A 57,671-nucleotide genomic window follows, 5' to 3' on the forward strand; every position below is an offset into this window, starting at 1 on the left:
AAGATAATGGCGGGATTATTACTGAAGCAGATTTAGCAAATTATGAAGCCAAATGGCGGACACCCGTTGTATTTAATTACGACGATTTAAAAATTATTTCTATGTCACCTCCATCTAGTGGAGGGATTTGCTTAGGACAAATCATGAACATGATTGCACCTTACAATTTAAGTGAATTAGGACACAACAGTACCAAAACCATACAAATTATTACTGAAGCAGAACGCCGTGCCTATGCCGATAGAAGTTACTATTTAGGTGATCCAGATTTTGTTGAAATTCCAACCGAAATGTTAATGAGCGACGCCTATCTTAAAGACCGCATGTCTAATGTTTCTCTAGATCAAGCTACATTATCTTCTTCCTTAAAACACGGGAATGTCACTTTAGTTGAAAGTGATGAAACCACCCATTATTCTATAGTCGATCAATTTGGGAATGCCATTGCCGTCACAACCACTTTAAATGGTGCTTATGGTTCTAAATTATATTGTTCAGAATTGGGATTCTTTTTAAATAATGAAATGGACGATTTTAGCAGTAAACCCGGTGAGCCAAATATGTTTGGATTAATTGGTGCTGAAGCCAATAGTATTGCGCCACAAAAACGCATGCTAAGTTCTATGACACCAACTATTGTTGAAAAAGAGGGCGAATTATACATGACCGTTGGAACGCCAGGAGGTTCAACCATAATTACTTGTGTATTGCAAACCATTTTAAATGTATACGATTTTAATATGGGTATGCAAGAAGCCGTTAATGCACCACGCTTTCATCACCAATGGTTACCAGACGAAGTGCTTATGGAACCCAACAAATTTAATCGTGAAACCATTTCAGAATTAGAGTCTAAAGGGTATCATATTAATGAAGAAGATGCACCTATTATTGGTCGTGTAGATGGTATTTTAAAACTAAAAGATGGCACTTTAGAAGCTGGAGCAGATTATCGTGGCGACGATACTGCAATTGGATTTTAAATCTTAATTTTGTAAAACTAAATCACGACTATGTCTGCAAAGAAAATTCTTAAAATATGCGGTGGAATTATTGTATTCCTAACCTTACCTACATTATTATTTTTCGGCTATCTATATTTTAAATACGACGAAGATTTACCTCAAGGCACACCATCAAAAGCGGCAGATGTTGTTGCACAAAACATGTTAGACGCTTTAGACTACGAAGCATATAAAAAAACAAATTATATTGAATGGACATTTAGTAAGCGTCATCATTTTAAATGGAAAAAAAATGAAAATTTTTGTGAAGTCTATTGGAAGAATTTGAGAGTAGATTTACAATTAGATTCTCCAAATTCAAGTGACGTGTTTGTGGATAATGTGCAACTTTCCTCCGAAGAGTCTAAAGAATATATAGACAAAGCGGTAAACTATTTTAATAACGATTCCTTCTGGATTGTAGCCCCTTACAAAGTATTTGATCCTGGAACAACTCGAAGTTTAATTCCGTTAGAGCATAATAGACAAGGCTTATTAATTTCCTACTCGTCTGGCGGAAGCACCCCAGGAGATTCTTACATGTGGCTATTGGATGAAGATTACAAACCTACTGCTTTTAAAATGTGGGTATCTATTTTACCTTTAAACGGCTTAGAAGCATCTTGGAGTGATTGGACCACAACAGAAACAGGTTTAAAACTACCAGAATTTCATAAATTATTGTTTCTAGGTTTAGATATTACAGATATTAAAACAGCCTTTTAGTTTCAAACTCTAAAAACTAAGAATACCACAACACAAACTTTATTTTAAGAATTCTGATTATTAAATTCAGAATTAAAAACCACTTAAATTATCATATTCAATATTTTAACGACATATAATTCTTACAGCTGTTTTTTAAAAACACTTTAGAAATACATATTTTGAAGATATAATTTATTAATTTTGATTAACCAACTAATTGTAACGCATGCATAACCATTTATTAAAAGCTTTAAGTAATTATATTACTCCAGACCTTGTTGCACGAGCTGCAGATACCCTAGACGAATCTGAAACTAGCGTATTCAAAGCCATGTCTGCCGCCATTCCAACGCTTTTAATTGGACTCTTAAATAAAACAAATGATATTCCTGTTATAGAGAAGATTGTCAATCTGGCGAATAATGAGGCTTTAAATACGGATAATATTCTATCAGATTTACCGTCACTGCTTACAGATAAAGGCGATCCAGTAACTTTAAAAAATGGCACAAGTGTACTACAATTGCTGTTTGAGGATAAGCAACCTAAATTATTCGAGACTTTAGAAAAAACGGTGAGTATAAAAAAATCGTCTATTTTTAGACTAATCCTTATGTCAGCTCCTATGGTTTTGGCACACATTAAAGACACTAATTTAAATACCGAGCAACTCATTAAAAGCTTAACCTCTGAAAAAGATGAAATTTTAAAAGCTGCTCCTTTAGGCTTACAAGCTTTACTCGATCAGCAACCCGTAATCCAGCCTGAAGTTAAAACAAGAATTAAAAAAGTAAAACCAAAACACACAGAACGTGTAAAACACAGATGGATTATTCCATTATTAATTTTTGTAGCTGCTATTTTAATGCTTGTAATTATGAGTTAACACAAAGTAGTTACTTCAATACAAATTCTGAATAAACACTTAATAGTAAGATTGTTATTAAAAATTACAACATGTAAATACATCTTAAAACTAAATGAATTTTAAAAATTAATTTTCATTAACTTTCTATACTTTATTCTTGAAAAACGACTTCTTTTTTAACACTTTACTAAGACGTTAGGCGTTTCCTTTTTCATCATAAAATCTGTATCTTTGAAACTTTGCATTTATATGAGCAATTTCGAAGAACATATTGAAGTTAAAGGTGCCAGAGTGCACAATTTAAAGAATATAGACGTCTCTATTCCCAGAGACAAACTCGTAGTAATTACGGGTTTATCTGGTAGTGGAAAATCGTCTTTGGCTTTCGACACCATTTATGCCGAAGGTCAGCGGCGTTATATAGAAACGTTTTCGGCGTATGCACGGCAGTTTTTGGGAGGGTTAGAACGACCAGATGTCGATAAAATTGATGGATTGTCTCCTGTAATTGCCATTGAACAAAAAACGACGAGTAAATCGCCTCGTTCTACAGTAGGTACAATAACAGAGATTTACGATTTTTTACGTTTATTGTATGCCAGAGCAAGTGATGCTTATAGCTACAACTCTGGAGAACAAATGGTAAGCTATAGCGACGAGCAAATTAAAAAATTAATTATTGAAGATTATCAAGGGAAACGCATAAACATTCTTGCGCCCGTGGTACGATCAAGAAAAGGACATTACAGAGAATTATTTGAGCAAATTGCCAAACAAGGTTTTGTAAAAGTGAGAACAGACGGCGAAATTAGAGACCTTGTTAAAGGCATGAAATTAGACCGTTATAAAAATCACGATATTGAAATTGTAATCGACAGGTTAAAAATTGATAATTCTGCCGATAACGATAAACGCCTTTCAGAAACCATAAATACAGCCATGTATCATGGTGATGATGTGTTAATGGTAATAGATCATGACACAAACGAAGCACGTTACTTTAGTCGTTTATTAATGTGTCCGTCTACAGGTATCTCGTACCCAAATCCTGAACCTAATAATTTTTCGTTTAACTCTCCAAAAGGAGCTTGCCCTAAGTGTAATGGTATCGGACAATTATATCAGGTTAATATTTCTAAAATTATTCCGGATCCGAGTTTATCCATAAAAGCAGGAGCTTTAGCACCACACGGACCAGAAAAAAACAGTTGGATTTTTAAACAATTACAATTAATTGCTCAGCATTTTGATTTTAAATTAACAGATCCTTATAAAGATATTCCTGAAGCTGCCAAACACATGATTTTATATGGCGGAAAAGAAAAATTCTCTGTAGAAAGCAAAACGCTTGGTATAACCCGCGATTATAAAATAGATTTTGAAGGAGTTGCCAATTTTATTGAAAGTCAGTTTGAAAATGCACAAACCACTACTTTAAAGCGTTGGGCAAAAGATTACATGGACAAAGTAGAATGCGAAGAATGTGGAGGCTCTAGACTAAGAAAAGAATCTTTATATTTTAAAGTAAACGGTTTAAATATTGCAGAATTAGCGAATAAAGACGTTAGTGATTTATCCGTTTGGTTTAAAGACATCAATACACACTTATCGCATAAACAACTTCAAATTGGTGAAGAAATTATAAAAGAAATCAGTACGCGTTTACAGTTTTTGCTGGATGTTGGTTTAGACTATTTATCTTTAAACAGAAGTTCTAAATCGCTTTCTGGTGGAGAAGCACAGCGAATAAGACTGGCTACACAGATTGGATCGCAATTGGTTGGCGTACTTTATATCCTAGACGAACCTAGTATTGGTTTACACCAACGCGACAACGAAAAATTAATCAATTCTCTAATTTCTCTTCGTGATGTCGGAAATTCTGTTATTGTGGTAGAACACGATAAGGATATGATTGAGCGTGCCGATTACGTAATAGATATCGGGCCAAAAGCAGGACGTTACGGCGGTGAAATTATTAGTGAAGGTACTCCAGAAGAATTATTAAAACAAAACACCTTAACTGCCGAATATTTAAACGGTACAAAAGTTATAGAAATTCCTAAAAAACGCCGCGAAGGGAACGGCCATGTACTAACCTTAAAAGGATGTACAGGAAATAACCTTAAAAATGTAAGCGTATCTTTTCCTCTAGGTAAAATGATTGGTGTAACTGGGGTGTCTGGTAGCGGGAAATCGACTTTAATTAATGAAACCCTCTACCCTATTTTAAATGCCTATTATTTTAATGGTGTTAAGAAACCAATGCCTTATAAAAGCATTAAAGGGTTAGAACATTTAGATAAAGTGATTGATATTAACCAATCGCCTATTGGTCGTACACCAAGAAGTAATCCTGCAACTTACACCGGAGTCTTTAGTGAAATTAGAAGTTTATTTGCTAAAATCCCTGAAGCTATGATTAGAGGTTACAAACCTGGTCGTTTTAGTTTTAACGTAAAAGGCGGACGTTGCGAAACCTGTCAAGGTGGTGGTTTACGTGTTATTGAAATGAACTTTTTACCTGATGTTTATGTAGAATGCGAAACCTGTCAAGGAAAGCGTTTCAACAGAGAAACATTAGAAATTAGATATAAAGGAAAATCGATTAGTGATGTATTAAACATGACCATTGATGAAGCGGTACCATTTTTCGAAAACATTCCTAAAATTCATAAAAAAGTAAAGACCATACAAGATGTAGGTTTAGGCTATATTACACTTGGACAACAAAGTACCACACTTTCTGGAGGAGAAGCTCAACGTATAAAACTAGCCACAGAATTAAGTAAACGTGACACCGGAAACACCTTTTACATTCTAGATGAACCGACAACAGGACTTCATTTTGAAGACATTCGTGTGCTAATGATTGTACTAAACAAATTAGCAGACAAAGGGAATACCGTACTTATTATTGAACACAATTTAGACGTCATTAAAACTGTAGACCATATTATAGATATTGGCTACGAAGGTGGTAAAGGCGGCGGAAAAGTGATTGTAGAAGGTACTCCTGAAGACGTCGCAAAACACAAAAAAAGTTACACAGCAAAATTCCTTAAAAAAGAATTACATTAGCAATAGAAGATAAAATGATTATGACAAAAGAACAACATCCTAAAGGTTGGAATGAAATAAAAACAAACGATTCATGGGCTATTTTTAAAATCATGGGTGAGTTTGTAAATGGTTTTGAAAAAATGAGTACCGTTGGTCCTTGTATCTCTATTTTTGGATCGGCTAGAACAAAACCAGAAGATAAATATTATCAATTAGCAGAACGTGTCGCTCATAAAATTGTAGACGAAGGTTATGGTGTTATTACAGGTGGCGGACCAGGAATTATGGAAGCCGGAAATAAAGGAGCACATTTAGGTGGCGGAACATCTGTAGGATTAAATATTAAATTACCGTTCGAGCAACATGATAATCCGTATATTAATCCAGATAAAAGCTTAGATTTCGACTACTTTTTTGTTCGTAAATTAATGTTTGTTAAATACTCCCAAGGCTTTGTAGTACTTCCAGGAGGATTCGGAACTTTAGATGAATTATTTGAATCTATTACCTTAATTCAAACAGGAAAAATAGAACAGTTTCCAATTATCTTAGTTGGTAAAGACTACTGGAAAGGGTTATTTGAATGGATAAAATCTACCATGTTGGCACAACATAATACCATTAGCGCTAAAGACTTAGACCTAATACATATTGTAGATACTGAAGATGAAGTAGTTGACATTCTAAACGAGTTTTACAACCAATCTAATTTTAGTTTAAATTTTTAACAGTAATAAAAACATTAAATTCCTTTAAAAATATACCTTTCCAATTCTATTATTATGGTAATGCTTTAATACAGGTACAATTAAAGCATTACCATAAAATTTAAAAAAAATTGTTGAATTTTAAATTTTAATAAGTCGCTTGAGTTTACGAAGTATTTGCTTTGCATTATTCTTTCTTACAAACCTAATTGCTATTAGTCAAAACAAAATTGATGTAAAAGCTACTTTTGATGTGCCTTCTAAACAAATTCGTATATCTCAGACTATTCAGTATAAGAATACTACTCAAGATACACTAAACGCCATTTATTTAAACGACTGGGCAAATAGTTACTCTACCAAAACAACACCTTTAGCCAATCGTTTTGCCGATGAATATAAAACCAACTTTCATTTTGCTAAAAGTCAAGATCGTGGATTTACAGCCATAACCAGCATTACCCAAAACAATCTTGAAGTCGATTTTAATCGTCTTAAAAATCAGCCAGATGTTTTAAAAATAAAGCTTTCAGAACCTTTACAAGGTGGTGAAACTTACACCCTAGAATTACATTATGTGGTTCAAATTCCTAACGATAATTTTACCCGTTACGGCTGGACTAACACAAACGATTTCAACTTAAGATATTGGTATATAACGCCTGCGGTTTACAACGGCAAATGGAATTATTACAGCAATAAAGATTTAGACGATTTATTTATTCCTGCAGCAGATTTGCATTTAGATATTGAATTCCCGAGCTATTACACGCTGACTTCAGAATTAAAACGCGAACACACACAAATGCAAGATGGTAATACAGTGGTTACTTTAACAGGTAAAAACAGTGTCGATTCTAAATTATTTTTAAAGAAAACGTCAGATTTTAATACTATTGGTAACGATTCCTTTTCTATAGTGACCAATATTAATGATGAGAATTTAAATGAAATAGACCGCATTATCATCACAGATAAAATCATCACCTTTATTACAGATAATTTTGGATCTTATCCACATGATAAATTATTACTTTCTGAAATAGATTACAAAAAGAATCCGATTTACGGACTCAATCAGCTTCCTAATTTTATACGACCATTTCCTAACCATTTTCAATATGAACTTAAACTGATAAAAACAGCTTTAAATAATTATTTTGAAAACATGCTATTCATTAATCCTAGAGAAGATTACTGGCTTAATGATGGGTTACAGGTCTATTATCTAATGAAATATGTAGATGAATATTATCCAAATATGAAGCTTTTTGGTACGCTTTCAAAGGTTTGGGGAATTCGTTCGTTTCATGCAACTCAACTTCAATTTAATAATCAATATAACTTTTTATACATGCATATGGCACGCTCTAATCTCGACCAGCCATTAACCATGCGTAAAGATTCCTTATTAAAATTCAACTCTAATATTGCAAATAAATATAAAGCTGGTGTGGGTTTAAAATACCTTGAAGACTACTTAAACCACAATGTTATTCAAGAAACCATTAACAGTTATATGTCTTTGTATAAGCTAAAACAAACGTCTCCTAAAGACTTTGAAACGTTGCTACGTTGCAATACTAATAAAGATGTCGATTGGTTTTTTAACGATTATATCGCAACTAGACAAAAGATAGATTATAAAATTAAAGGCTACGAGGTAGTAGGCGATTCGTTAGAAGTTACCATTAAAAACAAACGAAAAAATAGTATGCCCATTTCGCTATTCGGACTTAAAAACGATAGCATTGTTTACAAAACCTGGATAAATAACATTACAGAAACAGAGCATATAACCATTCCTAAAGACAGTATAGATAAGTTGGTTTTAAACTACGATATGGTGGTGCCAGAATTCAACTTAAGAGACGATTGGAAATCGCTTAAAGGATTCTTATTCAATAATAAACCTTTACAATTTCGATTATTTAAAGATATAGAAGATCCTTATTATAGTCAAGTGTTTTTTATGCCCGATTTTACTTATAATTTTTACGATGGTTTTGCTCCTGGATTACGATTATACAATAAAACCATATTATCTAAACCCTTTTTATATAGCTTAAGTCCGCGCTATGCTTTAAAAAGCAAGCAACTAGTTGGTAATGTAAGTTTAAGCTACACCCAACGTCCAGAAGATCAAGATTTATATTATATCAGATATGGTTTTTCTGGAGAGTATTCTAATTACGCACCAGATTTATCTTATACATCGTTTACACCGTATGTACAATTTAGATTTAGAAATCGAGATGATTTTAGGGATAATAAAAACCAATACCTCACTATGAGATACATCAGTATTTCTAGAGAAGACGATCCTTCACAACAATTTACAGATGAAGATCAGCCAGACTATGATGTCTTTAATTTGCGATATGGAAATACCAATCCGAATTTAAAAAATCATGTCACCGGTTTTACAGATTTACAACTGGCTAAAAACTTCGGAAAAATTGCTGTAAATTTTGAATATAGAAAACTCACAGAAAGCAATCGAAATTTTAATTTGCGCTTTTTTGCGGGTACTTTTTTATACAATAACACCTATAAAACATCAGATTATTTTAGTTTTGCTTTAGACCGCCCAACAGATTACTTGTTCGATTACAACTACTTAGGCCGTTCTGAAGAATCTGGACTTCTAAGTCAGGAGTTAATTATTTCTGAAGGAGGTTTTAAGTCTAAATTAGAAACCCCTTTTGGAAACCAATGGATGACAACCTTAAACGGAGGTACAACCATTTGGAAATATTTAGAACTTTATGGTGATGTTGGTTTAGTAAAAAACCGAAATCTCCCTACAGAATTTGTATACGATACCGGATTCCGTTTAAATTTAATTACAGATTATTTCGAACTCTATTTCCCTGTATATTCCAATTTAGGATGGGAAGTTTCTCAGCCCCATTATAGCGAAAAAATTAGGTTTGTTATTACCTTATCTCCAAAAACGCTACTCGGTTTATTTACAAGGCGCTGGTATTAAATTCTCGATTTTAATTAATAATTTATCAATAAAAGATAAATTACTTAACAATTCTTCATAAAAACAAACACAAAGTTTGCTTTTACTACAAATTCCATATCATACTTAAGTCAAGTTAGAATTGTAATAACCATTTAAATTGCATAAATTTGCACTTATTCCAATACTTTCAAAACATGCAAACAGAACCCGAAATAATGACAGGACTTTCTTTTGAAGATTTTAAAGCCGAAGTTTTAAATGATTACAAAATTGCAGTCACCTCTCGTGAGTGCAGTTTACTTGGTAGACGTGAAGTACTAACAGGTAAAGCAAAATTCGGAATTTTTGGTGGCGGAAAAGAAGTCGCACAATTAGCCATGGCCAAAGCGTTTAAAAACGGAGATTTCCGTTCTGGTTATTACCGTGATCAAACGTTTATGATGGCTATAGGAGAATTAACTGTAGAACAATTTTTCTCTGGTTTGTATGCCAACACCAATCTAGAAATAGAACCTATGTCGGCTGGTAGACAAATGGGCGGACACTTTGCCACGCACAGTTTAGATGAAAATGGAAATTGGAAAAATTTAACTGTACAAAAAAATTCAAGTGCAGATATATCACCTACCGCAGGACAAATGCCGCGTCTTTTAGGACTTGCACAAGCTTCTAAAATTTACAGACACGTAAAAGGAATTTACACTAAAAACTTTTCTGATAACGGAAATGAAATTGCCTGGGGAACAATAGGAAATGCAAGTACTAGTGAGGGTTTATTTTTCGAAACCATTAATGCTGCAGGGGTGTTACAAGTCCCTATGGTAATTAGTGTTTGGGATGATGAATACGGTATTTCTGTACATGCAAAACACCAAACTACTAAAGAAAACATCTCTGAAGTTTTAAAAGGATTTCAACGCGATGAAAATTCAAACGGATACGAAATTCTTCGTGTTCAAGGTTGGGATTACCCTGCATTGGTAGAAACCTATCAAAAAGCGAGTAAGATTTCAAGAACAGAACATGTTCCTGTTTTAATTCATGTTAATGAATTAACACAACCTCAGGGTCACTCGACTTCTGGATCTCATGAGCGTTATAAAAGTCCAGAACGTTTAGCTTGGGAAACCGCTAACGATTGTAACTTAAGAATGCGTGAGTGGTTAATTTCTAACAGCTTTGCTTCAGACGAAGAATTAACCGAAATTGAAAAAAGTGCGAAGCGTGAAGTTCGTAAAGGAAAAAAAACATCTTGGGATCTTTTTGTAGGACCAATAAATAAAGATAAAACGGAAATAGTCAACCTATTAAAGCAAGTTGCAACTATTAGTACTAACAAAGTTTTTATCGAGAAAATCGTTAAAGACCTTGAACATATTGAAGAGCCAATTAAACGCGATATTATAGTCGCTGCTCGAAAAACATTACGCTATATTATTGATGATGTGGCTCCTGAAAAGGACAGACTACTATTATGGATAGATAAATATTTTGAAAAAGTTCAGCCACAATACAGCTCTCATCTTTATAGTGAAAGTAATAAATCTGTAAAATATATTGCTGAAGTAAAACCCATTTACACTGAAGATAGCGAGAATGTAGATGGCAGATTAATTATTAGAGATAACTTTGATGCTATTTTTAATAAATATCCTGAAGCTTTAATTTTTGGAGAAGATTCTGGAAATATCGGAGACGTTAATCAAGGTCTGGAAGGCATGCAAGAAAAGTATGGCGAATTACGCGTTGCCGATGTTGGTATTCGTGAAACAACCATTATCGGACAGGGTATTGGAATGGCTATGCGCGGACTTAGACCTATTGCTGAAATTCAGTATTTAGACTACATTATGTATGCCATACAAATTATTAGCGACGATCTTGCAACCTTACAATATAGATCTAAGGGCCGACAAAAAGCACCATTAATTATTCGTACTCGTGGACACCGTTTAGAAGGGATTTGGCACTCCGGATCTCAAATGGGCGGAATTATTCATTTGGTTCGTGGTATTCATGTTTTAGTTCCTAGAAACATGACTAAAGCTGCTGGTTTTTATAACACCTTATTAGAATCTGACGAGCCTGCATTAGTTGTAGAGTGTTTAAATGGTTACCGCTTAAAAGAAAAAAGACCTTCTAATTTTGGATTATTTAAAACACCAATTGGAATTACAGAAACCATTCGCGAAGGAGAAGATATTACCTTAGTATCTTATGGATCTACTTTAAGAATTGTAGAACAAGCCGCTAGAGAATTAATGGAAGTTGGAATTCAAGCAGAAGTTATAGATATACAATCGCTTTTACCTTTTGATGTGAATCATGATATTGTTAAAAGTGTAGCTAAAACCAATCGTTTATTAGTTATAGATGAAGATGTCCCTGGAGGAGCTTCTGCCTATATTTTAAATGAAATTTTAAATACTCAAAACGGATATCAACATCTAGATAGCAGACCAAGAACATTAACAGCTAAACCACACCGTCCGGCGTATGGAACAGATGGTGACTATTTTTCTAAACCATCTTTAGAAGATATTTTTGAAACTGTTTATCAGATTATGCACGAAGCTAATCCTAGTCAATACCATAAATTAAGATAGGTTTAACTCCTTTATTATGACCATAAAATTATTGGCCATTGGTAAAACAGATAATAAGCTCTTACAGGGCTTAATAGACGATTACCAAAAACGTCTCGGATTCTATATAAAATTTGAATTTGAAATTATTCCTGATTTAAAAAAGGTTAAGAACTTAAGTGAAGATCAGCAAAAGCAAAAAGAAGGCGAGCTTATTCTTAGTAAATTAAATCCCACAGATGTACTTATTCTGCTAGATGAAAATGGAAAACAAATGGATTCTGTAGGGTTTTCAAACTATCTGCAAAAACATATGAATTCGGGTATCAAACAATTGGTATTTGTAATTGGCGGACCTTACGGGTTCTCTCAAGATGTATATGCAAAAGCTCAAGGAAAAATATCGTTATCTAAAATGACGTTTTCACACCAAATGATACGTTTATTCGTTATAGAGCAGTTATATAGAGGCTTTACCATTCTTAGAAACGAACCTTACCACCATCGTTAAATCACTCATCTCTCTTTAACGATAATGATACGTTTTCTTTCCTGAACCGAGCTTGTAACCAATTGCGAGTTTGGCTTTAGTTAGATTGAAGCGGTAATTATTATCGAAATCTAAATCTGTAGAATACACGCCACCACCATAAATTAAACTGATGTAATAGCGCTGAACATTATATCCTACAGCAAAGGTGTAATCTAGCTTTAATAATACAGGATTAGACGGTTTATAATCGCCATATTCTAACATAACATGTTTATACATTAAACCAATACCTGGCATAATATTACAAGATGCTGTAAAATCTCCAGGCAATCTAAACACAGACATTAATCCGCCTAAAACACCTATTGCAGAACTATTATAGCGCTTAACATGGGCTTGTTCATTAAAGTAATCTTCAGAAATATCAGACAACACGTTCCCTCTTCCACTAAAATAATCGTAAAATCCAAAGGCTCCAAAACCGCCTGTTATATATACTGGTCGATCTAATTTATCTATGCCTGCCTTTAACATAGAATACGAAAATTCAATATCCGGAATGGTCCGTAAATAATTAAAGCCTACAGTTACAGACCTTATATCGTCTCTAAATACAAAAGGTTCATCAAAATTATTTTTCACATTAAAACCTCTATACGTCTGCACATAAAAATTCACATAGTTCTTTTTCCCAATTATAGACGTCCCTTGCATATCAAAACGGTGGGTAATATCGTCTGTATTTGTTTTTACATTAAACGCTATATCTATTAATAGTTTACTACTTGCAACACCAAACCCAATCCCAAATTTATTATTAGGGATAAAACGAGCTCTAAAATCAGTCTCATTTCTAATACTAAATTGTTTGTATTTATAATTTGTAAATAGTCGGAAGGAATAATTATTTATATCGTGATCTATAAATAATTTATCTGCCAGCTGGATAATTTTTAAAGAATCAAGATCTTTTAAAAGCTGAGCGTGTATTGAAGAAGCGCTTAACAGCAATACTAGTAAAAAGGCAATTTTTTTAATCATGTATAATCATCTACCAAACTTACAAATCCTGTTAAACGATTTTGGTAAGGGGTTAAAAATACATTAATTCTTGCGACAAACCATTTCAAGTGAACAATAATATGTTTTAAGAAATCATGTTAATGCATAAAAAAACGGATGATGAAATTTAAATTCATCATCCGCAAATATATAGATTATGAGTTTGCGTAAGTATGCTTACGTTTTTTTAATTGCGTTTCTAAATCGTTTATAGTGTTTCTAACAGCGAGTTCGTAAGTGCGTTCTTTAGAAGATGCAAAAATTCTTGGTCCAGGTGCACTCAATTCAATTTTACAAATTTTACCATCTTCTTTTTCGTTTTGAATGGTCTCAAAGATAACTTCTGCAGAGATAATCCAATCGTATTTTAAAGCTAGTTTATTTAGTTTCGCAGTTACATGTTCATTCATTGCCTCGCTAGTAGACATGTGGATGTATTGAATGTTAATTGTCATAGATTAGTGTTTTAAAGTTCTACATAAATTTAAAGAAAAACGGCGTCTTTTCATATGCTTTTGCTCATAAAATATTGTGAAATAATCAAAATTAAAAGCCAACAAAAAGAATACAGTAATCTATCATCCTAAAAACTAAAATATTAATCAGTTAGTTAAAAACAATCAAAAAAAATTAAATGTATATAGCAAATTATAAAATAAGATCTACTTCAATTTAAAACCTTATTTTAGCCATTATAAAAAAGAAATAATTACAGTATGAAACTTGTATTTGCTACCAATAATCAGAATAAAATTAAGGAAGTTCAATCGTTAATACCAAGTCATATTACGCTATTAAGTTTAGCCGATATTAAATGCTTTGAAGACATTCCTGAAACCCAACCAACTATAGAAGGTAATGCGATACAGAAAGCAGAATATGTAAAAAAGAACTACGGATATGATTGTTTTGCAGATGATACTGGTTTAGAAGTAAATGCTTTAAATGGTGCGCCTGGTGTCTATTCTGCACGATTTGCTGGCCCACAACGCGATGCTAAAGATAATATGAAAAAACTGTTGGACGATTTAGGATCAAATACTAATAGAACAGCTCAATTCAAAACAGTTATTGCTTTATCACTTCATGCTAATATGGAAACATTTACTGGCATTTGTAAAGGTAATATAACAAAGACACAGCATGGAACAGACGGATTCGGATACGATCCAATTTTTAGACCACAAGGTGGCACGCAAACTTTTGCAGAAATGCCATTAAGGGAAAAAAACACAATCGGACATCGCGGAAAAGCGGTTTCATTATTAGTAAAATATTTAAACACCTTACAGTAATAAATTAATCTACTGATTCACAATAAAATAAAGCAAATTAGGTATTACCAAATAAAACACTACCTTTGCAGCTTGAAATTCCTCAGAGAGAGGATGTGTTACTTGGAAGTTTAAGGTTAAGTATGTCGATTCCCTTCTTATGTAACACTTACATATTTTAATCGAATACTTATTACAAGAATGAACACATTCAAAGATTTAGGTCTTAATGATGACCTTTTGCGCGCTATTACAGACATGGGTTTTGAAACCCCAAGTGAAGTCCAAGACAAAGCCATCCCATTATTATTAGAAAGTGAAATAGATTTAGTTGCATTAGCACAAACAGGAACAGGTAAAACTGCTGCGTTTGGTTTCCCAATGCTTCAAAAAATTGATATCGATAGTAGAACAACTCAAGGGTTAATCTTATCTCCTACTCGTGAGCTTTGTTTACAAATTACTAACGAACTTAAAGCTTACGGTAAATACTGTAAAGGTTTAAATGTTGTTGCTATTTACGGTGGATCTAGTATCCAAGACCAAGCAAGAGACGTAAAACGTGGTGCTCAAATTATTGTTGCAACTCCAGGACGTATGAAAGATATGATTAGCCGTAACATGGTTGATATTTCTAAGATTACTTATAGTGTACTTGATGAAGCAGATGAAATGCTTAACATGGGTTTCAAAGAAGATATTACAGACATTTTATCGCACACTCCTACAGATAAAAACACTTGGTTATTTTCTGCAACTATGCCAAAAGAAGTTGCAACTATAGCTAAAAAATTCATGCATAATCCTACAGAGATTACCGTAGGAAATAAAAACGAAGGTAGTACTCAAGTGTCTCACGAATATTATTTAGTGAACGCTAGAGACCGTTACCAAGCTTTAAAACGTTTAGCAGATGCTAACCCAGATATTTTTTCTGTTATTTTCTGTAGAACTAAACGTGATACTCAAAAAGTAGCCGAACAACTTATAGAAGATGGTTATAACGCTGGAGCACTTCATGGTGATTTAAGTCAAAACCAACGTGATTTAGTTATGAAATCGTTTAGAAATCAACAAATCCAAATGTTAGTAGCTACAGATGTTGCTGCACGTGGAATTGATGTAGACGATATTACTCACGTAATCAATTACCAATTACCTGACGAAATAGAAACGTATAACCACCGTAGTGGTCGTACTGGACGTGCTGGTAAAACAGGAATCTCTATGGTAATTGTTTCTAAAAGTGAAGTTAGAAAAATTAAAAGTATAGAGCGCATCATTAAAAAAGACTTCATCAAAAAAGAGATCCCTAACGGAATCGAAATTTGTGAAGTACAATTAATGTCGTTAGCCAATAAAATACACAATACAGAAATCAATCCAGAAATTGATAAGTATTTAGATAGTATAAACACTTTATTTGAAGATACTACGAAAGACGAATTGATTCAGAAATTTTTCTCTGTAGAATTCACACGTTTCTTTAATTACTACCAAAAATCTAAAGATTTAAACGTAGCTGAAGGAAATTCAAGAGAAAGAGAAGGTAGAGAACACGTTAGCAATAGCGATGCAGCACGTTTCTTTATAAACGTAGGTAGTCGTGATGGTTTTGACTGGATGAAATTAAAAGATTTCTTAAAAGAAGTTTTAGAATTAGGTCGTGACGATGTATTTAAAGTAGATGTTAAAGAAAGTTTCTCATTCTTTAATACTGAAAAAGAACTTAAAGATAAAGTCTTAGCATTCTTTACAGATTATAAACACGATGGTCGTTTTGTTAATGTTGAAGAAACAGAAAACAAAGGAGGCGGCGGTGGTCGCGGCGGAAACAGAAGTCGTGGCGGCGGCGGCGGTCGTAGAGACAGAAAAGAATCTGGAGGATTTAGAGGAGATAGACGTTCAAAATCTGGAGGAGATAGAAAAAGAAATTCAGATTCAGACTCTAAACCTAGACGTTTTAGTTCGGAAAAGAAAGGTGGTTCAGATCAAGGCTCATCATCATCATCTAGACCAAGACGTTCTAGACGTTAGTAATCTGTTAATATTTAGACAAAATACTTTGTACTTTTTCCTAAATATTAATTAGTTTGCTACTTTTATGCCTAACAAAATTATAATGAAATATATATTTATACTATTCTTCCTTTTATTTACATCAACAACTGTTTTTTCACAAGACGGTAATACAAATGTAATTGGAGTAATTATTAACGGTTCTAATGACGAACCTCTAGAAGGTGTAAATATTGTAAACATTAATCAAGTTAAAGGTAGTACTACAAATACGAAAGGTGAATTTAATATCTCTGCGAAAGTAAATGATACGCTTCACCTCTCCTATTTAGGTTTTAAATCTATTAAGGTAAAAGTGACAAACGACTGGATAAAATTCGGAAGTTCTACCATTGCTTTAACAGAGTTAGCCCTAGCTTTAGAAGAAGTTGTAGTAAACCAATTTAGACTAACAGGATATTTGGAAGTAGATATTAAACAAGTTCCTATTAATAATAACTATCAATACAGTATTTCGGGATTACAAAACGGATATGAAGCTGGTAGAAGCGGTACAAGTGTGAACAAAATTTTAAGTTCCATTTTTAACCCCGCAGATTTCTTATATAACATCTTTGGAAAAAAGCCTCAGGAAATGAAAAAACTGAAGCAAATGAAACAGGATGATGAAATAAGGAATTTATTAGCCTCGCGCTTTGATCGCGAAATGCTCACGGTATTATTACAAGTAGACCGCGTAGATTTGGACGAAATTGTAAGACAATGCAATTACTCTAAAGACTTTATAAACACTGCTAACGATCTTCAAATTCTTGACGCTATTAGCGGCTGTTATGAAGAATATAAGGTGTTAAGCCGGGGCAGGAAAAAAATATAAAAATCACTTAAAAAACTGTCTTCCTAAAGGCAGTTTTTTTTTGCTTTATACCTAAGATAATTCCAGACTAAACTTTTTAATAAAATATAAGATTCACAATATTTTTAATATTTATAAATACATTCGTCAATTTGCTTCTAAATAAGTTAAGATAATTTTATTATTTGCAATATATCTATAAATTTTATATTTTGCATTACCGATTCATATAACGATTCATGATAAACATAACACGAATATTCGACTTTCCGTATTATCAGTTAGAAAAGTATAACTTAAACAAATCTCTAACTACCAAATACGGTGATACTTGGGTGTCTATATCTACACAGAGCTATGTAGACCAAGCTAATGCTATAAGTCGTAGTTTACTCCGCTTAGGCGTAAAACCAAACGATAAGATTGCTGTAATTTCTACAACAAATAGAACAGAATGGAATGTTATAGATATTGGCGTGCTACAAATTGGCGCACAAAACGTACCTATTTATCCCACAATTTCTGAAACTGATTATGAATACATTTTAAATCATTCTGAAGCCACCTATTGTTTTGTTTCAGATATAGAGGTTTTAGAAAAACTGAACAAGATAAAAGACAACACTCTTTTAAAAGGGGTTTATACTTTTGATGAGATTGATAACGAAAGTAACTGGAAATCGCTGTTAACTTTAGGTGAAGATCCATCCAACCAGTCGGAAGTTCAAGCATTAATGGATAGCGTGAAACCAGACGATTTAGCTACATTAATATATACGTCTGGAACCACAGGTACCCCAAAAGGCGTAATGTTGTCTCATAACAATATAGTATCTGATGTATTAAGTAGTGAAAAACGTGTGCCTTTTGATCATGGTAAATCTAGAGCATTAAGTTTCTTACCTATTTGTCACGTTTTTGAACGCATGTTACTCTATCTATATCAATATTGTGGTGTAGAAATATATTTTGCCGAGTCTATTGACAAAATGAGCGATAATTTAAAAGAAATACATCCGCACGTAATGTCGGCAGTACCTCGTTTATACGAAAAAGTATACGATAAGATTGTAGCTAAAGGAGGCGAATTAACGGGTATAAAAAAAGCACTGTTCTTTTGGGCTATAGATTTAGGTCTAAGATACGAACCATACGGAAAAAACGGATGGTGGTATGAAAAACAACTTGGTCTAGCTAGAAAGTTAATTTTTAGTAAATGGAAAGAAGCCTTAGGCGGAAATATAAAAATTATGGTTTCTGGAAGTGCAGCATTACAACCCCGTTTAACAAGAACATTTGCTGCAGCGGGCATTCCTATTATGGAAGGCTATGGTTTAACAGAAACTTCTCCTGTAATTTCTGTAAACGATCAAAGAAATTATGGTTTTAGAATAGGAACCGTAGGTAAACTTATAGATCATGTTGAAGTAAAAATAGCAGAAGACGGCGAAATTCTTGTTAAAGGACCAAACGTCATGCTAGGTTATTATAAAGATCCAGAAAAAACTGCAGACGTTATGACTGGCGACTATTTCCATACAGGAGATATAGGCGAAATTTCTGATGATGGCTTTTTAAAAATCACAGACCGTAAGAAAGAAATGTTCAAAACTAGTGGTGGAAAATATGTTGCACCTGCTGTAATTGAAAATCAATTGAAGCAATCGCGTTTTATTGAACAGGTTATGGTTATTGGTGAAGGTCAAAAAATGCCTGCCGCTTTAATTCAGCCAAATTTCGACTTTATTAAAGAATGGGCTAAACGTCATGACATAGATTCTAGCAACATTTCTATACTTTGTAAAGATGAACGTTTACTAGATCGTATTCAAAAAGAAATTGATTATAGTAATCAAAATTTCGGAAAATGGGAACAAATCAAAGCTTTTAAAGTCACGCCAGAAGTCTGGTCTATCGAAAAAGGACACCTTACTCCTACTTTGAAGTTAAAGCGAAAAAACATAAAGGAAATCTACAATTCCTTAATAAATTCAATATATAACTTGTAAATTATCAAACTCCTTAACTTTTTAAGGAGTTTTTTTTATCCCTATTTTAGTTAAATTTTTGCCATTTGCTATGCATGCATAATATTATTTATTATATTTGGTTAAGAAAAAAATAAGATGAAAGATAAAACCATCGACTATGTTTTGCGACACACTTGGTTAGCGGTTACAAAAATGTACAACGAACAAGGTACAAAATTTGATAGCACAATGGCCATTGGGTTTGCCTTACTTAGTATCGATCCTGAAAAAGGAACACCATCAACTTCACTGGGTCCCAAAATGGGTATGGAAGCCACAAGTTTATCAAGAATCATAAAAAACATGGAGAACCAAGGTCTAATTGAACGGAAACCAAATCCTGAAGATGGCCGAGGTGTTTTAATTTACTTAACCGAATTTGGCAAAGAAAAAAGAGGCTATTCCAGAGACCGTGTATTAATTTTTAATGAAGCTGTAAGAAATAATATTTCAGCAGAAAAAATTGAACATTTTTACGAGGTTGCAGAAGTGATAAACGATTTAATTTCGAATAAAAAGATATATAATAACGAAAGCATTTTAAAATAAAATGAGTACACGTAGAATAAAAAAAGTAGCCGTTATAGGTTCTGGTATTATGGGTAGTGGTATTGCATGTCATTTTGCCAATATTGGCGTCGATGTATTATTACTAGACATTGTACCACGAGAACTTAATGCTACAGAACAAGCTAAAGGACTTACTTTAAAAGACAAAGTCGTTAGAAACAGAATGGTTAACGATGCCTTAACCGCGGCATTAAAATCGAAGCCCTCACCTATTTATCATCAAAAATTTGCCAGTCGCATTACAACTGGTAATTTAGAAGATGATATTGCTAAAGTTAAAGATGTAGATTGGATTATAGAAGTTGTTGTAGAACGTTTAGACATTAAGCAACAAGTCTTCGAAAACCTTGAAAAACATAGAACTCCGGGTACTTTAATTACATCAAATACGTCTGGAATTCCAATTCAATTTATGAGTAAAGGACGTTCTGAAGATTTTCAGAAACATTTCTGTGGTACTCACTTTTTTAATCCTGCACGTTACTTAAAACTGTTCGAAATCATTCCTGGACCAAAAACGAGTCCTGAGGTCTTAGACTTTTTAAATGGTTATGGCGAGCAATTTTTAGGAAAAACATCTGTAGTCGCTAAAGACACACCTGCTTTTATTGGGAATCGTGTTGGAATCTTCAGTATCATGAGTTTATTTCATACCGTAAAAGATATGGATTTAACGATTGAAGAAGTCGATAAATTAACAGGGCCTGTAATCGGTAGACCTAAATCGGCGACTTTCCGTACGGTAGATGTTGTAGGTTTAGATACCTTAGTACATGTCGCGAATGGACTGTACGAAAATGTTAAGACCGACGAGCGCCTTGATTTATTTAAGCTACCAGATTTTATCACAACCATGATGGAAAACAAATGGTTAGGTAGTAAAACCAAACAAGGATTCTATAAATTAGAACGTCATAAAGATGGGACTAAAGATATTTTATCATTAGACTTAGATACTTTAGAATATCGTCCAAACAAAAAAGCAAAATTTACAACTTTAGAACTTACGAAATCGATTGATAAGGTCGTAGATCGTTTTAAAGTCTTAGTTTCTGGAAAAGATAAAGCAGGAGAATTTTACCGTAAAAACTTTGCGGCACTTTTTGCATATGTGTCTAACCGTATTCCAGAAATTACTACAGAATTATATAAAATAGACGATGCCATGAAAGCTGGATTTGGATGGCAACATGGCCCGTTTCAAATTTGGGATGCTATTGGCGTTGAAAAAGGAATAGAACTGATGAAAGCTGAAGGTTTAGAGCCAGCTGCTTGGGTTAACGAGATGTTAGATTCAGGTGTATCTTCATTCTATGCGGTAAAAAATGGAGCGTCTTATTTTTACGATATTCCATCTAAAGCACAAGAAAAAGTACCAGGCCAAGATGCCTTTATTATTCTAGATAATATCAGAAAATCCAACGAAGTCTTTAAAAATTCTGGTGTAGTCGTTGAAGATATAGGAGATGGTATTTTAAATGTTGAATTCCAATCTAAAATGAACACGATTGGAGGCGATGTATTAGCAGGCCTTAATAAAGCTATAGATTTAGCCGAAAAAGATTTTCAAGGTTTAGTGGTAGGAAATCAAGGAGCAAATTTCTCTGTAGGAGCTAATATTGGAATGATTTTTATGATGGCTGCTGAACAAGAATACGACGAATTAAACATGGCTATTAAGTATTTTCAAGACACTGTCATGCGCATGAGATATTCTTCTATTCCAACAGTGTCCGCACCACATGGAATGACCTTTGGTGGAGGTTGCGAATTATCACTACATGCAGATAAAGTTGTTGCTGCTGCAGAAACCTATATGGGACTTGTAGAATTTGGCGTAGGTGTTATCCCTGGTGGTGGTGGTTCTAAAGAACTTACACTAAGAGCACAAGACACCTTTAAAAAAGGTGATGTAGAACTAAATACTTTACAAGACTATTTTCTAACTATAGGTATGGCTAAAGTGTCAACTTCTGCATACGAAGCTTTCGATTTAGGCTTACTACAACACGGAAAAGATATAGTAGTGGTTAACAAAGACAGACAAATCGCAACCGCAAAAGCACACGCTAAATTAATGGCTGAAGCAGGCTATACGCAACCTATAAAACGCACAGATATTAAAGTTCTTGGAAAACAAGCTTTAGGTATGTTTTTAGTCGGTACGGATTCAATGGAAGCGAGTCATTATATAAGTGCTCACGATCAGAAAATAGCGAATAAATTAGCATATGTAATGGCTGGAGGAGATTTATCTGAACCCACCTTAGTGAACGAACAATACTTACTAGATCTAGAACGCGAAGCCTTTTTAAGTTTATGTACAGAACGTAAAACCTTAGAGCGTATTCAACATATGTTAAAAACAGGGAAACCACTTAGAAACTAGAACCAAGAACCAGGATAATTAGATTCAAGATAAGGTGTCTTGATTCTAGCCTCTTGATTATATAATTCTTAAAGAAATAAAATGAAACAAGCATATATCGTAAAAGCATATAGAACCGCAGTAGGAAAAGCTCCTAAAGGCGTGTTCAGATTTAAAAGAACAGATGAACTGGCTGCCGAAACCATCAAATATATGATGAAGGAATTGCCTGAATTAGACCCAAAACGTATAGACGACGTTATTGTTGGTAATGCAATGCCTGAAGGCTCGCAAGGCCTTAATATGGCGCGTTTAATCTCTCTTATGGGATTAGACATTGTAGACGTTCCTGGGGTTACCGTAAATCGTTTTTGTTCCTCTGGAATTGAAACCATTGGTATGGCAACTGCTAAAATTCAATCAGGAATGGCCGACTGTATCATTGCAGGTGGTGCAGAAAGTATGAGTGCCGTACCCATGACAGGCTTTAAACCAGAATTGAATTACGACATCGTAAAAGCAGGTCATGAAGATTATTATTGGGGCATGGGAAATACAGCTGAAGCTGTTGCCAATCAATTTAAAGTCTCTCGTGAAGATCAAGATGAATTTGCCTTCAATTCGCATATGAAAGCCTTAAGAGCACAAGCTGAAAACCGCTTTCAAGATCAGATTGTTCCCATAAATGTCGATGAAACTTATATTGATGCTAATGGTAAAAAAGCGACTAAAACATATACGGTTACTAAAGATGAAGGCCCTAGAGCAGGAACAAGTATAGAAGCTTTATCTAAATTAAGAGCTGTATTTGCTGCTGGCGGAAGTGTAACTGCAGGAAATTCATCTCAAACTAGTGATGGTGCCGCATTTGTAATGGTTATGAGTGAAGATATGGTTAAAGAATTAGGACTAAAACCTATTGCTCGACTTGTTAATTATGCTGCTGCAGGTGTAGAACCTCGTATTATGGGAATCGGTCCTGTAAAAGCCATCCCAAAAGCCTTAAAACAGGCCGGATTAAAACAAAGTGATTTAGAGCTTATTGAATTAAATGAAGCCTTTGCATCCCAATCTTTAGCCGTAATACGCGAGTTAGATTTAAACTCAGATATTATTAACGTTAACGGTGGAGCAATTGCCTTAGGACACCCACTAGGTTGTACAGGAGCGAAACTGTCTGTACAACTGTTTGATGAAATGCGTAAACGTGAGATGACAGGTAAGTATGGCGCCGTAACTATGTGTGTGGGAACAGGACAAGGTGCTTGTGGTATTTTCGAATTTCTTAACTAGGGATTATAGAACAAGATTAGCTCAACATCAAAAAAATAAAACAAAAACTAAAAACGATTTCAAGTTTTAAAATCAAGATTATTATGACACGTCTTGATTCCCGAATCTGGAATCTATAAAATCAAACTACTAAAACATGGAAACTACACAAAAAGAAATAATTAGAGGAGGTCAATTTCTTATTAAAGAAACGGCCTGCGAAGACATATTTACTCCAGAAGATTTTTCTGAAGAACAGATTATGATGAAAGAGGCCGTTATTGAATTTAACGATCGAGAAATTATTCCTCATAAAGCTAAATTCGAAGCTAAAGATTATGCGCTTACAGAAACTGTAATGCGTAAAGCTGCTGAGCTTGGGTTTTTAGGTGTAGCTGTTCCTGAAGCTTATGGCGGACTTGGAATGGGGTTTGTTTCAACCATGTTAACTTGTGATTATATTTCTAGCGGAACCGGCTCTTTTAGTACTGCTTTTGGTGCGCATACAGGAATTGGAACGATGCCTATTACATTATATGGTACAGAAGAACAAAAGCAAAAATATGTCCCTAAATTAGCTACAGGAGAATGGTTTGGTGCTTATGCATTAACCGAGCCTGGAGCAGGTAGCGATGCCAATTCTGGTAAAACGATAGCCACACTCTCAGAAGATGGAACATCTTATAAAATCAACGGACAAAAAATGTGGATTTCCAATGCTGGTTTTTGTAGTGTCATGATTGTTTTTGCTCGTATTGAAGATGATAAGAATATTACGGGATTTATTGTTGAATATGATAAAGACAGTCCAAATGGGATTACACTTGGAGAAGAAGAACACAAATTAGGTATTCGTGCCTCTTCTACTCGTCAAGTCTTTTTTAACGATACTGTAGTTCCTGCAGAAAATATGTTAGCAGGTCGTGGTGAAGGGTTTAAAATTGCCATGAATGCTTTAAATATTGGTCGTATTAAACTTGCTGCGGCCTGTCTGGATTCACAACGCCGTATTACTACAACCGCAGTTCAATATGCTAACGAACGTAAACAATTTAAAACGCCTATTGCAGATTTTGGTGCAATAAAAGTGAAGTTGGCAGAAATGGCGACTAACTCATACGTTGGTGAATCTGCTTCATATAGAGCAGCAAAAAATATTGAAGATCGAATTGCTATGCGTCAAGCTGCTGGCAACACACACCAAGAAGCAGAGTTAAAAGGTGTTGAAGAATATGCTATAGAATGTTCTATTTTAAAAGTTGCAGTATCTGAAGACGTACAACATTGTGCAGATGAAGGAATTCAGATTTTTGGAGGTATGGGATTCTCTGAAGACACCCCTATGGAAGCTGCTTGGAGAGATGCGCGTATTGCAAGAATATACGAAGGTACAAACGAAATTAACCGTATGCTTTGTGTTGGGATGCTAGTTAAAAAAGCCATGAAAGGTCATGTTGATTTATTAGGTCCTGCCATGAAGGTTCAAGAAGATTTAATGGGTATTCCTTCTTTTGAAACGCCTGATTTCTCTGAATTATTTTCAGAAGAAAAATCGATGATAGCTAAACTTAAAAAAGTATTCCTAATGGTGGCTGGTGCTGCGGTTCAAAAATTTGGCCCAGAATTAGAAAGTCACCAACAGTTACTTATGGCAGCTTCAGATATTTTAATTGAAATTTATATGGCAGAATCGGCTATTTTAAGAACCGAAAAGAACGCTAAACGATTTGGCGAAGACGCTCAAAAAGTTCAAATTTCTATGTCTAAATTGTATTTATATCAAGCTGTAGATATTGTTGAAAAGAAAGGTAAAGAAAGTATTATTTCTTTTGCTGAAGGCGACGAACAACGCATGATGCTTATGGGACTTAAACGTTTTACAAAATACGTAAACTACCCAGATATTGTAGATTTAAGAAATGAAATCGCAGAAAAAGTAAAATCAGAAAACAAATATTGTTTCTAACATATTGTGTGACTAATTCTAATTTTTAAAACAAAAGGCCAATTCGAAATATCGAATTGGCCTTAGTCTTTAATAATATATTATGTGAATTTAATATTACAACTTGTCACTTTCGTCTACATTATCTCTCATACATTCCATCACTTTTTCTTCGTCTGTAACTGTAGATAAATTAATGGCTGTTTCAATTAATGCTAAATGAGAATACGCTTGAGGGAAATTACCTAGTAACCTTTTGGTTTCAAAATCTATATCTTCACTAAATAATCCTAAATGATTGCTATACGATAATAATTGATCAAATAATGCTTTTGCTTTTTGCTCCTCTCCTATTTTGTATAAACTGTTTATAAACCAGAATGTACAAATGGTAAATGATGAAGAAGGTAAACCAAAATCATCTTTATTTTTATAGCGATACAACAATCCATCGTTACTTAAGTCGCGTTCAATACCTTTTACTGTATTTACATATTTTGGGTCTTTTGCATCAATAAAACCATAAGGTTCCATTAATAATACAGAAGCATCTAAATCGTCTGAACCATAAGATTGTGTAAAGGCTTGAACTTTTTCGTTCCAAGCATTAGTCATTATATCGGCTTTAATCTCTTCTTCTAAAGGTTTCCATTTTTTCAATTTGGCTGTTTTCCCTAAGATTTCGGCAACTTTTATAGCCTTATCTATAGCGACCCAACACAACACTTTAGAGAATGTAAAATGGCGTTCTTCTGTTCTAAACTCCCAAATTCCTTTATCGGCTTCTTTCCAGTGTTTATTCACCACCCAAACAATACCTTTAGTAATAGTCCAGATTTCTTCTCCATTTTCAATATCTGTACTAAAACTCACTAATTGCTGATGGATTACATCCATTAAAATTCCGTAAATATCGTTTTGGCGTTGCTCGTAAGCTGCATTTCCTACACGAACCGGACTCGAATCTTTATAACCACTTAAATGGTCTAACGTTTCTTCAGTTAATTTTTTCTCTTTATTAATACCGTACATAATCTGAAGCTTTTCATCTTTATCTGGTATTAAATCAACAATAAACTTCAAATAACGTTTTGCTATATTTTTATGTCCTAAATGAGACACTACTTTAATTACCATAGACGCATCTCGAATCCAACAAAAACGGTAATCCCAATTACGTACTTCTCCAATAGTTTCTGGTAATGATGTCGTTGCAGCAGCCAAAACAGCTCCAGTTTTATCGTAGGTTAACAGTTTTAATGTAATGGCACTTCTAGAAATTTCGTCATTATAACGCTCGTAAGAAGGTGTTTTATCCATCCAATTTAACCAATACACTTTAGTACGTTCAAACTCTACATAAGCTTTATGTACATCGGGTTTAAAAATTTTCTCGTTATATCCTATTAGAAAATAGGCATCTGTTGCAAGTTCTATTTCTGTGCCCTTTACAACGGCCTCTTTATCTAAATCTGTATACAGAAATAAGGTGTCAAATTTTTCTTTATCTGTTAAACTCACTATAAAATCAGATTTCACGTAGGTGTTGGTTTCACCCAAGGCGTATTCTAACTTTGGCACATAATCAACCTTAAATTTTGGAGTTCCTTTGATGTATTTTATATATCGAATAATTTCTGGTGGAGACTGATATGCACCAGATGTTTTATGATATCTTGGCATAAAGTCCATAATATCAAAAGCATCTTCTCCATTAGTAAAAGAGGTGACTAAAATAGCCGTATTGTTTAGATATTTTTGTGATACTACATAATTATCGTCTACCGTAATACCAAAATGGCCTCCAATATTTTCATCTAAAAGCTTAGCAAAAACCGAACTTGAGTCGAATTCTGGTAAACAACACCAATCTATCGATCCGGATTTTGATATTAGTGCTGCACTTCGGCAATTTCCTATTATTCCGTAGTCTAAATTATTCATTAAATCTTCTATTTTTTGTGGTTAACAACCAATTTTTCTTTAAATTAACGAAAAACTTATTGCTAATCAAAATTCAACTCATGAATAAGACTATAATAGTCTCAAACAGACTCCCTTTACAAGTAAAATTAGAAGATTCTAAGTTAGACATTAAACCCAGCATTGGTGGTTTAGCGACAGGAATGAAATCTGTACATGCCGAAGGCAATGGCATTTGGGTAGGTTGGTCTGGATTAACTCAAGACCAATTAACTCCTGAATTAGAAGAAGAAGTAAAAACTGCAGTTACTAAAGAAAAATGTGTTACTGTGCCGTTAACCACAGAAGATGTGGATAATTTTTATTTAGGTTTTAGTAATAAAACACTTTGGCCTTTATTCCATTATTTTATGGAATACACCACTTTTGAGCGTTCTGAATGGGAATCTTATAAAGAAGTGAATCAGAAATTCGCCGATGTGATTCTAGAAAATGTAAATGATGGTGACACGGTTTGGGTACACGATTATCAATTATTACTGTTACCTAAATTAATTCGAGATAAAAAACCAAATATCTCTATAGGATTCTTTTTACATATTCCATTCCCTTCTTTCGAAATTTTTAGAACGTTTCCTTGGCGTGAAGAATTATTAGAAGGTATGCTTGGTGCCGATTTAATCGGGTTTCACACTTACGATTACGAGCGTCATTTTTTAAGCTCTATTAAACGTATTTTAAGACTCGAAGTTAATTTTAATACTATAGATTATCACGATCGTACGGTTACTGTAGATTCATTTCCAATGGGAATCGATTATAACAAATTTTACAATGCGGCAATGGTTAACGATTCTCAACAGAAAAAAGAACGTTCAGAATTACAACGTCGTTTAGATGAGCATATCAAATCAGATTCAGATGCTAAAATTATATTATCTATAGACCGTTTAGATTATACAAAAGGTATTCCTAATCGTTTAAAAGCTTTTGAATATTTTTTAAATAAATACCCTCAATTTAAAGAAAAAGTAAGATTGATATTATTAGCGGTGCCTTCGCGTTCTAATGTTCCACAGTATCAAAAATTAAAACGTGAAACAGACGAGTTAGTCGGACGTATAAACGGAGAGTTTGCCACAGTTAGTTGGACGCCAATTTGGTATTTTTACCGCTCTATGCCTTTCGAAAATTTAATCGATTTATATACCACATCAGATATTGCTTTAATTACTCCCGTTCGAGACGGAATGAATTTAGTCGCTAAAGAATATGTAGCCACACGAACCAATCAGGACGGTGTGCTTATTTTAAGTGAAATGACAGGTGCTTCTAAAGAAATGAACGAAGCCTTGTTAATTAATCCTAATAATTTTGACCAAATAGCTGATACTATTAAACAAGCTATTGAAATGCCTATAGAAGAACAGCAAAATAGAATTAAAATACTTCAAGAACGTTTACAGCGCTATAGTGTTGAAAAATGGGCTGAAGAATTCTTAAAAGCACTTGAAACTACGAAAGAAAAAGAAGATGTATTTATTTCTAAACGTTTAAACAAAACGTTGAAAAAGGACATTTCTAAAGCTTTTAGCGCTGCGAAAAAGAAACTCGTCTTATTAGATTTTGATGGTACTTTAGTCGGTTTTAAAGATAATCCGAAAGATTGTAAACCCGATGCAGAATTATTCGATTTACTAGATAAAATTCAAGCTATTGAAGGTGTTAAATTGGTTATTATTAGTGGTAGAGACCGTGAGACTTTTGAAGAATGGTTTGCAGGTAAAGATTATACCTTAGTTACAGATCATGGTGTTTGGCTAAAAGAAAAAGATAGCGATTGGATGATGTTAGAACATCTTAAAAACGATTGGATGGAAAACATACTTCCTGTTCTTGAAACCTTTGTAGACAGAACACCTGGAACTTTTGTTGAAAAGAAAAAATACTCTTTAGCTTGGCATTATAGAAAAACCGATCCGGAATTGGCACAAACCAGAACTATAGAATTAAATACTGTTTTAAATAGTTTAATAGAAAACCACGGACTTACTGTTTTAAAAGGAAATAAAGTTACCGAAATAAAAAGTAGTAATGTAAACAAAGGACGTGCAGCGTCGCGCTTATTAACACAAGACAATTACGACTTTATGTTTGCAATTGGAGACGATTGGACAGATGAATATATGTTTGAAGAATTACCATATTCTGCTTATACGGTTAAGGTTGGGTTTAAAAAGACAAACGCGAAATACCATGTAAAAAACACTGCAGAAGTACGCGAATTATTAGAAACTTTTACTAAATCTTAAATCTTATTTTACAAAACTTATGAAGTATCGTCTATACTTATGTGCCATTTTTGGCCTAAGCAGCCTCATGCTATCTGCTCAAAATCATCAGCAAATTTATAACATCATAGATTCTATTTCTGCTACACGCATTAAACAAGATGTAAAAACCTTAACAGAATTTGGAACGCGAAATACATTTAGCGACACCGTGTCTAATACTCGCGGAATTGGAGCAGCAAGACGTTGGATAAAAAACGAATTCAATACCATTTCTAATACTTGTAACTCCTGTCTTAAAGTGTTTTATCAGAAAGATTTTGTAACTAAAAAAGGCAATGCTAGAGTGCCACATGATGCTTGGGTAGTAAATGTCGTTGCTGTTCAGAAAGGTACAAAATACCCAAATCGTTATATTATTATGACGGGAGATATAGATTCTCGAGCTAGTAATACCATGGATTTTACAACAGATGCTCCCGGTGCAAACGATAATGCTTCTGGAATGGCTGGAACTATTGAAGCTGCTCGTGTATTATCACAATATCAATTTGAAAATAGTATTGTCTATTTAGGATTATCTGGTGAAGAGCAAGGCTTATTTGGTGGCGCTGGTTTTGCCGCTTACGCTAAAGCCAACGATTGGGACATTATTGGTGTATTTAATAATGATATGATTGGAAATATTGAAGGTGTAGATGGTGTAATTGATAACCGCTCATTCCGTATATTTTCTGAGCCTGTACCACCTACAGAAACGGAACGCGAACGTAAATCACGTCGTTTTTATGGAGGCGAAGTCGATGGTGTTTCTCGCCAGTTAGCACGTTACATTTACAAAACGACTAAAACTTATATGCCTGAAATGAACCCTATGATGATTTACAGATTAGATCGTTTTGGAAGAGGCGGACACCATAGACCGTTTAACGATTTAGGTTTTGCAGGAATTCGTATAATGGAAGCTCATGAAAATTACACCCAACAACATCAAGACATTCGTACCGAAAATGGTATAGAATATGGAGATACGTTTGAACATGTAAATTTTGATTATACTAAAAAATTAACCGCTGTAAATGCTATTAATTTAGCTGCCTTAGCATCTGCGGCGCCTGCTCCAAAAACAGTCGCTATTGGAGGTATTGTTGAAGCTGCTGCAAAATTACAATGGAATGCTGTTGAAGGAGCCGTTGGCTATAAAATTTATTGGAGAGACACCACTTCTCCAACTTGGGACTACAGCAGAACTGTTGGTAATATTACAGCATTTACATTAGATGGCGTTGTTATAGACAATTACTATTTTGGTGTAGCATCTATTAATAAAAATGGTTTTGAAAGCCCTGTAGTTTTTCCAAATAGCATTATAAGAAAATAAATGATTTTAAAAATTTCAACGTTGAAAACACAGTCTATTTTGCTCCTCTTTTGTTTGGGTTTAAGCACAACTATGTATGGTCAATTATTATCAGATAAAACAGTATTTACACATCAGGACACACTTCGTGGTAGTATCACACCAGAGCGTGCTTGGTGGGATTTAACCTATTACCATTTAAATATTGAAGTGCTGCCAGATACTAAATTTATATCTGGGCATAACACCATTCAATATACGGTGTTAGAACCAGCAAACGTGTTGCAAATAGACTTACAAGAACCACTTAAAATTACTAAGGCCACACAAGATGGTAAACCATTGCAAGTAATTAATGATGGCAATGCACATTTTATAACCTTAACCGAACCTCAACGCAAGGGTGCTAGTAATGCCATAGATGTATATTATGAAGGGCATCCAAAAGAAGCCATTAAAGCACCTTGGGACGGCGGGTTTTCTTGGAAAAAAGACGATAATGGGAAACACTTTATTGCTACATCTTGTCAAGGTTTAGGCGCTAGTGTGTGGTGGCCTTGTAAAGACCATATGTATGATGAAGTTGACAGTATGGATATTAGCGTAACGACACCAAAAAATTTAATGGATGTTTCTAACGGAAGACTAACAGATACTAAAACGTTAAGCGATGGTAGAAAAACCTATACGTGGTCGGTTAAAAATCCTATTAATAATTATGGCATTAATGTGAATATAGGAGACTATGTGCATTTTTCTGAAGTGTATCCTGGGGAAAATGGAGACTTAGACATGAATTATTATGTGTTAAAGGACAATTTGGAAAAAGCTAAAAAACAATTTAAAGACGCGCCTAAAATGATGAAAGCATTCGAGCATTGGTTTGGGCCTTATCCGTTTTATGAAGATGGATTTAAACTGGTTGAAGTCCCATATTTAGGTATGGAGCACCAAAGCTCTGTTACTTACGGAAACAAGTTTGAAAATGGCTATCTCGGGCGTGATTTATCGGGTACTGGATGGGGCTTAAAATTTGATTTTATTATTATACATGAAGCGGGTCATGAATGGTTTGCGAATAACATTACCAATATTGATATTGCCGACATGTGGATACACGAGAGCTTTACTGCCTATTCCGAAAATTTGTTTTTAGATTATTATTACGGAAAAAAAGCCTCTGCGGAATATGTTATCGGGACGCGGAAATCTATTTTAAACACTGCTCCAATTATTGGTGTTTACGATGTGAATAACGAGGGCTCTGGCGATATGTATTATAAAGGAGCCAATATGTTGCATACGTTACGTCAACTAGTAGAAGATGATGAGAAATGGCGCCAAATTTTACGTGGCATGAACAAAACTTTCTACCACCAAACAGTGAATACCCAACAGATTGAGGATTTTTTAAGTCAAGAAACAGGAATAGATTTAACTGCTTTTTTTGATCAGTATTTAAGAGATACGCGTATTCCTACTCTAGAATACACATTTGAAAATAATACGTTAAAATACCATTGGACACATATTGTTTCAGATTTTGATATGCCAATTCAGGTCACTTTAAATGGAAAATTACAATGGATTTATCCAACAGCAGAATGGAAAACCATTCCTATTACAAGTAAAACATTTAAAATTGATTCCGATTTTTATGTCGATCACAAAAAAATTTAAACACTAAAAACGCCATCTTTATTTAAGATGGCGTTTTTTTATTAGTCCTATAAGCCGCTAATATAACTGCCATAAGGATCTTTAAATTGTATGCCTTCGGTATAGCGATATTTACTTAATTTATTAAACTGTACTAATCCCCAAAGCACAAACTCTTTCACTAAATACCTTTCGTTTGCTTTTAAATCGGGTTGGTAAGTATTAATTAAATCCTCTAAAGGTGTAATGGCATCTAAAGTAGATTTATACGTGGCTTCATCTAAATCGTCTAACAATTCGAATCCTTCAGAGTTATTAAAAAACCATGACACAATCGCATCGTAAGGCGATTCTTCATCTTGCTTTTCTAATTTTTCAATTTTTGGAAAAAACTTAGGGAATATGGTTTGCACTGCATCTCCTATTAAATTAAATGCAACCACAGAAGCGCCTTCTTGCTCACCTTCATAAACCAATTCAACTTTCCCTGTTATTGCAGGAATAATACCCACAAAATCGCTTAATCGTATCGTAGTATGATCATCTCCAGAAATAAGTGCTCTACGTTCTGCAGTACTTACAAGATTCTCTAAAGCGGTGATGCCTAAACGTGCACTTACCCCACTCTTCGCATCTATATATTCGTTATCTCTAGCTTCAAAAACAATTTGCTCTAAAATATCTTTCACCAATTCCGGTATGCTTACCAAACTGGTCTGTTGTGCATTCAATTTAGCTTCTTGTTGGGTGATTTTTTTAGCCGTTTCAATATTCATTGGATAATGTGTAATAATTTGCGAACCAATTCTATCTTTTAAAGGTGTTACAATACTACCACGGTTAGTATAATCTTCTGGATTTGCTGTAAAGACAAACTGAATATCTAAAGGCATACGTAATTTAAAACCACGTATTTGTATGTCACCTTCTTGTAAAATATTAAATAAAGCCACCTGAATTCGTGCTTGTAAATCTGGTAATTCATTTATTACAAAAATACAGCGATTCGCTCTTGGAATCATTCCATAATGAATCACACGATCGTCTGCATAACTTAGTTTTAAATGCGCTGCTTTAATAGGATCTACATCGCCAATAATATCAGCTACCGTCACATCAGGTGTTGCTAACTTTTCTGCAAAACGCTCACTTTTAGGCATCCAATAGATAGGCGTATCATCGCCTTGTTCTTTGATTAACTCTATAGCAAATCTTGAAATGGGTTGCAGGGGATCGTCGTTAATTTCAGATCCTGTTACTACAGGAATATAGTCGTCTAATAAATTCACCATTAAACGTGCTAAACGTGTTTTTGCTTGTCCTCGCAATCCCAACAAATTAATGTTGTGTCGCGATAAAATGGCGCGTTCTAATTCTGGTATTACCGTATTTTCATACCCATGAACACCTTCAAAAGTCACGGACTTGGTTTTTAACTTTTCAATTAAATTATCTCTTAATTCATCTTTAATAGATTTGCTAGTATAACCGGAAGCTTTTAATTCGCCTAATGTATTTATATTTTCTATAGTCATTCGTATCTTGTTTTAAAGTGATTGTAGCCATTAAAATTTCAGCTTTAATCTGTATTAACTTTAATAGTTTATCCTTTAATTCTTTTTTTTCTGTTGGTTTCATAATCCTCAAAAATCATTTCACCTAAGCCTTTTAAACCTGTGTAAAACGCTTTGCCTTGATTGGCCGCTGTAAAAGCACGTACAAATTGTGTTAGGTAAGGATCTTTTGCAATCATGAACGTTGTAATTGGAATATGTAATCGTCTGGCCTGTTGTGCAGAATCGTAACATTTGTTTACAATAAAATCGTCTAACCCCATACTGTTCTTATAATACTGTCCGTCTGGCAAACGTAAACAACTGGGTTTACCATCAGTAATCATAAAAATTTGCTTGTTTGTATGACGTTTTCTGCGTAGTACATCCATAGCTAATTGCAGTCCAGCGACCGTGTTTGTATGGTAAGGTCCGACTTTTAAATACGGTAAATCTTTAATTTCTATAAGCCAAGCATCGTTTCCAAAAACCAAAATATCTAGGGTATCTTTTGGGTAGCGAGTGGTAATTAATTCGGCTAAAGCCATAGCAACTTTCTTTGCTGGAGTAATACGATCTTCGCCGTAGAGTATCATACTGTGACTAATATCAATCATAAGTACTGTACTCATTTGCGATTTATGAAGTGTTTCTTCTACAACTAAATCGTCTTCCGTGAGATTAAAACTTCCAATCCCATGATTAATTTGTGCATTTCTTAAGCTTTCCGTAATAGACACTTTATCTAGAGCATCTCCAAACTGATACCCTCTAAACTCGCCTGTATGCTCGTCTCCTACGCCTAAAGATTTGCTTTTATGACTACCTGAACCGCTGCGTTTAAGCTTTCCAAAAATATTATTTAAAGCTTGCTGCCTAATGGCACGTTCTGTTTTGGCTGTAATTTTGGTACCTCCAGAACCATTTTCGTCAATTTCATCTTTAATGTATCCTTTCTTTTTAAGGTCTTCAATAAAATCGTCTATAGTATATTCTGCGGTGGTTAATTTATATTCTTTATCTAACTCGCGTAACCAGCTTATAGCCTCATCAAAATCGCCGGAAGTATGAGTTATAAGTTCTTTAAATATTTCAAAAAGCGTATCGAATGGCGATTTATTTTTCGCTTCGAACGCTTGAAATACAAAGCCTTTTTTGTGAATTGTTTTTTTCATAGCGTAATAAAAATAGTAATTTAAGAAAGAAATCTATACGCTTTCACATAATTTTATAACTAAAAAAAGCTGAATAGCACATTACAGCCATTCAACTTTAAGTATAGATTATATGAGGAGGAATCTTTTATTCCATTAACTCCAATTCATCGTAATTCAAAATTTGTATTTTCTTTCCTGAGGTTTTTATTAATCCCTCTTTTTTAAACTGAGACAATGTTCTTATTACAGATTCTGTAGCTGTACCTACTATACTTGCAAAGTCGTCTCGAGACAAAGGCACTTTTAAATAATTACTCTCATCGACTCCAAAATTATTGTGCAAGTATAAAATGATGTCGGCCAAACGTTTTCTAACCGATTTCTGAGCCATATTTACAATGGCAATTTCTGCTTCTTTTAAGTCGGTAGCCATACGCTTTAAGACACTAAAAGAGAATTCGTTATTTTTTAATAAATCTTGAAGAATTTCTTGTTTAGGGATAAAACAAACTTCCATATCGTTTAAAGCTGTTGCTGTTAAATTAGCCGTTTGGTTTATAATCACAGAACGTTGCCCCAAAAGCTCGCCTTTAATAACCAATTTTACAACTTGATCTTTTCCTTTTTCTGTTAGTTTAGTTAATTTACAAACACCCGAACTAATGCAGTACACACCATTAAGCATATCTCCTTCTTTGAAAACAACTTCACCTTTTTTAATGCGTTTAGTTACTTTACAACCAGATATTGATTTAATCTCTTCGCCTTTCAACACATTTAAAGCACTTAGCTTTCTCACCATACATTGTTCGCAGTCCCCCATATCTAAAATATTTAATTAGTAACAAAAGTAGTGAAACCATGACAATTATCATATTTTTGTAGCCCCCTATTTTAAACCTTTGATTTTTTAAAAATATGGTTGAAACTTCTGAAAATAAAACGTGTTACCATTGTGGTAATATTTGCGATACTGTTGAAATAAATTACGACGATAAGGTGTTTTGTTGTAATGGATGTAAGACGGTATACGAAATATTTTCGGAAAGTAATCTTACCGCGTATTACGATATAGAAAAATCGCCTGGAGCTCGACCTAAAATAAATGAAGCTAAGTTCGACTTTTTGAAAGATGCTCAGATTCTAGAAAAGCTCCTAGAGTTTAACGATGAGTCTATGCAAATTGCAACCTTATACATTCCGCATATTCACTGTAGTTCTTGTATTTGGATTTTAGAAAATTTAAACAAATTAAATCCAGAGATTACAAGCTCTCAGGTTAATTTTAATAAGAAAACGGTCCGAATTACTTATCAAACACAAACCACATCTCTTAAAGACGTTGTACTTCTGCTTAGTAGTATTGGTTATGAGCCCTACATAAGTTTAGACGATTATAGTGAAGGAAAGAAATACATTAACCGTTCTATAATTTATAAATTAGGAATAGCCGGATTTGCCTTTGGAAATGTGATGTTTTTATCGTTTCCTGAATATTTTGAAGTCGATGAGTTTTGGTTAGATCAATACAAGCCTTTGTTTAGATGGCTAATGTTTGCTTTTTCACTTCCTGTGGTGTTTTATGCTGCACAAGACTATTTTATTTCGGCATTTAAAGGTTTACGTGCAAAAATTTTAAACATCGATGTCCCTATAACCATAGGTGTACTTGTACTTTTTATACGCAGTACTATTGAAATTGCCTTCGATATTGGGCAAGGATTTTTTGATAGTTTAACAGGCTTAGTGTTCTTTCTGTTATTAGGTAAGTTTTTTCAGCAAAAAACCTATTCATTTTTATCTTTTGAACGTGACTATAAATCGTATTTCCCCATTGCGGTAACCAAAATTGTATCGGAAACAGAAGAAATTCCTATTCAGATTTACAATATAAAAAAAGGAGACCGCCTACTAATAAGAAATGAAGAGCTTATTCCTGTAGATGGTATTTTAATTAAAGGACAAGCTGAAATAGATTATAGTTTTGTAACAGGAGAATCTGATACGATAAATAAAAAATCTGGGGACAAATTATTTGCTGGAGGCAAACAAACTTCTGGAAGTATTGAAATGGAAGCTTTAAAAGAAGTAAAACAAAGTTATCTTACACAACTTTGGAGTCATGATATTTTTAATAAAAACAAAGAAGAAGCGTTTGTAAATTTAACAAACAACATAAGTAAACACTTTACTATTGCTATTTTAAGTATTGCATTTATTTCTACTGCGTTTTGGTTGTATTATGATGCGAGCAAAGCTATGAACGTTTTTACTGCCGTGCTTATTATTGCTTGCCCTTGTGCCCTAGCCTTAGCAGCACCTTTTACCTTTGGAAACATGCTGCGTATTTTTGGAAAACATAAACTCTATTTAAAAAACGCTAGTGTTATAGAACAATTAGCAGCAATAAACACTATTATTTTTGATAAAACAGGAACCATTACATCTAACAAAAAAAGCACTGCGACTTATGATGGAATTCCGTTAACAGCTTCAGAAGAACGTTTACTAAAAAACACTCTCCGCGGTTCTAATCACCCATTAAGCAGAACCCTTTACGATATTTTAAAGGCCAATGATATTGTAACTTTAGATTCTTTTGAAGAACATATCGGGCAAGGTGTTCAAGCAACATTAAATAAAAATGATATAAAAGTAGGATCTGCCAATTTTGTTGGAAAAAAAGAATTGGTAAAATCACTACATACAAGTGTACATATAAGTAGTAATAATGACTACAAAGGAAAGTATACCTTTTATAATAGCTACAGAACCGGACTTTCTAAATTGTTTAATCAATTAAAAAAACATTACGATTTAGCTATTCTATCTGGAGATAATGAAGGTGAATTAAACAATCTAAAAAAATTATTACCTACAAAAACAAAATTACTCTTTAACCAAAAACCAGAAGACAAACTAGAGTACATTAAATACCACCAAACAGAAGGCGCAAAAGTCTTAATGTTAGGCGATGGACTTAATGATTCTGGTGCACTCGCACAAAGCGAAGTAGGAATTGCGTTATCCGAAAACATCAATATTTTCTCACCTGCCTGCGACGGTATCATGGACGCCTCTGTTTTTAATAAATTAGAACAATTCTTAATAGCGTCAAAAATGGCTATTAAGATTATAAAATGGAGTTTTTTATTATCTTTATTGTACAATATTATTGGACTGTATTTTGCTATTACTGGGCAACTTGCGCCTGTTATTGCTGCTATTTTAATGCCTCTTAGTTCTATAAGTATTGTGGTGTTTACAACCGTAACTTCTAACTGGGTTGGGAGAAAATTAGTTTAGCTATTTCAAAATATGACATATGTCATATTTTGATCACCATAACCCTTTTACTTTTACCGATTAATTAAACAATAATGAGCGTCATTTATATATTACTTGGAGTCAGTGTAATTGTAGCATTAATATTTTTTGCTGCATTTATTTTCGCTGTAAAAAACGGACAATACGACGATAGTTATACGCCGTCTGTACGCATGTTGTTTGAAGACGAATTAATTAAAGACGATAAAACCGACAAAACCATACTAACCAAAAAAGAATAATTAATACTCACTATGGAAATACAACAATTCTACTACGATAATAAAATCGTAAAAAAATTCATTTATGCTACCATTTTTTGGGGTGTAATTGGAATGGCTGTAGGACTTCTACTTGCATTCTTCTTTCTATTCCCTAATCTAACCGATGGTATTTCATGGTTAAGTTTTGGACGTTTAAGACCTTTGCATACCAATGCGGTTATTTTTGCCTTTGTTGGTAATGCCATATTTGCTGGTGTGTATTACTCCTCTCAACGTCTCTTAAAAGCCAGAATGGCTAGTGATGCTTTGAGTAATATTAATTTTTGGGGTTGGCAGCTTATTATAGTTGCTGCAGCTATAACTTTACCTTTAGGGTATACATCTTCAAAAGAATATGCCGAATTAGAATGGCCTATAGATATTGCTATTGCATTAGTTTGGGTTGTTTTTGGATGGAATTTGATAGCAACCATACTAAAACGTAGACAACGTCACTTATACGTAGCTATTTGGTTTTATATCGCAACCTTTGTTACTGTAGCTGTATTACATATCTTTAACAGTTTAGCATTACCGGTTGGTGTGTTAAAAAGTTATTCTGTATATGCTGGTGTTCAAGATGCCTTGGTACAATGGTGGTACGGACACAATGCTGTAGCATTCTTTTTAACCACGCCTTTCTTAGGGTTAATGTACTATTTTGTTCCTAAAGCAGCGAACAGACCTGTGTACTCTTATAAATTATCTATTGTTCACTTTTGGTCTTTAATCTTTATTTATATCTGGGCTGGACCTCACCACTTATTATATTCTGCATTACCAGAATGGGCTCAAAACTTAGGAGTTGCTTTTTCTGTGATGTTATTAATGCCGTCTTGGGGTGGTATGATTAACGGATTATTAACCTTAAGAGGTGCTTGGGATAAAGTAAGAACAGATCCTGTTTTAAAATTTATGGTTGTAGCCATTACAGGTTATGGTATGGCTACGTTTGAAGGTCCAATGTTATCGCTTAAAAGTGTTAATGCCATTGGTCATTATACAGATTGGATTATTGCTCACGTTCACGTTGGGGCATTAGCATGGAATGGATTCTTAACGTTTGGTATGATTTATTGGTTAGTTCCAAGGTTATTTAAGACAAAATTGTACTCATTAAAACTTGCAAACGTACATTTCTGGATCGGAACTTTAGGTATTGTTATGTATGCATTACCACTATATGTTGCTGGTTTTTTACAAGCCAGTATGTGGAAACAATTTAATCCAGACGGTACTCTTGTGTATGGTAACTTCTTAGAAACCGTAACAGAGATTATCCCTATGTACGCCATGCGTGCTATTGGTGGTACATTATACTTAACAGGATTACTAGTATTAGTATATAACATTTATGCAACCATTAAACAAGGCTCTGTAGTATCAGACGAGTTAGCAGAAGCTCCTGCTCTAGAACGTGTTTCTAAAAGACGTCTTGCTGGAGAAGGTTTCCATACGTGGTTAGAACGTAAACCTATACAATTAACTATTCTAGCAACTATCGCTATTTTAATTGGTGGTGTAATTCAGATTGTACCTACAATAATGGTAAAATCTAATATTCCAACCATTAGTAGTGTAAAACCATATACGCCTTTAGAACTTGAAGGTCGTGACATTTACATTCGTGAAGGTTGTGTGAGTTGTCATTCACAAATGATTAGACCTTTTAGAAGTGAAGTAGAACGCTATGGAGAATATTCTAAAGCCGGAGAATATGTATACGATCACCCATTCCTTTGGGGAAGTAAACGTACAGGTCCAGATATTCACCGTATAGGTGGTAAGTATTCAGATAACTGGCACTTAAACCATATGTACGATCCACAGAGTACCTCTAGTGGTTCTATTATGCCGGCTTACCAGTGGATTGTAAGAGATGAGCTTGATAAGTCTGAAACAGAAAATAAAATGGAAGTTATGGTTACTTTAGGTGTACCATATACAGAAGAAGATATCGCTAATGCTCAACAAAGTATGCTAGAACAAGGTACAGCTATTGAAAAGAATTTATATAGCGATCCTGACTTTGCTGAAACTTACGAAAATGACAAAAAATCTGCTGCAGAGAGTGGTGCGGATTTTGTTGAAATGAAAAATCGTGAAATTGTAGCTCTTATCGCCTACTTACAACGATTAGGAACAGACATTAAAGTAAAAGAAGTCGAATAATAAAACCTATTAATCATGTTAAGCTTCGTAAAAAACTATATGGATAGTATCTCGGGTATAGAAATATACCCAATACTATCGTTATTAATATTTTTCGGTTTTTTTGTAGTATTATTTTGGTGGGTAATTACCGCTAAAAAAGACTATATCAATACCGTAAGCAACCTTCCTTTTGAAAACGATAACCACCAAAACGAAACCACATTATGAGAAAATTCATACCATCTTACATAAGAGTTCCCGTCCTGTTCTTTTTAATAGCAGGGTTAGTTGAATATTTTGTCGACTCAGGAAACGAACCTGCATTCATTAAGTATCCCATAGTATTGGTTTTCTTATTGTTGGTTCTAGTAGTAATAATCTCTATTGAAGGTATTGTAACAGCTTTAGATAACATTTTATTTCAAAGTTTAGATGAAGCTGGTCAAGCACGTTATCTAGCAAATAAAAATAAAACGCCTAAATTCATTCAATGGATAAAAGACCTTTATGTAAAATCTTTAGGTCAAAAACCAATCGCTCAAGAAAGCGAAATCATCTTAGATCATAATTACGACGGTATTCGCGAATTAGACAATTCACTTCCGCCATGGTGGGTATATGCTTTCTATATCTCAATTGTTTTTGCTATAGTGTATATGTTAAAGTACGAAGTGTTTAATGGTGATTCTCAAATCGATGAATATGAAACTGAACTTGCCGATGCTAAAATTGCTATTGAAGAATACAAAAAAACAGCTAAAGATTTAGTTGATGCTAATACCGTAATACTTTTAACAGATGCCTCTGATATAAACGCTGGTAAATCTATATTCGAAACCAACTGTGTGGCTTGCCATATGGCAGATGGTGGAGGTGGAATTGGACCAAATCTTACAGACGACCATTGGATATTAGGTGGAGGTATTAAGAATGTATTCCATACAGTTAGTGAAGGTGGACGTGACGGTAAAGGTATGATCGCTTGGAAACAAAGCTTAAAACCTGCCCAAATTGCTCAAGTCGCGAGTTACGTTTTAAGTTTACAAGGTACAACTCCTGCAAAACCAAAAGAAGCCGAAGGCGAGATTTGGGTAGAAGAAGCACCTGCTGAATAACACTGAAATACACACAAAATCCCATTAGATAATGGAAGACACACCAGATCAAGAAATTTTTCGAGATTCTATTGGTACCATAACAGAAGACGGAAAACGCGCATGGGTATATCCAAAAAAACCGAGTGGGACATATTACGATAAACGTAAACTTGTTAGTTATTTTTTATTAATCGTTTTAATTGTATCTCCGTTTATAAAAATTAACGGCAATCAATTTTTAATGTTTAATGTCTTAGAAAGGCGTTTCAATATTTTCGGTTTTCCATTCTGGCCTCAAGATTTCAAACTTTTTGTGGTGTCTCTTATTATAGCTGTAGTATTCATCACCTTATTTACTGTTGCTTTTGGACGTATTTTTTGTGGTTGGATTTGTCCGCAAACCATTTTCATGGAAATGGTATTCCGCAGAATTGAATATTGGATAGATGGCGATCGAGGTAAACAAATGCGTTTGGAACGCCAAGCATGGGATGCAGAAAAAATAAGAAAACGTCTTTTAAAATGGTTCTTATTTGTACTTATATCTTTCTTTATTGCTAATGTGTTTCTAGCGTATCTAATTGGTGGCGACGAGGTATTATCATACATCAAAGAAGGGCCTGCAGAACATTTAGCAACTTTACTACCATTATTAATTTTTACAGCCATTTTCTTTTTCATCTTTTCATGGTTTAGAGAACAAGTCTGTATTATTGCTTGTCCTTATGGCCGTTTACAAGGTGTATTATTAGACGATAAATCTATTATTGTGGCTTACGACCATAAACGTGGTGAAGGTGAAAACGGACGAAAAAAATTCCGTAAAAACGAAGATCGAGAAGCACTTGGACATGGAGATTGTATAGACTGTAATCAATGCGTTAACGTCTGCCCTACCGGTATAGATATTAGAAACGGAACGCAACTTGAGTGTATAAACTGTACCGCATGTATTGATGAATGTGATACCATCATGGATAGTGTTGGTTTACCTAAAGGGCTTATAAGATACGCGAGTGAAGACGAAATTGAAAAGAAAGAAAAATTTAAATTCAATGTCCGTCTTAAAGCCTACACCGCCGTATTAATTGTACTACTAATTGTTTGGGGTGGAATGTTATTCACTAGAAACGACTTAGAAGCTACGGTATTAAGACTACCTGGTCAGTTATACGAACATAAAGACAATAACGTTATTAGTAATGTGTTTACGTATAAATTAATAAACAAGACTAACTATGATATTGAAGATGTATCTTTTAAATTAGCCGATTATCCTGGCGAATTAAAATTAGTTTCAACCACAGATACCTTCGTTGTTCCTGGACAAGGATTAGCTGAAGGAACTCTATTTATTGAGATTAAACAATCCGATTTAAAAGGAGATAAAAATAAGTTAACACTAGAAATATACAGTAAAGGTCAATTAATAGAGACTACAACAGTGAGCTTCTTAGGACCTAGAAGCTATAGGTAACGTATTAAAAGCAAATAGTATGAAAATTAATTGGGGAACAGGAATTGTTATTGCTTTTGCATGCTTTATAGCATTCATTATGTATTTTGTGGTGACTATGGTCACAGATCAGAAATACCATCACGATTTAGTCGTAGAAGATTATTACAAGCAAGAATTATCGCTTCAAGATGATATTGACAAAGAAGAAAATGCTTTAAAACTAGAAGAGAATATTACTTATACTAAAACTACAGAGGGTATAGTAATACAATTTCCAGAGTCTATAAATGAATCTCAGATTAGCGGAACCGTAACCCTTTACAGACCATCTAATAAAACATTAGATTTTCAAATACCAATAGTTTTAAAAGATCACCGTATATTAATTAGTAATGACAAATTAGTTAGCGGACGTTGGAATTTAACTGTAGACTGGAAAAACAATAATTCCAGCTATCTTTATAAGAAATCTATAGTTTATTAAATGTTTATTTCTGCCTTTATATTTGGCCTCTTAGGAAGTTTTCATTGCGTTGGTATGTGTGGCCCAATAGCATTTATGCTTCCTGTAGATAGAAGTAATACGTTTAAAAAAGTAAGTCAGATATTCACCTATCATTTCGGACGACTTTTAGCGTATAGTATTATAGGTCTTGTTTTTGGTTTTCTAGGCAAAGGCTTGTATGTTTTCGGACTTCAGCAAAAACTTTCCATTATAATAGGTGTATTATTAATTGTAATTGTGCTCCTGCCCTATAACACATTTAGCAAATACAATTTTTCAAAACCGATATTCAAAGTCATTTCGAAAGTAAAGAAAGGGATGGGTGTTGCGCTTCAGAAAAAAACAGCAGACACCTTTTTAACTATTGGTTTTTTAAATGGCTTTTTGCCTTGCGGATTAGTTTATATGGCTGTATTATCATCTATAGCGACTGCACATCCTTTACAAGGTGCACTTTATATGTTTCTTTTTGGTTTAGGAACCATTCCATTAATGACAACTGCCATATATTTTGGAAATATGCTCAGTGCTTTAGCTAAAAAGCGTATTCAAAAAATGATTCCAGTATTTGTAATAATTATTGGTGTATTATTTATTATTAGAGGACTTGGTTTAGGCATTCCGTATATGTCTCCTAAAATGGACACGGACAAAGTTGAAAGCACTATGGAGTGTATAGAATAAAAAAAGGGAATTATTTTAACATGTAAAACAACTCCCTTCTTAAACTAAAAATTAACTAACAAACCTTTTAATTCTATCTTATAACCAACCAAAATTATAATAGAATTCGTTTTGAAAAAAAACTAACTATTTATTTATTACTGTAAAAGTAAGCGCTTACTAGGTACTACACAAACTTGCTTTTAAACTTTACAGTTTATTTAACACCAGCTGTTAAAGCTTTCTAAATTTAGATATTAAACGTTAGTTTTCTATTAAAAAAATTAACACAAACAACCGTTAAAACTTAAGTAACATTCCCTATTGCAAACCTAATTTTGCATTACCTTTGACTAGGATTTGAATTTGAATAAATATTCTGTAATTTAGAAATTCGAAATAATAACAAAAACATTTACTATGAAAAGAATAACCATTCTTATGGCTGTATTCGCTTTAGCATTAACTACAAGCTGTAAATCAGACAAAAAAGAAACTCCAGCTGCAGAAGTTCCAGTAGAGAAAACAGAACAATTTGTAATTAAACCAGAAGGTACAACGGTTAATTGGACTGCTTATAAAACTACAGAGAAGACACCTGTTTCTGGTGTGTTTACAACTTTAAATTTTGATGCTCATTCTGGTAGTTCTGTACAAGAAGCGTTAAATGGCGTATCGTTTTCTATTCCAGTAAGTACTATTTTCTCTAAAGATTCTATTCGTGATGGTAAACTGCAAAAGTTTTTCTTTAATGTAATGTCTGATACAGAGTTTTTAAAAGGAACTTTAAAAACAACATCTGCTACAGAAGCTGTTGCTTCAATCACAATGAACGGAGAAACACACGATTTACCTCTAACATATACTGTAGCCGATGATAGACGTGTATCTTTAAGTGGGGTTATGCAATTAAAAGATTGGAATGCACTTGACGCTTTAGCAACATTGCACAAAGCATGTGAAGTATTACACACTGGTGCCGATGGTGTGAGTAAAACTTGGGAAGAAGTTGCTATTACAATAGACACCTATTTAAGAGAACAATAAAAGCTTCAATACATATTATTTAAAAAGCTGCGTAAAGCAGCTTTTTTTTTGTGAAATAATTTAACTAATTTCAACCCATACAAACAACTATATGCAATTAGACTTACTTATTGAACAATTTAAGAAAAAAGACGAGAAGGCTTTTGAAGCGTTATATAATATGTACGCCAAAAACATTCACGGTGTTATCTTTAATATTGTTAGAGATCATGACATTGCTGAAGAGATCATGCAAGATGTATTTATTAAAGCTTGGCATAAGGCAGATACCTATACTGCAGCCAAAGGCCGCTTTTTTACTTGGATTTTAAATATCGCTCGTAATGCCGCTATAGATAAAACCAGATCAAAATCTTTTAAAAATAAAAAACAAAACCTTGACGCTCAATTTTTCGTAGATATATTAGAACACGGCGATAACTTAAACGATAAAACAGACGCTATTGGTGTCGGTAAATTTGTAAGTAAACTGGCTAAGAAATGTATCGAGGTAATAGAGTTACTTTATTTTAAGGGATATACCCAAAAAGAAGCTTCAGAATCTTTAGATATGCCTATTGGCACTATTAAAACGAGAAATAGAAATTGTATTAACGAATTACGCGCTATAGTACTTAACTAACATGGATATAAATAACTACATAAATTCTGGTATTTTAGAACTGTATGTTGCAGGTGCGCTTTCTGATGAAGAAAACAAAGAAGTGTACGACGTTATGCTAAAACATCCTGAGGTTTTAAATGAAGTTTTACAAATTGAAGCTGCAATTTTAAAACTCACAGAAGCGACAGCACCAAAAGATGCCATATTGGACTTTAACCCAATTGCAAATAAAATTAGTAGTCAGACAGATACTGATACTAAAGTTGTTAATATGAAAGCCGAAAAGCTAAGAAGCAGCTGGCTATCTGTTACAGGTTGGGCCGCAGCTGTTATTTTAGGAGCTGGATTATTTTGGGCTATTCAACAAAACTCAGAATTACAATCTAAAATTAAAGTTGCAGAAACAGATAAAGAATTCCTTGAACAACAAATTGAAATTGCAGATACAGATTTAAAAGAGGCTAAACACCTTATTACCATTTTACGTGACAAAGATATTTTAGCAATTCCACTTGGCGGACAAGCCGTTTACCCAGAAGCTTATGCTAAAGTCTATTGGGATAAAGCTACAAATAGCATGTATTTAGATGCTCAAGGCTTACCAGAACCACCAGAAGGTAAAGTATACCAAGTATGGTCGTTAACCTTAAATCCGTTAACTCCTACTAGTTTAGGAACTCTAGACGATTTTATGACAGACGATAACAAAATCTTTGCTATTGAAAACTCAAACGCATCAGAAGCATTCGGGATTACTTTAGAGCCTGCTGGCGGAAGTGAATCTCCTACTCTAGAACAACTTTATACCTTAGGTACAGTAGCGTCTGTTTCATAATAAAAACAGAACTACAATACAAAAAATATAAAGACCATTATAATAGCCCAGAATCAAGATTAAAACTCTTTATTCTGGGCTGTTTTTAATTATTTTAAACTCTGCAGCCATATTATCACATTTTATAACTATAAATTTATTGTTCTTTTTTAAAGTTTATACTTCTAGATTTTAGTTAAATATGTAAATTGTATACACTATAAAAACTTTAGTTTATCCGCATGCTTATACTCATTAAGATAAACTTTTATTAGTATATAACACGTTAGCAACAACCCAAAAAAACGTCCGTACTTCCTACAAAAATCTCGTCAAAATCAAACTTTGTTTCTTTTATCAAACCATTTGACAACGGAAACGTAAAAAACTGCTTGCGGAAAAGTAACAAGGAACGTAAAACCGAAACGACTGAACCAAGCTTGAATTAAATCCTGCGAACCCAAACTAAAAATTAATCCATTTACCAAACAAAGCGGAGTGGCAATTAAAACCACAAACCGCAATGTAGATTTTAATTCATTTTTCATTTTACAAATTCTTCGGTAGATAAGTGTTCGCCAAAATGATGAACAATTTCACTTAAAAAATAATCTTGCTGTGTTCGATTAAAAGCAGAAGTTGCATCAGAAATCACAAAAGTATTATAACCAATATCGTGAGCCTCGCGCAAAGTACTTTCGACACATACGTGGGTTGCATAACCAGTTAAATAAAGATTTTCGATTTTATTATTTCGTAAATAGGCATCTAAATTTGAGCCAGCGAAACCACTTGCACCCATTCTGCCCGAAGCAATAAATTCACCTTCCAACGGTTCTACAGTTTTATAAAATTCCGCACCAAAACCATTTTTCGGAAATGTACCAGCATTCGGAATTGCCTTTCTCAATCCGCTTTTTCCATTGGCTAATTCTGGATATCCTTTTTCAAATTGCAAACGAACATAAATAACAGGAATACCTTCTTTACGTACGAATTCCAATGATTTTTCAATGTTGGAAATTGAATTTAACATCATTTCTTCATCCTCTAATAATGCCTTGCGTAGTTTTCCGTCTGCGTGCATCCATTCGTTTTGTGTTTCGATTAACAACAATGCCGATTTACTTTTGGCATTTGTTTCATCTGTAGAAACTTCTTGTGCTGTTGTTTTCGACATCATCATCATAATTATTGGTATTAATAATAAATTTTTCATCTGATTTGTTTTGTATTTACAAACATTGTAAATTATTTACAATTGCAAAACAACAACATATTTTCTATATTTGCAACAATTATTGTAAATAAGTTACAAAATGAAACAGAAAGAAAATTTATCGTTTGACTTTGACTTCTTGGAAAAATTAGTAGTTGGTATTGGCGAAGTATCTCAAATAACAGATATTCCAACAAGACAGATACGATATTGGGAAGAGAAGCAAATTATTGAAAGTCTGCCCGAAAAAGAAGGTAAAAACAGAAAATACGACTATAAGAACATAAAAAAAATGTTGCTTATCAAGGAACTTTTGGACGAAGGTTATACTTTGGACTCTGCATCCGAAAAAATAAAAAAGAGAATGGAACTAATAGAAAAAACATTAGACAAATTGAACAAAAAGGGCAGTTGCTAACAACGTATATAGCTCATAGCTAGTTAATTGCTTCAACGAAGTTAAGGCTTATTTGCAAGTCCACCAAATTTTTTAATTTGGCTTTTTGAGAAAATAAGATAAAAAGAAAATTAAAAAATTCGGCTTGTGCTTAACCGAAAAGATAGTACCTTTTTGCACGCTACGAGCCATATACAAGACCGTTAGGCAAAATTTAAAAAATGAAATACACATATTTAATAGTAATCTTTTTATTTGTCATTAGTGGATGTAAGCCTACGGAAGAATTAGTAAAAAAAAGGGAGACCAAACAAGATTTAATAAATTTTGTGTTCCGAAATTACATAAGTGAAAGACCAAGCGCGAGTTTCGCTGTTATAAAAGATGGAAAAATCGAAGACTGTCAAAGTTTTGGATATGCCGATTTGGAAAATAAAATACAGGCGAATTGTGAAACAAATTATAGACTTGCATCGGTGACCAAACAGTTTACCGCCATGGGAATTTTAAAATTGATAAACCAAGGCGAATTAAATTTCGACACTAAATTGACCCAAGTAATTCCTGAATTTCCTGATTATGGAAAAGAAATCACAATAAAAAATTTACTGACGCATAGGTCAGGGCTACAGGATTATTCCAAATTATATCCAAAGGATTCAGAAAAACCACTTGTAGATAAAGAAGTGCTCGACCTTCTAATAGCGCAGGACAGTCTTTTGTTTCCTGCGAATACACAATTTAAATATAGTAATTCCGGTTATGCCGTGTTGGCCATGATTATTGAGCGAGTTTCAGGAAAAACGTTTAAAAGATTTATGAAAGAAGAAATTTTTGAGAAAACTGGAATGACCAACAGCACGATATATGTGAAAGGCGCACCCATTAAAAATCGTGCTTTTGGTTATACATTCAATGATTCCCTAAACAAATACATAAATATAGACCAGAACATTTGGTCGGCCATACAAGGCGATGGCGGAGTTTATTCCTCCGTAAGCGATTATGCTAAGTGGGACAACAGTTTATATGATGAAACCCTTGTTTCATCGGACTTGCTTAACGATGCATTTTCCAGTTGGGACGAAAACGGAAAAACTGAGGGAAATGGCTATGGATTTGGATGGTTTATTGAAATGGAAAACGGCAAAAAACACTTAAGGCATAGTGGTAGTACTACCGGTTTTATAAACATTTCATTGAGAATCCCTTCGGAGAAACTAAGCGTAGTTATTTTTACAAATACCTCGGATTTTGGAGGATTACGGCGTACGGCTTCTTTTCTGGCAAGCTTGTATTCCGATGGACAACTACCTATACCTATTGATGTGATGATTGAAAAGGAGATCACCAATAATGGAAGTGGGGAAATAAAAACATACTATGATACCCTCATCTTAAGTAAAGACAACTACAAAGTCGATACAGAAGATTTGACCCGTTTAGGCTTTAGCTACTTACGAAAAGATGAAAAAGAAGATGCTTTTAATGTTTTTACTTTTGTAAAAATGGAATTTCCACAAAACTTTGACGGATATATTGGATTAGCTCATTATTACAAAAAATATGGAAATAATGAAAAGGCCATTGAATATTTCAAAAAAGTGATTGAGGTAGCAACCAGTGATGAACAACGTCATATTGATTTTTCAAAGAAAATGATTAAGGAATTAAGTGAATAAAACTTTGCCTAACAATCACCACAGGCTAGACATAAACCAAACATAAAATCGATCAAAAAAGTTATCTATAGAGTTGAGAATGGAAAATTGAAAAATCGAGATCATCTTTTTGAATCTGAACTTAATTCATATACAATATATAATAAAAATGAAGATCTAATTGAATTTGGTAAGTGCTACACAGATGGTTCTATCTTAAAAAAAACAATTTATGAAAGGGTTACAAATGGAAACATTCAAAAAACCATTGAGAAAAAAGCATCTGGAGAAACTTTAAGTTATTGGACATATAAGTACGATTCTAATGATAACTTAATTGAAATTAAGACTTACGATGCAGAAAATAATCTAACCGATATTCAATCTAATACATATGATAAAAACGAAAACAATACCGAGATAGTTTTCAAAAAACCTAATAGCAATATAGGGAAGAAATACGTATACAAATATAATGCAGATAATAAAAAATTGAAGAATTGATATATAAAGCAGATGGCAGCTAAAAACATACTATTCTCTACTCCTATGACAAGAATGGAAATGAAAAGGAACAGATAAAATTCAATCCAGATGGAAATTTTGTACAAATGGTATTCGAATACGATAAGATGAATAACCGGATATTCCAAAATTCGTTCGATAAACAAGGTAAACTTAGACGTCAAATATCATTTGAATATGTGTATGATCATAATGGAAATTGGATAACAAATAAGAGAAGTTCTAATGGAGAATTAAATATGGTTTGCGAAAGACAAATAGAATACTACAACTAAAAATACGTTATAAAACGATAGCTATAAGTAATTATCAGTACTCACTTACCCTAATAGTAATCCTCTAATAAATCATAGAATAAAAAGCAAAAGCCTTTTCAACTTTTGCTTTTTATAGGTAACATTTAACTTAAATAAGAAGTCAGCATCCAAATTAATTTCTCCTGATCTGAAACTAAATCGCTCATTAAAGAAGCTGTTCCTTCATCATTATTATTAGAGGCTGACTCTAAAATATCGCGTTCTTGAATTAAAAGCTCTTTTAATGTATCTAAGATACCCGCCACACCAACATCTCCGTTAGAAATATTTTTAGAGACTCTAATTGTTTTGTGTTCCAAATAATCTTCCAAAGTGTGTAAAGGTTGTAATCCTAAAGACAAAATACGCTCTGCTATTTCATCTACAACCTCATTGGTTTCGGTGTAAAGCTCTTCTAATTTTTCATGAAGCATGAAAAATCTTCGTCCTTTAACATTCCAATGCAACCCTCTTAGATTCATATAATAAATCTGAAAATCTGCTAAAAGAACATTAAGTTTTGTTGCAACATTTATTTTATATTCTTGATTTAATCCTACCTGTAATTCTAAAGTTTCCATAATACTAATGTTTATAATTTGTTAAACAAAATTAGTAAGGTTTGTACTGTTAAATAGCAACTCAGGTTACACATAGCAATAGATATTACTTATTCTACTATATTAAAATCGAACTGGTTATTTTGGTAATGAGTCTTATATTCAAGAATAATTAGCAAACAGAAACGTAGATTATAAAAAAAAAGCGTCTGTTATTTTACTAACAAACGCTTTCACTCAATAAAAACCACCAACAAAAAATTATATATATTTTAAATATTTTTAATACGTTGTGTAGTAACAGGTCCTAGCTCGTAAGACGCTGTTAGTAATTCTTTTTTCAAGGTTTTGGCTTCTTTTATTTTTCCGTTGTCTTTATAAATTTGTGCAACGTGAAATAGAATTGACGGCTCAAAACTTTTATTTTTAACATGTGTTTCTACAATATCTAATGCTTTTTTGTATTCGCCTTTTTTATAATAAGTCCACGCCAACAAATCGTAAGAATGTGGTGTTGGTCTGTTTTCTACTTCTTTCTCTGCTAATGTTAATGCTGAATCAAAAATAAGTAGGTCGTCTGTATAGACTAAAGTATTATAAGCGTTATACATGTCTCCATATTTTTTATTATCCACAGCTTCTAAATAAGCATTTAAATGATTTGATTTAGAAACCTCATCATTCATATATTCTGCAATTTCTGCTTTCAAGAGTTCGTAATCTGGTGTTTTGTGATATTGAGTTACGGAATTTAAAATTCGCATAGCTTCTTCTGGATTATCATCGTTAGAATATACAATCCAAGCAATTCCTTTTTTAGAATAAGCATCTGAAGGATCAAGATCTAAAGCCTTTAAATAGTATGTATACGATTTTTCAATCTGTCCGTCGTGTCCATAAAAATCGGCTATATTAGTATATACCCATTGTTTTAAATTTGGATTTTTAGACGTTTCAGCAATAACTAAAGCCTTCTCCATATATTTTATAGCACTTTCTAAATCGCCTTGATGGTCTTGCCATTTTGCTAAACGAATTACATAATCAAAATCGTTAAAATCTTGAATAGCCATTAAATACTTTTTGGCTTCAGCTGTATTTCCCAATTCTAAATGTACATCGAAAAGCATATTTTGAGTACCAACTAAATGTTCTCCTACTACTTCTGCCTTTTTAAGCAATTTAAGTGCTTCTTTAAAGCGGTGTTGCGAAATATAATTTCTAGCTAAAGCTCTTAAAATACCAGAACTACCAGCATGGGTACGTTCATTAGCTTCAACCAAGTCGGTTTCTGCTTCAATTAAATAATCAATATTCCCTGTAATTTTAAACATAGAAGACAAAGACGCTGCTTTCTTTATTAGGTATGGAAACTGATTTGGGTTCTCGTTTAACTTACCGTTCCAAAACGCATAATCAGCTTCTAAAGCCAACAGCGACTTTTGGTCTTCTGCTTCTACATAGGTGTTATAGTCGCCCGAATGGGCTATTTTTTTTGTTGTTTTGGTATTACAACTAAAACATAGTAATGTACATACCAAAAGTGTAAGATGTTGTGTAGTTTTCATGAGGTTGAGTGTTTTTTGATGTTATTTAACACTAGGGTAAATAGCGATTTACCCTAGTGTGTATTTTAATTTACCAAGCAGAAGCTAAGTAAGGAAATGATGTTAAAAATGCTTTATCGTTAGCATCGACATTGTCGTTAGATAATCCTGGGTTTTCGGTAAAATCTTCACCACCAAAAATTAATAACAATTCTACAGTAATCACATCGTCTGCCAATGCCCTACCTGTTAATACATTAGTACCATCGTAAAATGTTGTGGTACCGTCTAAAGACACGGTTAACACATCTGTAGCAAGCACGCTAGTAAAAGTTTCTGCATCTAATCCCAATGCATTTGTATCACCTTCCATAGCGTAAGCTGGACTTAATCCTTCTAAGTTAGTTTGAAACATAGATTGATAAGCTGCACCTTGTTCTGAAGGAATGGTTACGTTGAAATCATCTTTAGATGCAGATGACACAAATACCGTATTTATGGCTGGTCTCCCCATTTGATCCGCTTGCATATAAGTTCCTGTAAAATCAGGTTCTACCGGGTCTATAATCATGTTATTATCGTCGTCGCTTGAACAGTTAAAGGCTAATAATGAAACGCCCACTGCTAAAAGTGTATATTTTAAAGTTTTCATAAGTGTATTTTTAAATGGTTAATTATTGTTTTGTTTTAGATTCTACCCAAGTATTAATTGTTCCAGAACCTCCAATCATGCTTTTTGGTACTTCTACTACAACAGACATTACGTTAGTTCCTGCAAAGGTGTCGCTTCCTACTTCGTTAAAACTTGTAGCGTTTCCTGCGATAATTTCAGAGAATTGTGCAAAATCCATGAAAAACGGATCGTCTCTTGGTCCTGCAAAAAACTTCATGTCGTTACTGTTTTCTATAATAGCAGTTCCGCCGTAAGCAGAAATATCTACCATAGAAGTTGTTGCTGTCGTTTCAATAGCACTACTTAAACCTGTTGTTGTTGGTTTTACTGGACCAAAGAAATACATTACTCCGTCGCGAGGAATAGCTTGAATAACGTAGTCTTCAATTTTATCATCGTTTGTATCAATGTTAATTTCTATTAAAGTACTTTCATTAAACATTGCTTCACTAGAAGCCGATGGACTTAATAAGCCTTGTACATTGGCAACAAATACTAAATTGTCTGTGTCTTCACCTTGAAAGGCATAGAAATCTGTAATATCACTTGTTCCGCCTGCTACTGCTGGTGCATCGATATGATCGGCTGCTACCATAAAGAAACCTGCTATTGATAAAGCTCCGATTCCTAAAATAATTTTCATTTTTTTCATAATAATTGAGATTTAGTTAATGATTTATTTGACTCTCACACATACCTACGAAAAAAAGAAGGGGGCGGTTTTGTTAAAATTATGTTAACATCTAAAAAAGATGATTTTTTGGGCTTTAAAAACTAAATTTGTAAGACTAAGTCTAAGAGAATACGCAATGAACCCATCGGCTAATGGTTGGATAAAAAAACTAATTAAAGAATTATCCTCTCAAACTTTATTTGATAATCCATCGGATTACGACTTTTATAAGGCGTTCCGAAACTCAGGGTTTATATATGGGTATAATATTAAAGTGGTAAACGATTATATTGTTAATCCGGATTTTACTGAAGAAGAACTGTGTAAAGTGAATTTATGTATCGCTTTTATTAACACTCACAAAACAAGCGGCTCTGAAACCAATCTTTTCGATAGTATTATAGATTTTTACACTGCTATTAATGAAAACAAAACATCTTTTTTAGGAGAGCTTTTAGGACGAGATTCTGCCGAAGCTTTAGTAGAAAAAATCATGCATAAACGGATTCAGATTCATGAAAACGTTATTACGAAAAACTTTAATCATTACATTACAAACGTCTTATTGTATATAGACGTGATTGCATACGATCATTTTTTAAATAGTAAATTGATTACTAAAGCTTATTTAGAGACTTTAGAATCGACTATAATTACCATAGTTGTGGAAGCTTTAAATTTAAAATCTGAAAAGAGTAATTACGACAAGAGTTTAATTGAATTGTTTGAATCGTCTTTACGTTACGAGCAAATTGGACATATGACTTATGCTGAAGCTATTGAAAATGCCAAGCAACTGTGTCACAATCTATATTACTTAGATATTGCTTGTATGGCTGCTTGGAGTGATGAATGGATAGAACCTGCTGAAGCCGAATTTCTTGAAAATTTAAGCACTGCTTTAAACATAAATGATAAAGAACGTAATGAGTCATTAAATTCGATTAACTTGTTTTTTAATGCCAATCGGGATAAAATACCATTATTAAGTGCTAAAAATGTTGTAAAAAGTTTCTACAATAGGTCATCTCAAATTGTGAGTAAACTCATTACCAGAAACAGCCACAGATTATTACAAGAATTACGAGACAGTAAGGAGTTAATGATACTATTATCTAAATCTACCGTACGCGATTTAACTGCCGAAGAACAAAAAAAGGTTAATGAACAACTTCTAGATATTTTTAAGTCTATTCCGAGTTTAGCCATCTTTTTACTTCCTGGCGGCGCTATATTACTCCCAATTGTTATAAAATTTATTCCCAAATTACTGCCCTCTGCTTTTGATGATAATCGTATCGAGGAAGAAGATTAATTTATTTCTTTACAAATTTATAACTCTGTTCTGCTTCTGCGGTTATGCATTTTAAAAAATACAATCCAGCCCTTAATTGCTGTGTATTTATCTCTAATACAACTGCTGTATTTAGATCTTGACTAGCTTTTGAAACGATGCGTCCGCTAATATCAATAATCTGATAATCTAAAGTCTTTAGCTGTACCAATCCTTTTAAAAACAATTGATTTTTAGTAGGATTCGGATATAATTTTATATCGCTAAAAACAGCATCAGACACAGTTAGTAAATTAAACTGTAATGCAGCGCTTACTGTTTCGCTTTTTAGCACATTATCGCTTGAATGAGCCATAATTTTAAACCAAACGGTATCTCCATTCTCTAAGGTTGATGCATCCCAGCTAAAACTAGTCGCTGTAAGATCTGTTGCTAATGCACTATAATTAGTATTGTCGGTACTGTATAACACATCGTAATAGGTTGTACGTCCATCATCTGGATTCGTAAGTTCCCAAGATATAGTGGTGTTGGGAGTAAAATATTCGTCTTCAAAAGCATTGAAGGTTACTATGGGGTGTTCGTAAGCATGAATCAATTCAGCAAAGCCAATCCCTGTAACTTCTACACCATTTACACTTCCGGTTATGGTTGTGGCATCCTCAAAAAAGCGAATGGGTTCTAAAATTTCTGCATCGTTGTGACGTGGTGTAATAATTAAATCGATTTTATTTTTATCTGAAGTTAATCGCCATTTATTAGAATAACACTGCACATTATCGTCAGACCAATGATAAGATAAGCGTTCTAACACAAAATCGCTTGTTGTATATTGCGTTGTTTCATCGACATAAGCTGCAAACACTTTATATTTTAAATTATCTGGAATGGCATAATCTGGCGTAAACACATTGTAAGCATTAATATCCATACCGTTTGATAATTGAATACTAAACCATTCGTAATTTTCGCCTAAATACGGATTAAAACTTCCGTACTGTCTATCTATCCAAGATGTTCCTGTGACTGCTTCCGTTGTACCGTTTAGTGTTATATTTCCAGAGACTTCATTTGTAGTTTGCGAATAGTAATAGGTGTAATTTTCGCTGCCTTGCTCTAAATAGCCATCATCCCCTATTAACAACGGCCGCT

47 protein-coding genes (1 of these 47 running past the window's edge) are annotated in these 57,671 nt (G+C 33.6%); 35 read left to right on the forward strand and 12 right to left on the reverse strand.

What is annotated here, in order from left to right; translation table 11 throughout:
• The 8 genes from AST99_RS10245 to rlmH all read left to right on the forward strand — a co-directional run.
• A partial coding sequence (locus tag AST99_RS10245; protein ID WP_198151469.1) for a gamma-glutamyltransferase family protein occupies positions 1-983 on the forward strand: 983 nt, incomplete at its 5' end.
• Positions 984-1,013: 30 nt separating this feature from the next.
• On the forward strand, positions 1,014-1,730 hold the full coding sequence (locus tag AST99_RS10250) for a hypothetical protein (RefSeq protein ID WP_057781747.1): 717 nt from the start codon (positions 1,014-1,016) through the stop codon (positions 1,728-1,730).
• A 208-nt stretch (positions 1,731-1,938) separates the two neighbouring features.
• A complete protein-coding gene (locus AST99_RS10255) occupies positions 1,939-2,598 on the forward strand; it encodes a DUF937 domain-containing protein (RefSeq protein ID WP_057781748.1) in 660 nt (219 codons plus the stop codon).
• A gap of 231 nt (positions 2,599-2,829) precedes the next feature.
• Positions 2,830-5,661, forward strand: coding sequence for an excinuclease ABC subunit UvrA (gene uvrA, locus AST99_RS10260; protein ID WP_057781749.1), 2,832 nt, complete (start codon positions 2,830-2,832; stop codon positions 5,659-5,661).
• Between the two features lie 20 nt (positions 5,662-5,681).
• Entirely contained in the window at positions 5,682-6,371 is a 690-nt protein-coding gene (locus tag AST99_RS10265; RefSeq protein ID WP_057781750.1) for an LOG family protein, read from the forward strand.
• Between the two features lie 139 nt (positions 6,372-6,510).
• A complete protein-coding gene (locus AST99_RS10270; protein WP_057781751.1) occupies positions 6,511-9,342 on the forward strand; it encodes a gluzincin family metallopeptidase in 2,832 nt (943 codons plus the stop codon).
• Between the two features lie 176 nt (positions 9,343-9,518).
• The gene (locus AST99_RS10275; protein ID WP_057781752.1) at positions 9,519-11,930 is read left to right on the forward strand and encodes an alpha-ketoacid dehydrogenase subunit alpha/beta; all 2,412 of its coding nucleotides are present in this window, start codon (positions 9,519-9,521) and stop codon (positions 11,928-11,930) included.
• A 16-nt stretch (positions 11,931-11,946) separates the two neighbouring features.
• Positions 11,947-12,420 (forward strand): 23S rRNA (pseudouridine(1915)-N(3))-methyltransferase RlmH, encoded by a 474-nt coding sequence (gene rlmH / locus AST99_RS10280; protein ID WP_057781753.1) that lies wholly within the window; start codon positions 11,947-11,949, stop codon positions 12,418-12,420.
• A gap of 15 nt (positions 12,421-12,435) precedes the next feature.
• On the opposite strand, the gene AST99_RS10285 is transcribed toward rlmH, so the two are convergent.
• Both AST99_RS10285 and hpf read right to left on the reverse strand, forming a co-directional pair.
• The gene (locus AST99_RS10285; RefSeq protein WP_232301613.1) at positions 12,436-13,443 is read right to left on the reverse strand and encodes a DUF4421 family protein; all 1,008 of its coding nucleotides are present in this window, start codon (positions 13,441-13,443) and stop codon (positions 12,436-12,438) included.
• A 176-nt stretch (positions 13,444-13,619) separates the two neighbouring features.
• Positions 13,620-13,919, reverse strand: a complete 300-nt coding sequence (gene hpf, locus AST99_RS10290; protein WP_057781754.1) for a ribosome hibernation-promoting factor, HPF/YfiA family — start codon at positions 13,917-13,919, stop codon at positions 13,620-13,622.
• Between the two features lie 261 nt (positions 13,920-14,180).
• On the opposite strand from hpf, the gene AST99_RS10295 reads away from it, so the two are divergent.
• From AST99_RS10295 to AST99_RS10330, 8 genes are all read left to right on the forward strand, one after another.
• A complete protein-coding gene (locus AST99_RS10295; RefSeq protein ID WP_057781755.1) occupies positions 14,181-14,759 on the forward strand; it encodes a non-canonical purine NTP diphosphatase in 579 nt (192 codons plus the stop codon).
• Positions 14,760-14,939: 180 nt separating this feature from the next.
• Positions 14,940-16,775, forward strand: a complete 1,836-nt coding sequence (locus AST99_RS10300; protein WP_057781756.1) for a DEAD/DEAH box helicase — start codon at positions 14,940-14,942, stop codon at positions 16,773-16,775.
• 85 nt (positions 16,776-16,860) lie between these two features.
• A complete protein-coding gene (locus AST99_RS10305; RefSeq protein ID WP_057781832.1) occupies positions 16,861-17,634 on the forward strand; it encodes a carboxypeptidase-like regulatory domain-containing protein in 774 nt (257 codons plus the stop codon).
• 218 nt (positions 17,635-17,852) lie between these two features.
• On the forward strand, positions 17,853-19,622 hold the full coding sequence (locus AST99_RS10310; protein ID WP_057781757.1) for an AMP-dependent synthetase/ligase: 1,770 nt from the start codon (positions 17,853-17,855) through the stop codon (positions 19,620-19,622).
• Between the two features lie 117 nt (positions 19,623-19,739).
• Entirely contained in the window at positions 19,740-20,192 is a 453-nt protein-coding gene (locus tag AST99_RS10315) for a MarR family winged helix-turn-helix transcriptional regulator (protein ID WP_057781758.1), read from the forward strand.
• A 1-nt stretch (position 20,193) separates the two neighbouring features.
• A complete protein-coding gene (locus AST99_RS10320) occupies positions 20,194-22,602 on the forward strand; it encodes a 3-hydroxyacyl-CoA dehydrogenase/enoyl-CoA hydratase family protein (RefSeq protein WP_057781759.1) in 2,409 nt (802 codons plus the stop codon).
• Between the two features lie 81 nt (positions 22,603-22,683).
• Complete coding sequence (locus AST99_RS10325) at positions 22,684-23,874, forward strand: acetyl-CoA C-acyltransferase (protein WP_057781760.1); 1,191 nt, start codon at positions 22,684-22,686, stop codon at positions 23,872-23,874.
• A 136-nt stretch (positions 23,875-24,010) separates the two neighbouring features.
• Positions 24,011-25,819 (forward strand): acyl-CoA dehydrogenase family protein, encoded by a 1,809-nt coding sequence (locus tag AST99_RS10330; RefSeq protein ID WP_057781761.1) that lies wholly within the window; start codon positions 24,011-24,013, stop codon positions 25,817-25,819.
• A 96-nt stretch (positions 25,820-25,915) separates the two neighbouring features.
• Here AST99_RS10330 and AST99_RS10335 read toward each other — a convergent pair whose 3' ends face one another.
• A complete protein-coding gene (locus AST99_RS10335; protein ID WP_057781762.1) occupies positions 25,916-27,742 on the reverse strand; it encodes a glycoside hydrolase family 15 protein in 1,827 nt (608 codons plus the stop codon).
• An 80-nt stretch (positions 27,743-27,822) separates the two neighbouring features.
• Here AST99_RS10335 and AST99_RS10340 point away from each other — a divergent pair, with 80 nt between their 5' ends.
• The 3 genes from AST99_RS10340 (at position 27,823) to AST99_RS10350 (ending at position 33,052) form a co-directional block, all read left to right on the forward strand.
• A complete protein-coding gene (locus tag AST99_RS10340; RefSeq protein ID WP_057781763.1) occupies positions 27,823-30,033 on the forward strand; it encodes a bifunctional alpha,alpha-trehalose-phosphate synthase (UDP-forming)/trehalose-phosphatase in 2,211 nt (736 codons plus the stop codon).
• 19 nt (positions 30,034-30,052) lie between these two features.
• Positions 30,053-31,393 carry a M28 family peptidase gene (locus tag AST99_RS10345; protein WP_057781764.1) on the forward strand — a complete coding sequence of 447 codons (1,341 nt, stop codon included), beginning with the start codon at positions 30,053-30,055 and terminating at the stop codon, positions 31,391-31,393.
• A gap of 72 nt (positions 31,394-31,465) precedes the next feature.
• The gene (locus AST99_RS10350; RefSeq protein WP_157486356.1) at positions 31,466-33,052 is read left to right on the forward strand and encodes a M1 family metallopeptidase; all 1,587 of its coding nucleotides are present in this window, start codon (positions 31,466-31,468) and stop codon (positions 33,050-33,052) included.
• Positions 33,053-33,099: 47 nt separating this feature from the next.
• On the opposite strand, the gene AST99_RS10355 is transcribed toward AST99_RS10350, so the two are convergent.
• The 3 genes from AST99_RS10355 to AST99_RS10365 all read right to left on the reverse strand — a co-directional run bounded on the left by AST99_RS10355 (position 33,100) and on the right by AST99_RS10365 (position 36,564).
• Positions 33,100-34,566: a sigma 54-interacting transcriptional regulator gene (locus tag AST99_RS10355; RefSeq protein ID WP_057781766.1), complete on the reverse strand. Its 1,467-nt coding sequence runs from the start codon at positions 34,564-34,566 to the stop codon at positions 33,100-33,102.
• Positions 34,567-34,634: 68 nt separating this feature from the next.
• The gene (locus AST99_RS10360; protein ID WP_057781767.1) at positions 34,635-35,759 is read right to left on the reverse strand and encodes a vWA domain-containing protein; all 1,125 of its coding nucleotides are present in this window, start codon (positions 35,757-35,759) and stop codon (positions 34,635-34,637) included.
• A gap of 127 nt (positions 35,760-35,886) precedes the next feature.
• Positions 35,887-36,564 (reverse strand): Crp/Fnr family transcriptional regulator, encoded by a 678-nt coding sequence (locus AST99_RS10365; protein ID WP_057781768.1) that lies wholly within the window; start codon positions 36,562-36,564, stop codon positions 35,887-35,889.
• Positions 36,565-36,659: 95 nt separating this feature from the next.
• Here AST99_RS10365 and AST99_RS10370 point away from each other — a divergent pair, with 95 nt between their 5' ends.
• From AST99_RS10370 to AST99_RS10420, 11 genes are all read left to right on the forward strand, one after another.
• Positions 36,660-39,047, forward strand: a complete 2,388-nt coding sequence (locus AST99_RS10370) for a heavy metal translocating P-type ATPase (RefSeq protein ID WP_057781769.1) — start codon at positions 36,660-36,662, stop codon at positions 39,045-39,047.
• 74 nt (positions 39,048-39,121) lie between these two features.
• Entirely contained in the window at positions 39,122-39,310 is a 189-nt protein-coding gene (ccoS, locus tag AST99_RS10375; RefSeq protein ID WP_057781770.1) for a cbb3-type cytochrome oxidase assembly protein CcoS, read from the forward strand.
• 12 nt (positions 39,311-39,322) lie between these two features.
• Positions 39,323-41,503 (forward strand): cytochrome-c oxidase, cbb3-type subunit I, encoded by a 2,181-nt coding sequence (gene ccoN / locus AST99_RS10380; RefSeq protein WP_057781771.1) that lies wholly within the window; start codon positions 39,323-39,325, stop codon positions 41,501-41,503.
• A 15-nt stretch (positions 41,504-41,518) separates the two neighbouring features.
• Positions 41,519-41,713 carry a cytochrome c oxidase subunit IV gene (locus AST99_RS10385; RefSeq protein ID WP_057781772.1) on the forward strand — a complete coding sequence of 65 codons (195 nt, stop codon included), beginning with the start codon at positions 41,519-41,521 and terminating at the stop codon, positions 41,711-41,713.
• Positions 41,710-42,600, forward strand: a complete 891-nt coding sequence (locus AST99_RS10390) for a cbb3-type cytochrome c oxidase N-terminal domain-containing protein (RefSeq protein WP_057781773.1) — start codon at positions 41,710-41,712, stop codon at positions 42,598-42,600. Before AST99_RS10385 ends, AST99_RS10390 begins: the two co-directional genes overlap by 4 nt.
• A gap of 31 nt (positions 42,601-42,631) precedes the next feature.
• Positions 42,632-44,059 carry a cytochrome c oxidase accessory protein CcoG gene (gene ccoG, locus AST99_RS10395; protein ID WP_057781774.1) on the forward strand — a complete coding sequence of 476 codons (1,428 nt, stop codon included), beginning with the start codon at positions 42,632-42,634 and terminating at the stop codon, positions 44,057-44,059.
• Positions 44,060-44,078: 19 nt separating this feature from the next.
• The gene (locus AST99_RS10400; protein ID WP_057781775.1) at positions 44,079-44,525 is read left to right on the forward strand and encodes a FixH family protein; all 447 of its coding nucleotides are present in this window, start codon (positions 44,079-44,081) and stop codon (positions 44,523-44,525) included.
• A complete protein-coding gene (locus AST99_RS10405; protein WP_057781776.1) occupies positions 44,526-45,230 on the forward strand; it encodes a sulfite exporter TauE/SafE family protein in 705 nt (234 codons plus the stop codon).
• Between the two features lie 399 nt (positions 45,231-45,629).
• Positions 45,630-46,256, forward strand: coding sequence for a YceI family protein (locus AST99_RS10410; protein ID WP_057781777.1), 627 nt, complete (start codon positions 45,630-45,632; stop codon positions 46,254-46,256).
• Between the two features lie 91 nt (positions 46,257-46,347).
• A complete protein-coding gene (locus tag AST99_RS10415; RefSeq protein ID WP_057781778.1) occupies positions 46,348-46,878 on the forward strand; it encodes an RNA polymerase sigma factor in 531 nt (176 codons plus the stop codon).
• 1 nt (position 46,879) lies between these two features.
• The gene (locus AST99_RS10420) at positions 46,880-47,695 is read left to right on the forward strand and encodes an anti-sigma factor (protein WP_057781779.1); all 816 of its coding nucleotides are present in this window, start codon (positions 46,880-46,882) and stop codon (positions 47,693-47,695) included.
• Between the two features lie 523 nt (positions 47,696-48,218).
• On the opposite strand, the gene AST99_RS10430 is transcribed toward AST99_RS10420, so the two are convergent.
• Positions 48,219-48,863: a cysteine hydrolase family protein gene (locus tag AST99_RS10430; RefSeq protein WP_157486357.1), complete on the reverse strand. Its 645-nt coding sequence runs from the start codon at positions 48,861-48,863 to the stop codon at positions 48,219-48,221.
• 130 nt (positions 48,864-48,993) lie between these two features.
• Between AST99_RS10430 and AST99_RS10435 the strand changes: the two genes are divergently transcribed.
• From AST99_RS10435 to AST99_RS19010, 4 genes are all read left to right on the forward strand, one after another.
• Complete coding sequence (locus AST99_RS10435; RefSeq protein WP_057781782.1) at positions 48,994-49,311, forward strand: MerR family transcriptional regulator; 318 nt, start codon at positions 48,994-48,996, stop codon at positions 49,309-49,311.
• A gap of 200 nt (positions 49,312-49,511) precedes the next feature.
• A complete protein-coding gene (locus AST99_RS10440; protein WP_057781783.1) occupies positions 49,512-50,972 on the forward strand; it encodes a serine hydrolase domain-containing protein in 1,461 nt (486 codons plus the stop codon).
• A gap of 87 nt (positions 50,973-51,059) precedes the next feature.
• Complete coding sequence (locus AST99_RS10445) at positions 51,060-51,455, forward strand: hypothetical protein (RefSeq protein WP_057781784.1); 396 nt, start codon at positions 51,060-51,062, stop codon at positions 51,453-51,455.
• A 32-nt stretch (positions 51,456-51,487) separates the two neighbouring features.
• On the forward strand, positions 51,488-51,751 hold the full coding sequence (locus tag AST99_RS19010; protein WP_370875295.1) for a DUF2963 domain-containing protein: 264 nt from the start codon (positions 51,488-51,490) through the stop codon (positions 51,749-51,751).
• 125 nt (positions 51,752-51,876) lie between these two features.
• Here AST99_RS19010 and AST99_RS10455 read toward each other — a convergent pair whose 3' ends face one another.
• From AST99_RS10455 to AST99_RS18945, 4 genes are all read right to left on the reverse strand, one after another.
• Positions 51,877-52,353: a Dps family protein gene (locus AST99_RS10455; RefSeq protein ID WP_057781786.1), complete on the reverse strand. Its 477-nt coding sequence runs from the start codon at positions 52,351-52,353 to the stop codon at positions 51,877-51,879.
• A gap of 251 nt (positions 52,354-52,604) precedes the next feature.
• The gene (locus AST99_RS10460) at positions 52,605-53,900 is read right to left on the reverse strand and encodes a tetratricopeptide repeat protein (protein ID WP_057781787.1); all 1,296 of its coding nucleotides are present in this window, start codon (positions 53,898-53,900) and stop codon (positions 52,605-52,607) included.
• A 70-nt stretch (positions 53,901-53,970) separates the two neighbouring features.
• Positions 53,971-54,531: a DUF4331 family protein gene (locus AST99_RS10465; RefSeq protein ID WP_057781788.1), complete on the reverse strand. Its 561-nt coding sequence runs from the start codon at positions 54,529-54,531 to the stop codon at positions 53,971-53,973.
• Positions 54,532-54,553: 22 nt separating this feature from the next.
• Positions 54,554-55,204: a DUF4331 family protein gene (locus AST99_RS18945; protein ID WP_057781789.1), complete on the reverse strand. Its 651-nt coding sequence runs from the start codon at positions 55,202-55,204 to the stop codon at positions 54,554-54,556.
• A 100-nt stretch (positions 55,205-55,304) separates the two neighbouring features.
• Between AST99_RS18945 and AST99_RS10475 the strand changes: the two genes are divergently transcribed.
• Positions 55,305-56,540 (forward strand): LETM1-related biofilm-associated protein, encoded by a 1,236-nt coding sequence (locus AST99_RS10475; protein WP_232301614.1) that lies wholly within the window; start codon positions 55,305-55,307, stop codon positions 56,538-56,540.
• Position 56,541: 1 nt separating this feature from the next.
• Here AST99_RS10475 and AST99_RS10480 read toward each other — a convergent pair whose 3' ends face one another.
• On the reverse strand, positions 56,542-57,671 hold the 3' portion of the coding sequence (locus AST99_RS10480; RefSeq protein WP_057781790.1) for a lipocalin-like domain-containing protein. It continues 490 nt past the right edge of the window; the window shows 1,130 of its 1,620 coding nt (coding positions 491-1,620); its start codon lies off the right edge, out of view — the gene reads right to left on this strand; it ends in the stop codon at positions 56,542-56,544.

This window comes from Formosa algae, assembly GCF_001439665.1.
Lineage (GTDB): Bacteria > Bacteroidota > Bacteroidia > Flavobacteriales > Flavobacteriaceae > Formosa > Formosa algae.

Excerpts from the sequence above, each read along its gene's own strand:
- AST99_RS10250 (WP_057781747.1), top strand. The coding sequence starts at position 1,014 with ATGTCTGCAAAGAAAATTCTTAAAATATGCGGTGGAATTATTGTATTC.
- AST99_RS10255 (WP_057781748.1), top strand. The coding sequence starts at position 1,939 with ATGCATAACCATTTATTAAAAGCTTTAAGTAATTATATTACTCCAGAC.
- uvrA (WP_057781749.1), top strand. The coding sequence starts at position 2,830 with ATGAGCAATTTCGAAGAACATATTGAAGTTAAAGGTGCCAGAGTGCAC.
- AST99_RS10265 (WP_057781750.1), top strand. The coding sequence starts at position 5,682 with ATGACAAAAGAACAACATCCTAAAGGTTGGAATGAAATAAAAACAAAC.
- AST99_RS10275 (WP_057781752.1), top strand. The coding sequence starts at position 9,519 with ATGCAAACAGAACCCGAAATAATGACAGGACTTTCTTTTGAAGATTTT.
- rlmH (WP_057781753.1), top strand. The coding sequence starts at position 11,947 with ATGACCATAAAATTATTGGCCATTGGTAAAACAGATAATAAGCTCTTA.
- AST99_RS10285 (WP_232301613.1), bottom strand. The coding sequence starts at position 13,443 with ATGATTAAAAAAATTGCCTTTTTACTAGTATTGCTGTTAAGCGCTTCT.
- hpf (WP_057781754.1), bottom strand. The coding sequence starts at position 13,919 with ATGACAATTAACATTCAATACATCCACATGTCTACTAGCGAGGCAATG.
- AST99_RS10295 (WP_057781755.1), top strand. The coding sequence starts at position 14,181 with ATGAAACTTGTATTTGCTACCAATAATCAGAATAAAATTAAGGAAGTT.
- AST99_RS10300 (WP_057781756.1), top strand. The coding sequence starts at position 14,940 with ATGAACACATTCAAAGATTTAGGTCTTAATGATGACCTTTTGCGCGCT.
- AST99_RS10305 (WP_057781832.1), top strand. The coding sequence starts at position 16,861 with ATGAAATATATATTTATACTATTCTTCCTTTTATTTACATCAACAACT.
- AST99_RS10310 (WP_057781757.1), top strand. The coding sequence starts at position 17,853 with ATGATAAACATAACACGAATATTCGACTTTCCGTATTATCAGTTAGAA.
- AST99_RS10315 (WP_057781758.1), top strand. The coding sequence starts at position 19,740 with ATGAAAGATAAAACCATCGACTATGTTTTGCGACACACTTGGTTAGCG.
- AST99_RS10320 (WP_057781759.1), top strand. The coding sequence starts at position 20,194 with ATGAGTACACGTAGAATAAAAAAAGTAGCCGTTATAGGTTCTGGTATT.
- AST99_RS10325 (WP_057781760.1), top strand. The coding sequence starts at position 22,684 with ATGAAACAAGCATATATCGTAAAAGCATATAGAACCGCAGTAGGAAAA.
- AST99_RS10330 (WP_057781761.1), top strand. The coding sequence starts at position 24,011 with ATGGAAACTACACAAAAAGAAATAATTAGAGGAGGTCAATTTCTTATT.
- AST99_RS10335 (WP_057781762.1), bottom strand. The coding sequence starts at position 27,742 with ATGAATAATTTAGACTACGGAATAATAGGAAATTGCCGAAGTGCAGCA.
- AST99_RS10340 (WP_057781763.1), top strand. The coding sequence starts at position 27,823 with ATGAATAAGACTATAATAGTCTCAAACAGACTCCCTTTACAAGTAAAA.
- AST99_RS10345 (WP_057781764.1), top strand. The coding sequence starts at position 30,053 with ATGAAGTATCGTCTATACTTATGTGCCATTTTTGGCCTAAGCAGCCTC.
- AST99_RS10350 (WP_157486356.1), top strand. The coding sequence starts at position 31,466 with ATGTATGGTCAATTATTATCAGATAAAACAGTATTTACACATCAGGAC.
- AST99_RS10355 (WP_057781766.1), bottom strand. The coding sequence starts at position 34,566 with ATGACTATAGAAAATATAAATACATTAGGCGAATTAAAAGCTTCCGGT.
- AST99_RS10360 (WP_057781767.1), bottom strand. The coding sequence starts at position 35,759 with ATGAAAAAAACAATTCACAAAAAAGGCTTTGTATTTCAAGCGTTCGAA.
- AST99_RS10365 (WP_057781768.1), bottom strand. The coding sequence starts at position 36,564 with ATGGGGGACTGCGAACAATGTATGGTGAGAAAGCTAAGTGCTTTAAAT.
- AST99_RS10370 (WP_057781769.1), top strand. The coding sequence starts at position 36,660 with ATGGTTGAAACTTCTGAAAATAAAACGTGTTACCATTGTGGTAATATT.
- ccoS (WP_057781770.1), top strand. The coding sequence starts at position 39,122 with ATGAGCGTCATTTATATATTACTTGGAGTCAGTGTAATTGTAGCATTA.
- ccoN (WP_057781771.1), top strand. The coding sequence starts at position 39,323 with ATGGAAATACAACAATTCTACTACGATAATAAAATCGTAAAAAAATTC.
- AST99_RS10385 (WP_057781772.1), top strand. The coding sequence starts at position 41,519 with ATGTTAAGCTTCGTAAAAAACTATATGGATAGTATCTCGGGTATAGAA.
- AST99_RS10390 (WP_057781773.1), top strand. The coding sequence starts at position 41,710 with ATGAGAAAATTCATACCATCTTACATAAGAGTTCCCGTCCTGTTCTTT.
- ccoG (WP_057781774.1), top strand. The coding sequence starts at position 42,632 with ATGGAAGACACACCAGATCAAGAAATTTTTCGAGATTCTATTGGTACC.
- AST99_RS10400 (WP_057781775.1), top strand. The coding sequence starts at position 44,079 with ATGAAAATTAATTGGGGAACAGGAATTGTTATTGCTTTTGCATGCTTT.
- AST99_RS10405 (WP_057781776.1), top strand. The coding sequence starts at position 44,526 with ATGTTTATTTCTGCCTTTATATTTGGCCTCTTAGGAAGTTTTCATTGC.
- AST99_RS10410 (WP_057781777.1), top strand. The coding sequence starts at position 45,630 with ATGAAAAGAATAACCATTCTTATGGCTGTATTCGCTTTAGCATTAACT.
- AST99_RS10415 (WP_057781778.1), top strand. The coding sequence starts at position 46,348 with ATGCAATTAGACTTACTTATTGAACAATTTAAGAAAAAAGACGAGAAG.
- AST99_RS10420 (WP_057781779.1), top strand. The coding sequence starts at position 46,880 with ATGGATATAAATAACTACATAAATTCTGGTATTTTAGAACTGTATGTT.
- AST99_RS10430 (WP_157486357.1), bottom strand. The coding sequence starts at position 48,863 with ATGATGATGATGTCGAAAACAACAGCACAAGAAGTTTCTACAGATGAA.
- AST99_RS10435 (WP_057781782.1), top strand. The coding sequence starts at position 48,994 with ATGAAACAGAAAGAAAATTTATCGTTTGACTTTGACTTCTTGGAAAAA.
- AST99_RS10440 (WP_057781783.1), top strand. The coding sequence starts at position 49,512 with ATGAAATACACATATTTAATAGTAATCTTTTTATTTGTCATTAGTGGA.
- AST99_RS10455 (WP_057781786.1), bottom strand. The coding sequence starts at position 52,353 with ATGGAAACTTTAGAATTACAGGTAGGATTAAATCAAGAATATAAAATA.
- AST99_RS10460 (WP_057781787.1), bottom strand. The coding sequence starts at position 53,900 with ATGAAAACTACACAACATCTTACACTTTTGGTATGTACATTACTATGT.
- AST99_RS10465 (WP_057781788.1), bottom strand. The coding sequence starts at position 54,531 with ATGAAAACTTTAAAATATACACTTTTAGCAGTGGGCGTTTCATTATTA.
- AST99_RS18945 (WP_057781789.1), bottom strand. The coding sequence starts at position 55,204 with ATGAAAAAAATGAAAATTATTTTAGGAATCGGAGCTTTATCAATAGCA.
- AST99_RS10475 (WP_232301614.1), top strand. The coding sequence starts at position 55,305 with ATGATTTTTTGGGCTTTAAAAACTAAATTTGTAAGACTAAGTCTAAGA.